This is a genomic window from Leucobacter sp. gxy201 (genome assembly GCF_051043335.1).
Lineage (GTDB): Bacteria > Actinomycetota > Actinomycetes > Actinomycetales > Microbacteriaceae > Leucobacter.
The window spans coordinates 1-55,039 of the sequence record NZ_JAMXWS010000006.1; the positions used below are offsets into that span (position 1 = coordinate 1).

56 protein-coding genes, 4 tRNA genes and 1 pseudogene (1 of these 61 cut by a window edge) are annotated in these 55,039 nt (G+C 67.7%); 35 read left to right on the forward strand and 26 right to left on the reverse strand.

Annotation, left to right across the window (positions count from 1 at the left end; genetic code table 11):
* Together NHL51_RS10610 and NHL51_RS10615 are read left to right on the forward strand one after the other, a co-directional pair.
* On the forward strand, positions 1 to 298 hold a 298-nt coding region (locus NHL51_RS10610), incomplete at its 5' end, for an integrase core domain-containing protein (protein WP_434143626.1).
* 32 nt (positions 299 to 330) lie between these two features.
* Positions 331 to 474 (forward strand): annotated as a pseudogene (locus tag NHL51_RS10615) (transposase); the annotation flags it as partial.
* Positions 475 to 554: 80 nt separating this feature from the next.
* Here the strand turns inward: NHL51_RS10615 and NHL51_RS10620 are convergent.
* A tRNA-His gene (locus NHL51_RS10620) sits at positions 555 to 627 on the reverse strand.
* Between the two features lie 170 nt (positions 628 to 797).
* Between NHL51_RS10620 and NHL51_RS10625 the strand changes: the two genes are divergently transcribed.
* Positions 798 to 1,253: a DUF3817 domain-containing protein gene (locus NHL51_RS10625; protein ID WP_434143628.1), complete on the forward strand. Its 456-nt coding sequence runs from the start codon at positions 798 to 800 to the stop codon at positions 1,251 to 1,253.
* Here the strand turns inward: NHL51_RS10625 and NHL51_RS10630 are convergent.
* Positions 1,250 to 2,341 (reverse strand): IS630 family transposase, encoded by a 1,092-nt coding sequence (locus NHL51_RS10630; RefSeq protein ID WP_434143630.1) that lies wholly within the window; start codon positions 2,339 to 2,341, stop codon positions 1,250 to 1,252. The two genes, NHL51_RS10625 and NHL51_RS10630, sit on opposite strands and share 4 nt — an antisense overlap.
* A gap of 83 nt (positions 2,342 to 2,424) precedes the next feature.
* Between NHL51_RS10630 and NHL51_RS10635 the strand changes: the two genes are divergently transcribed.
* Positions 2,425 to 2,913 carry a fluoride efflux transporter FluC gene (locus tag NHL51_RS10635; protein WP_434143632.1) on the forward strand — a complete coding sequence of 163 codons (489 nt, stop codon included), beginning with the start codon at positions 2,425 to 2,427 and terminating at the stop codon, positions 2,911 to 2,913.
* Complete coding sequence (crcB, locus tag NHL51_RS10640) at positions 2,906 to 3,274, forward strand: fluoride efflux transporter CrcB (RefSeq protein ID WP_434143634.1); 369 nt, start codon at positions 2,906 to 2,908, stop codon at positions 3,272 to 3,274. Before NHL51_RS10635 ends, crcB begins: the two co-directional genes overlap by 8 nt.
* Here the strand turns inward: crcB and pdxY are convergent.
* Complete coding sequence (gene pdxY / locus NHL51_RS10645) at positions 3,271 to 4,122, reverse strand: pyridoxal kinase PdxY (protein ID WP_434143636.1); 852 nt, start codon at positions 4,120 to 4,122, stop codon at positions 3,271 to 3,273. The two genes, crcB and pdxY, sit on opposite strands and share 4 nt — an antisense overlap.
* Before the next feature lie 116 nt (positions 4,123 to 4,238).
* On the opposite strand from pdxY, the gene gluQRS reads away from it, so the two are divergent.
* Entirely contained in the window at positions 4,239 to 5,186 is a 948-nt protein-coding gene (gene gluQRS / locus NHL51_RS10650; protein ID WP_434143638.1) for a tRNA glutamyl-Q(34) synthetase GluQRS, read from the forward strand.
* A gap of 3 nt (positions 5,187 to 5,189) precedes the next feature.
* On the opposite strand, the gene NHL51_RS10655 is transcribed toward gluQRS, so the two are convergent.
* Together NHL51_RS10655 and NHL51_RS10660 are read right to left on the reverse strand one after the other, a co-directional pair.
* Positions 5,190 to 5,537 carry a spore germination protein GerW family protein gene (locus NHL51_RS10655; protein WP_434143640.1) on the reverse strand — a complete coding sequence of 116 codons (348 nt, stop codon included), beginning with the start codon at positions 5,535 to 5,537 and terminating at the stop codon, positions 5,190 to 5,192.
* 4 nt (positions 5,538 to 5,541) lie between these two features.
* The gene (locus NHL51_RS10660) at positions 5,542 to 6,396 is read right to left on the reverse strand and encodes an SGNH/GDSL hydrolase family protein (RefSeq protein ID WP_434143641.1); all 855 of its coding nucleotides are present in this window, start codon (positions 6,394 to 6,396) and stop codon (positions 5,542 to 5,544) included.
* A gap of 122 nt (positions 6,397 to 6,518) precedes the next feature.
* Here NHL51_RS10660 and NHL51_RS10665 point away from each other — a divergent pair, with 122 nt between their 5' ends.
* The 9 genes from NHL51_RS10665 to NHL51_RS10705 all read left to right on the forward strand — a co-directional run bounded on the left by NHL51_RS10665 (position 6,519) and on the right by NHL51_RS10705 (position 16,891).
* A complete protein-coding gene (locus tag NHL51_RS10665) occupies positions 6,519 to 8,018 on the forward strand; it encodes a PucR family transcriptional regulator (protein ID WP_434143643.1) in 1,500 nt (499 codons plus the stop codon).
* 109 nt (positions 8,019 to 8,127) lie between these two features.
* Positions 8,128 to 9,615 (forward strand): APC family permease, encoded by a 1,488-nt coding sequence (locus NHL51_RS10670; RefSeq protein ID WP_434143645.1) that lies wholly within the window; start codon positions 8,128 to 8,130, stop codon positions 9,613 to 9,615.
* Positions 9,612 to 10,298 carry an SDR family NAD(P)-dependent oxidoreductase gene (locus tag NHL51_RS10675; RefSeq protein WP_434143646.1) on the forward strand — a complete coding sequence of 229 codons (687 nt, stop codon included), beginning with the start codon at positions 9,612 to 9,614 and terminating at the stop codon, positions 10,296 to 10,298. Before NHL51_RS10670 ends, NHL51_RS10675 begins: the two co-directional genes overlap by 4 nt.
* Positions 10,298 to 11,074 carry an SDR family NAD(P)-dependent oxidoreductase gene (locus NHL51_RS10680; protein WP_434143648.1) on the forward strand — a complete coding sequence of 259 codons (777 nt, stop codon included), beginning with the start codon at positions 10,298 to 10,300 and terminating at the stop codon, positions 11,072 to 11,074. Before NHL51_RS10675 ends, NHL51_RS10680 begins: the two co-directional genes overlap by 1 nt.
* A gap of 31 nt (positions 11,075 to 11,105) precedes the next feature.
* Positions 11,106 to 12,005 (forward strand): polysaccharide deacetylase family protein, encoded by a 900-nt coding sequence (locus NHL51_RS10685; protein ID WP_434143650.1) that lies wholly within the window; start codon positions 11,106 to 11,108, stop codon positions 12,003 to 12,005.
* A gap of 137 nt (positions 12,006 to 12,142) precedes the next feature.
* Positions 12,143 to 13,957, forward strand: coding sequence for a DEAD/DEAH box helicase (locus NHL51_RS10690; RefSeq protein WP_434143651.1), 1,815 nt, complete (start codon positions 12,143 to 12,145; stop codon positions 13,955 to 13,957).
* 22 nt (positions 13,958 to 13,979) lie between these two features.
* The gene (gene ybaK, locus NHL51_RS10695) at positions 13,980 to 14,474 is read left to right on the forward strand and encodes a Cys-tRNA(Pro) deacylase (RefSeq protein ID WP_434143652.1); all 495 of its coding nucleotides are present in this window, start codon (positions 13,980 to 13,982) and stop codon (positions 14,472 to 14,474) included.
* 117 nt (positions 14,475 to 14,591) lie between these two features.
* A tRNA-Leu gene (locus NHL51_RS10700) sits at positions 14,592 to 14,676 on the forward strand.
* Between the two features lie 259 nt (positions 14,677 to 14,935).
* Positions 14,936 to 16,891 carry an amidase gene (locus NHL51_RS10705; protein WP_434143654.1) on the forward strand — a complete coding sequence of 652 codons (1,956 nt, stop codon included), beginning with the start codon at positions 14,936 to 14,938 and terminating at the stop codon, positions 16,889 to 16,891.
* A gap of 51 nt (positions 16,892 to 16,942) precedes the next feature.
* Here the strand turns inward: NHL51_RS10705 and NHL51_RS10710 are convergent, their stop codons facing one another.
* The 3 genes from NHL51_RS10710 to orn form a co-directional block, all read right to left on the reverse strand.
* Positions 16,943 to 19,135 (reverse strand): acyltransferase family protein, encoded by a 2,193-nt coding sequence (locus tag NHL51_RS10710; RefSeq protein ID WP_434143656.1) that lies wholly within the window; start codon positions 19,133 to 19,135, stop codon positions 16,943 to 16,945.
* A gap of 81 nt (positions 19,136 to 19,216) precedes the next feature.
* Positions 19,217 to 19,960, reverse strand: a complete 744-nt coding sequence (locus NHL51_RS10715) for a PIG-L deacetylase family protein (RefSeq protein ID WP_434143657.1) — start codon at positions 19,958 to 19,960, stop codon at positions 19,217 to 19,219.
* Between the two features lie 20 nt (positions 19,961 to 19,980).
* Positions 19,981 to 20,628: an oligoribonuclease gene (gene orn / locus NHL51_RS10720; RefSeq protein ID WP_434143658.1), complete on the reverse strand. Its 648-nt coding sequence runs from the start codon at positions 20,626 to 20,628 to the stop codon at positions 19,981 to 19,983.
* Positions 20,629 to 20,655: 27 nt separating this feature from the next.
* On the opposite strand from orn, the gene def reads away from it, so the two are divergent.
* A complete protein-coding gene (def, locus tag NHL51_RS10725) occupies positions 20,656 to 21,219 on the forward strand; it encodes a peptide deformylase (RefSeq protein ID WP_434143660.1) in 564 nt (187 codons plus the stop codon).
* A 123-nt stretch (positions 21,220 to 21,342) separates the two neighbouring features.
* Here the strand turns inward: def and NHL51_RS10730 are convergent, their stop codons facing one another.
* The 4 genes from NHL51_RS10730 to NHL51_RS10745 form a co-directional block, all read right to left on the reverse strand.
* Positions 21,343 to 22,548, reverse strand: coding sequence for an MFS transporter (locus NHL51_RS10730; protein WP_434143662.1), 1,206 nt, complete (start codon positions 22,546 to 22,548; stop codon positions 21,343 to 21,345).
* A gap of 276 nt (positions 22,549 to 22,824) precedes the next feature.
* Positions 22,825 to 22,900 (reverse strand) — tRNA-Arg (locus NHL51_RS10735).
* 68 nt (positions 22,901 to 22,968) lie between these two features.
* Positions 22,969 to 23,817: a DNA-3-methyladenine glycosylase family protein gene (locus NHL51_RS10740; RefSeq protein WP_434143664.1), complete on the reverse strand. Its 849-nt coding sequence runs from the start codon at positions 23,815 to 23,817 to the stop codon at positions 22,969 to 22,971.
* A 23-nt stretch (positions 23,818 to 23,840) separates the two neighbouring features.
* Positions 23,841 to 24,410 carry an HhH-GPD-type base excision DNA repair protein gene (locus NHL51_RS10745; RefSeq protein WP_434143666.1) on the reverse strand — a complete coding sequence of 190 codons (570 nt, stop codon included), beginning with the start codon at positions 24,408 to 24,410 and terminating at the stop codon, positions 23,841 to 23,843.
* Between the two features lie 99 nt (positions 24,411 to 24,509).
* Here NHL51_RS10745 and NHL51_RS10750 point away from each other — a divergent pair, with 99 nt between their 5' ends.
* Positions 24,510 to 24,761: a type II toxin-antitoxin system Phd/YefM family antitoxin gene (locus NHL51_RS10750; RefSeq protein WP_434143667.1), complete on the forward strand. Its 252-nt coding sequence runs from the start codon at positions 24,510 to 24,512 to the stop codon at positions 24,759 to 24,761.
* Entirely contained in the window at positions 24,761 to 25,015 is a 255-nt protein-coding gene (locus NHL51_RS10755; RefSeq protein ID WP_434143669.1) for a Txe/YoeB family addiction module toxin, read from the forward strand. The genes NHL51_RS10750 and NHL51_RS10755 overlap by 1 nt, the downstream gene beginning before the upstream one ends.
* A gap of 16 nt (positions 25,016 to 25,031) precedes the next feature.
* On the opposite strand, the gene NHL51_RS10760 is transcribed toward NHL51_RS10755, so the two are convergent.
* From NHL51_RS10760 to pepN, 5 genes are all read right to left on the reverse strand, one after another.
* On the reverse strand, positions 25,032 to 25,841 hold the full coding sequence (locus tag NHL51_RS10760; RefSeq protein ID WP_434143670.1) for a phosphotransferase: 810 nt from the start codon (positions 25,839 to 25,841) through the stop codon (positions 25,032 to 25,034).
* Between the two features lie 99 nt (positions 25,842 to 25,940).
* The gene (locus NHL51_RS10765) at positions 25,941 to 27,536 is read right to left on the reverse strand and encodes an isocitrate lyase (protein WP_434143672.1); all 1,596 of its coding nucleotides are present in this window, start codon (positions 27,534 to 27,536) and stop codon (positions 25,941 to 25,943) included.
* 209 nt (positions 27,537 to 27,745) lie between these two features.
* Positions 27,746 to 28,219: a globin gene (locus tag NHL51_RS10770; RefSeq protein WP_434143674.1), complete on the reverse strand. Its 474-nt coding sequence runs from the start codon at positions 28,217 to 28,219 to the stop codon at positions 27,746 to 27,748.
* Entirely contained in the window at positions 28,216 to 29,130 is a 915-nt protein-coding gene (locus tag NHL51_RS10775; protein WP_434143676.1) for a mechanosensitive ion channel family protein, read from the reverse strand. Before NHL51_RS10775 ends, NHL51_RS10770 begins: the two co-directional genes overlap by 4 nt.
* Entirely contained in the window at positions 29,131 to 31,707 is a 2,577-nt protein-coding gene (gene pepN, locus NHL51_RS10780; protein ID WP_434143678.1) for an aminopeptidase N, read from the reverse strand.
* A 79-nt stretch (positions 31,708 to 31,786) separates the two neighbouring features.
* On the opposite strand from pepN, the gene NHL51_RS10785 reads away from it, so the two are divergent.
* From NHL51_RS10785 to NHL51_RS10840, 12 genes are all read left to right on the forward strand, one after another.
* Positions 31,787 to 32,425, forward strand: a complete 639-nt coding sequence (locus NHL51_RS10785; protein WP_434143680.1) for a mycothiol-dependent nitroreductase Rv2466c family protein — start codon at positions 31,787 to 31,789, stop codon at positions 32,423 to 32,425.
* Between the two features lie 10 nt (positions 32,426 to 32,435).
* Positions 32,436 to 32,927 (forward strand): ribose-5-phosphate isomerase, encoded by a 492-nt coding sequence (locus tag NHL51_RS10790; RefSeq protein ID WP_434143682.1) that lies wholly within the window; start codon positions 32,436 to 32,438, stop codon positions 32,925 to 32,927.
* Complete coding sequence (locus tag NHL51_RS10795; RefSeq protein ID WP_434143684.1) at positions 32,927 to 33,940, forward strand: Fpg/Nei family DNA glycosylase; 1,014 nt, start codon at positions 32,927 to 32,929, stop codon at positions 33,938 to 33,940. The genes NHL51_RS10790 and NHL51_RS10795 overlap by 1 nt, the downstream gene beginning before the upstream one ends.
* A gap of 365 nt (positions 33,941 to 34,305) precedes the next feature.
* A complete protein-coding gene (gene rplS, locus NHL51_RS10800; protein WP_434143686.1) occupies positions 34,306 to 34,653 on the forward strand; it encodes a 50S ribosomal protein L19 in 348 nt (115 codons plus the stop codon).
* A gap of 208 nt (positions 34,654 to 34,861) precedes the next feature.
* Positions 34,862 to 35,602 (forward strand): signal peptidase I, encoded by a 741-nt coding sequence (gene lepB / locus NHL51_RS10805; protein WP_434143688.1) that lies wholly within the window; start codon positions 34,862 to 34,864, stop codon positions 35,600 to 35,602.
* A 5-nt stretch (positions 35,603 to 35,607) separates the two neighbouring features.
* Positions 35,608 to 36,243 carry a ribonuclease HII gene (locus NHL51_RS10810; protein ID WP_434143689.1) on the forward strand — a complete coding sequence of 212 codons (636 nt, stop codon included), beginning with the start codon at positions 35,608 to 35,610 and terminating at the stop codon, positions 36,241 to 36,243.
* 32 nt (positions 36,244 to 36,275) lie between these two features.
* Positions 36,276 to 37,103, forward strand: coding sequence for a glutamate racemase (gene murI, locus NHL51_RS10815; RefSeq protein WP_434143940.1), 828 nt, complete (start codon positions 36,276 to 36,278; stop codon positions 37,101 to 37,103).
* Positions 37,104 to 37,156: 53 nt separating this feature from the next.
* Positions 37,157 to 37,912, forward strand: a complete 756-nt coding sequence (gene rph / locus NHL51_RS10820) for a ribonuclease PH (RefSeq protein ID WP_434143691.1) — start codon at positions 37,157 to 37,159, stop codon at positions 37,910 to 37,912.
* Complete coding sequence (gene rdgB, locus NHL51_RS10825; protein ID WP_434143693.1) at positions 37,909 to 38,511, forward strand: RdgB/HAM1 family non-canonical purine NTP pyrophosphatase; 603 nt, start codon at positions 37,909 to 37,911, stop codon at positions 38,509 to 38,511. The genes rph and rdgB overlap by 4 nt, the downstream gene beginning before the upstream one ends.
* A 145-nt stretch (positions 38,512 to 38,656) precedes the next feature.
* Positions 38,657 to 41,698 carry an aminotransferase gene (locus tag NHL51_RS10830; protein WP_434143694.1) on the forward strand — a complete coding sequence of 1,014 codons (3,042 nt, stop codon included), beginning with the start codon at positions 38,657 to 38,659 and terminating at the stop codon, positions 41,696 to 41,698.
* A gap of 97 nt (positions 41,699 to 41,795) precedes the next feature.
* Positions 41,796 to 42,188: an ankyrin repeat domain-containing protein gene (locus NHL51_RS10835; protein ID WP_434143696.1), complete on the forward strand. Its 393-nt coding sequence runs from the start codon at positions 41,796 to 41,798 to the stop codon at positions 42,186 to 42,188.
* A gap of 3 nt (positions 42,189 to 42,191) precedes the next feature.
* Complete coding sequence (locus NHL51_RS10840; RefSeq protein WP_434143697.1) at positions 42,192 to 42,857, forward strand: pentapeptide repeat-containing protein; 666 nt, start codon at positions 42,192 to 42,194, stop codon at positions 42,855 to 42,857.
* Between the two features lie 4 nt (positions 42,858 to 42,861).
* Here the strand turns inward: NHL51_RS10840 and NHL51_RS10845 are convergent, their stop codons facing one another.
* From NHL51_RS10845 to NHL51_RS10880, 8 genes are all read right to left on the reverse strand, one after another.
* A complete protein-coding gene (locus tag NHL51_RS10845) occupies positions 42,862 to 43,230 on the reverse strand; it encodes a hypothetical protein (RefSeq protein ID WP_434143698.1) in 369 nt (122 codons plus the stop codon).
* A gap of 239 nt (positions 43,231 to 43,469) precedes the next feature.
* Positions 43,470 to 43,805: an HNH endonuclease gene (locus NHL51_RS10850; protein ID WP_434143699.1), complete on the reverse strand. Its 336-nt coding sequence runs from the start codon at positions 43,803 to 43,805 to the stop codon at positions 43,470 to 43,472.
* A gap of 87 nt (positions 43,806 to 43,892) precedes the next feature.
* Positions 43,893 to 44,462, reverse strand: coding sequence for a DUF4352 domain-containing protein (locus NHL51_RS10855; RefSeq protein ID WP_434143701.1), 570 nt, complete (start codon positions 44,460 to 44,462; stop codon positions 43,893 to 43,895).
* Between the two features lie 754 nt (positions 44,463 to 45,216).
* Entirely contained in the window at positions 45,217 to 46,044 is an 828-nt protein-coding gene (locus NHL51_RS10860) for a TIR domain-containing protein (RefSeq protein WP_434143703.1), read from the reverse strand.
* A 388-nt stretch (positions 46,045 to 46,432) separates the two neighbouring features.
* Positions 46,433 to 47,404, reverse strand: coding sequence for a P63C domain-containing protein (locus tag NHL51_RS10865; protein ID WP_434143705.1), 972 nt, complete (start codon positions 47,402 to 47,404; stop codon positions 46,433 to 46,435).
* 163 nt (positions 47,405 to 47,567) lie between these two features.
* Positions 47,568 to 48,032, reverse strand: a complete 465-nt coding sequence (locus NHL51_RS10870; protein WP_434143707.1) for a hypothetical protein — start codon at positions 48,030 to 48,032, stop codon at positions 47,568 to 47,570.
* A gap of 347 nt (positions 48,033 to 48,379) precedes the next feature.
* A tRNA-Leu gene (locus NHL51_RS10875) sits at positions 48,380 to 48,461 on the reverse strand.
* Positions 48,462 to 48,521: 60 nt separating this feature from the next.
* Entirely contained in the window at positions 48,522 to 49,307 is a 786-nt protein-coding gene (locus NHL51_RS10880; RefSeq protein WP_434143709.1) for a TIGR00645 family protein, read from the reverse strand.
* A 198-nt stretch (positions 49,308 to 49,505) separates the two neighbouring features.
* Here NHL51_RS10880 and NHL51_RS10885 point away from each other — a divergent pair, with 198 nt between their 5' ends.
* On the forward strand, positions 49,506 to 50,195 hold the full coding sequence (locus NHL51_RS10885) for a haloacid dehalogenase type II (RefSeq protein ID WP_434143711.1): 690 nt from the start codon (positions 49,506 to 49,508) through the stop codon (positions 50,193 to 50,195).
* A gap of 47 nt (positions 50,196 to 50,242) precedes the next feature.
* On the opposite strand, the gene NHL51_RS10890 is transcribed toward NHL51_RS10885, so the two are convergent.
* Entirely contained in the window at positions 50,243 to 51,067 is an 825-nt protein-coding gene (locus NHL51_RS10890) for an alpha/beta fold hydrolase (RefSeq protein WP_434143713.1), read from the reverse strand.
* 241 nt (positions 51,068 to 51,308) lie between these two features.
* Between NHL51_RS10890 and NHL51_RS10895 the strand changes: the two genes are divergently transcribed.
* The 4 genes from NHL51_RS10895 to murA form a co-directional block, all read left to right on the forward strand.
* Positions 51,309 to 52,352, forward strand: a complete 1,044-nt coding sequence (locus NHL51_RS10895) for a TerC family protein (protein ID WP_434143715.1) — start codon at positions 51,309 to 51,311, stop codon at positions 52,350 to 52,352.
* 237 nt (positions 52,353 to 52,589) lie between these two features.
* Positions 52,590 to 54,080: a 3-isopropylmalate dehydratase large subunit gene (gene leuC, locus NHL51_RS10900; protein ID WP_434143717.1), complete on the forward strand. Its 1,491-nt coding sequence runs from the start codon at positions 52,590 to 52,592 to the stop codon at positions 54,078 to 54,080.
* Positions 54,081 to 54,082: 2 nt separating this feature from the next.
* Positions 54,083 to 54,685, forward strand: a complete 603-nt coding sequence (gene leuD / locus NHL51_RS10905) for a 3-isopropylmalate dehydratase small subunit (RefSeq protein ID WP_434143718.1) — start codon at positions 54,083 to 54,085, stop codon at positions 54,683 to 54,685.
* Positions 54,686 to 54,780: 95 nt separating this feature from the next.
* On the forward strand, positions 54,781 to 55,039 hold the beginning of the coding sequence (gene murA, locus NHL51_RS10910) for a UDP-N-acetylglucosamine 1-carboxyvinyltransferase (RefSeq protein ID WP_434143942.1). Its footprint extends 1,070 nt past the window's final position; only the first 259 of its 1,329 coding nucleotides appear in the window; it begins with the start codon at positions 54,781 to 54,783; its stop codon lies off the right edge, out of view.

Below are 55,039 nucleotides of genomic sequence, written 5' to 3' on the forward strand. Positions count from 1 at the left end.
GTTGGCGTTCACCGAGGAACTCCAGGAGGCCGGGATCACCGGGTCGATCGGATCCGTCGGTGACGCGCTGGATAACGCGCTGATGGAGTCTACGATCGGGCTGTTCAAAACCGAGGTCATCGAGCACGAACGCCCTATCTGGGAGGGATGGCGGCAAGTTGAACAGGCGACGGCGTCGTGGGTGCACTGGTACAACACTGAGCGCCTCCACTCCAGCATCGGAGACATCCCGCCGGCCGAGTACGAAGAGATCTACTACGATTCAACACAGAGTGTCAGCGAGCCCGCTGTCGCCTAACACAGCCCTCCGATACGCCCAGGCCGATTCATTCGAACGGGCGGATCGAGTCAATGAATCAGAAGATCCGCCTCATCACCAGGGTCGCGTTCGGATTCCGCTCCCCGGACGCGTTGATCGCGCTCGCGATGCTCACCCTCGGCGGACACCGGCCCATCCTGCCCGGACGCCGGTAACCCACAGATCAGTCAGAAGAGCCAAAAATAGCTCCCGACTCAGATAAATAAATACCTGGTCAGGAGCTATTTTCTCTCCGGGTGGACAACGGGACTTGAACCCGCGACCACCGGCACCACAAGCCGGTGCTCTACCAACTGAGCTATGCCCACCATGCTGACCTGCCGCTCGGGCGAGGCAACCCTACGATCATAACCCAAGATCCGTCCGAGTTGCACATCGGGGCGATCCCGCGCGAGTGCGACGCTCGAGAAGGCTCCGGCCCCACCGAGAACAGGCAACGCGCAGGGTTTGGCTCGGAGCATTCGGTAGCGTGATCGGCATGTCGCCGCGCACGCTTTTCCGCACCTTTGCCTTCGCCGAAGTCGTCACCTGGGCGGGCCTGATCACCGCCATGATCCTTCGCGGTACCGGTGTGACCGACGCAGCGATGCCGATCGCCGGCGGCGTGCACGGCTTCGTCTTCCTCTGCTACGGCGTGACGACCGTATTCGTGTGGGTGAACCAGCGCTGGAAGGCGGGTACCGGCATTCTCGGGCTGATCACGGCGGTCGTGCCCTTCGCCACGGTTCCCTTCGAGTTCGCGATCGACCGCAAGGGTCTGCTGGCCGGCGGGTGGCGGCTGCTGCCCGGCGGCGACGCCCCGCGCGGCTTCATCGAGCACGTGCAGGCATGGGTGCTGCGGCATCCGCTGCTCGCGATCGTGCTGCTCGTCGTGCTCGTGGCCGTCGTATTCGCGGTGCTCCTGATCCTCGGCCCGCCCGTGCCGCGCGGCTAGTGTTCTGGTCCGTTAATTCGTTTCAGGTATCTGGCGATGGATTCAAGGGTGTCCTTGGCAGTCTTGGTCCAGATGAATGGCTTCGGGTTCTCGTTCCATGCTTTCACCCAGTCGCGGAGGTCCTCCTCAATCGCTTGCACGCTGCGGTGATCGGAGCGTTGCAAGAGATCGCGGGTGACTTCGGCGAAGAGCCGCTCGACCTGGTTGATCCATGACGAGTAGGTCGGCGTGAAGTGCATGTGGAAGCGGGGATGTTTCTCCAGCCAGACCTTCACCAAGGGATGCTTGTGCGTGGAGTAGTTGTTGCAGACGATGTGCACATCGAGGTGTTCGGGGACGTTCTTGTCGATCTTCTGAAGGAACTTCTTGAACTTGATCGAACGATGCTTGCGATGAATTGAAGAGATCACCGTCCCGTCGGCGACGTTCAGCGCGGCGAACAGGCTCGTCGTGCCATGCCGGACATAGTCGTGTGTGCGTCGCTCGGGGACTCCTGGCATCATCGGGAACGCCGGTTGTGAGCGGGCCAAAGCCTGCACCTGACTCTTCTCATCGACGCTGAACACTACCGCCGACTCGGGTGGGTTCAGATAAAGGCCAACAATGTCGTAGACCCTCTCGGTGAACAGCGGGTCGTTGGAGAGCTTGAATTCTTCCTCCAGGTGCGGCTTCAATCCGAACGCCTTCCAGATTCGACCCACCGTCGATTTCGACAGCCCCGATCTCTCAGCCATCTTCGCCCGCGACCAGTGCGTGGCGTTCTTCGGCGTCGACTCCAACGTGTCGACGACAACCTGCTCCACACGGTCCACGCTGATCAGCGCTGGGCGACCCGGCCGCGGTTCGTCAACGAGCCCGACCATCCGTCGTTCCAGAAACCTCGTGTGCCACTTACGCACCGTCGGTAACGACACACTCACGCGCTTGGCCACCTCAGAGTTCGAAGCCCCTGTCGCGCATTCCAGCTCGATCCGAGAACGCAACGCGAGATCCTGTGCTGATTTCCTGCGACGCACCCATCGTTCCAGTTGATCACGCTCAGCTTCAGAGAGCTTCAATTCGGGAAGAGCAGGTCCTCGGGTTGCCATGCTCCATTCTGCAAAACTGGCAACGAATTAACGGCGCGACACACTAGCGAGCCGAGATCGGAGCCGCGCAGTACGATGTCCGTGTGAGTGATCGGGAGCGCATCCGGGAGAAGCTGCCCGATGTCGCGCTGGTCGCTCTGGGCGGCGCTGTCGGAACGCTCATGCGGTATCTGCTCGACGGCGCGATCGAGCGCGGTGTCGGGGGAGTCGCAGCCGGAGTGCCGGTCGGCATCTTCACCATCAACGTGGTCGGGGCATTCGCACTCGCCCTGCTCGTCGAGGGCCTCGCGCCGCGCGGCGAGGATCGCTGGCGAGCGACCCGTCTGCTCGTCGGCACCGGCATGCTCGGCGGTTTCACGACCTACAGCAGTCTCGCCGCGGGCGCGGCGCTGCTCGTGCGCAGCAGCGGCGAGATCACGGCCGGCATCGTCGGTCTTGCGGCAGCCTACGGGCTCGCGACGGTGGTCATCGGGGCGCTCGCAAGCTGGGCCGGGATCATCGCGGGCGCCAGGCTCCGGAAGCGACGATCGAATGCGCCCGCGTTCGGCGATACGGAGGCGGGCGATGAATGAGCTGGTGATCGCGCTCGGCGTCGCGGTGGGCGGCGGCCTCGGGGCAGCGACGCGCTACCTGATCGACCTCAGCATTCCCGATCGCGTTCGCGCTCGTTTCCCGTGGGGCGTGATGCTGATCAACCTCAGCGGATCGTTCGCGCTCGGGCTGCTCACCGGAGCGGCGCTCGACGCTCCGATCGTCGCCACGATCTCCATCGGATTCCTCGGCGGGTATACGACGTTCAGCACTGCGAGCCTCGACACCGTGCAGCTGCTGCGACGCAAGCGCACTGCTGCAGCGCTGTTGAACGGTATCGGCATGCTCGTCGCCGCGGTCGCCCTCGCAGCGCTCGGCATCGCCTGGGGCAGCTCGCTCTAGCTGACCCGCGTCACTTCGAAGCGCATGCTCGGAGCCGCATACGCTTCTTGCGACTCGATCAGCTGCAGCTCTCGCTGCCCGGACGCGAGGGTGTTCTCGAGCAGTTCGAAGACGCTGGCCGAAGTGCGCGCCAGAGCTTCTGCGGCGTCGCCGGTGCGCACGAAGTGCGCCGTGAACAGCGCGGCGGTGACGTCTCCGGAACCGTTCCACTTCCCGGCGAGATGCGGCGTCTGCACGATCCAGGCGCCGTCGCCGTCGACCGCGAGCATCTCGATGGTGCCCTCGGGGCGCTCCGGCCGCTCCAGGCTCGTGACGAGCACCGTCTTCGGGCCGCGTTCGCGCGCGAGGTCGACCGATGCGAGCGTCGACTCGAGCGTGTCGGGGGAGGTGCCGGTGATGAAGCCGAGCTCGAACTGGTTCGGCGTGATGAGGTCGGCCGCGGGCACGACCCGGTCGCGAATCAGGTTCTGCACCTCGGGTGCGACATGGCAGCCCGATTTCGCGTTGCCGAGCACGGGGTCGCAGGCGTAGACCGCATTCGGGCTGCGGCGCTTGACCCGGGCGACGGCGTCGAGGATGGCGTCGCCGATGCTGTCGCCGCCCTGATACCCCGAGAGCACGGCGTCGACGCGCTCGAGCCCGCCCCGCTCCTCGATTCCCATGACGATCTCCCGCACGTCGTCGCCGGTCAGGAGCGGCCCGCGCCAGGCGCCGTATCCGGTGTGGTTCGAGAAGCAGACGGTATACACGGGCATGACCTCGACGCCGATGCGCTGCAACGGGAACACCGCAGCCGAGTTGCCGACATGACCGTACGATACGGAGGACTGGATCGAGAGAACACGCATGGAACGATCCTCCCACTGGACCACTCGCTGAACCACTTTCAGCAGGTCGCAATGGGCCATTCGGTGGTGCGTCGGAAGGATGCCGCGAGCCCGCGGTGCCGTGGGAGGATGGTCGGATGGAAGAGGAGCGCGAGATCGAGATCGCGGAGACCGGCGCCGGACGCTACGCGCCGAGCCCGTCGGGAGACCTGCACCTCGGAAACCTGCGGACCGCGCTCATCGCCTGGCTCTTCGCCCGCACCAGCGGCCGCCGTTTCCTCATGCGCATCGAAGACCTCGACCGAGCGCGCGACTCGGGCGGCGCGCAGCGGCAGCTCGACGACCTCGAGAGCCTCGGCATCGACTGGGACGGCGAGGCAGTGCTGCAGACCGAGCGGGGTTCCGACCACGATGCGGCACTCGCCGCGCTCGTGGATGCGGGCCTCGTCTACGAGTGCACGTGCACGCGGCGCGACATCCTCGCCGCCCCCAGTGCTCCCCACGCCCCGCCCGGAGCCTACCCCGGTACCTGTCGGAACTTGAGCGAGGCCGAACGACGAGCCGCGCGCCAACGCATCGCGCCCCGCGAACCCGCACTGCGGCTCCGGGCTCCCGAGGGGCTGACCGAGCTCGGGTTCGACGACCGCCTGATGGGTCGGGTCACCGGCGACATCGACGATTTCGTACTGCGCCGCGGCGACGGCACCATTGCCTACAATCTTGCGGTCGTCGTCGACGATGCCGCGATGGGCGTCGACCAGATCGTGCGCGGCGACGACCTCGCACCGTCCACGCCGCGTCAGATTCTGCTGCAGCGGCTCCTCGGCGCGGCTTCGCCGCCCGACGTCGAATACGCGCATGTGCCGCTGGTGCTGGGGCCGAGCGGAGCGCGGCTCGCAAAGCGCGATGGCGCCGTCACGCTCGCCCAGCTGCGGGAGCGAGGCGTCGATCCGGTCGACGTGCTGGGTTGGCTCGCGACCTCGCTCGGACTGGCCGCGGCGGGCGAGCGCATCGGCGTCGATACGCTGCGGGCGCGCTTCGACCCTGCCGCACTGCCGCGCGATCCCTGGAGATGGAGCGGCTGAAGGCTACTTCTTCAGTGCACGGATGATGCGGGCGAGCGCGCGGCCCGCGACCCACACGAAGGGCACGCCGACCGCGAGCAGCGCGATCAGGTTCGGCTCGAAGCGGGTGAAGCCGTCGCGGGTGACATAGGCGCCGACAGGGATCGACATGCCGCCCCCGCCACCGCCGGAGCCCTCGCCGTGCTGCGCCTTGCCGTCGAGTTCACCGGCGCCTTCGCCGGCTCCGAATCCGAACGAGGTGCAGGCCACGGGGATGATGGTCGTGCCGTCGACCTCGAGCGGATCGCCGAAGGCCGAGTTCACCCCGACCTGGGTGACGGTGTCTGCGAGCTGCTGCGTGAGATGTGCCATGAGGTCAGCCTAACTGCTCCGGTTCTTCGTCGACAGCCCCGTAGCGCCCGCGACGCGCGCGCGTCGGCTGGGGACGCTTCGGTTCGATGTCGTCGCCCGACGAGACGTGCTTGATGCGGCGGATCACCCACGGAACCAGATACTCGCGCGCCCAGACGACATCTTCCGTGCGCGCCTCGCGCCAGCTGCGCTCGGGCAGCGACGGCGGATCGAGCGGCGTGAGCTCGTTCGGCACGTTCAACGCCGCGAGCGCCGCGCGTGCGATCGTGTGGTGGCCGAGCGCGTTCAGGTGCAGCCGGTCGCCGGCCCAGTAGCGCCCGTCCTTCAATTCGTCGATCGCCCACTGGTCGACGACGATGCAGTCGTGGCGCTGGGCGACCTTGCGCACGTTCTCGTTGTAGATGGCGACCTTGCCGCGGATGGAGCGGAAAACGGGCTGGAACGCGGTGTCGACACCGGTGAACAGCACTACGGTCGCACCGCCGGCCTTCAGGCGGGTGACGATCTGCTCGAGCTGCTCGGCCACCTCGTCGGGGTCCGAGCCGGGGCGGATCACGTCATTGCCGCCCGCGCACAGGCTGATGAGATCGGGGCGCAGTTCGAGCGCCTGCTCCACCTGCTCCTCCGAGATCTGGCGGATCAGCTTGCCGCGCACCGCGAGGTTCGCGTACGAGAAGTTCTCGTCGATCGCAGCGAGCGCTTCGGCGAAGCGGTCGGCCCAACCGCGCAGGCCGCCTGGGCTATCGGCATCGGGGTCGCCGACGCCCTCGGTGAACGAATCGCCGATCGCGACGAATCGCGACCAGGGGAGTTCGACGCCGTTCGCGTCACTCGAATCAGACGATGGATGCTCAGCCAATGTCTACCCCTGCCTTTTGCCGTGCGAGGAGCGCGGCGCATTACGGATACGAAGATCCATCATATCGAGCGCCGCGCGGTGGACGCGCTCGTGCATCTCCGGCGATGCATAGAATGCATTCCATGTCGGTGACGGTGCGCGAACTCGCGGAAATGTCTCATCTGCAGCTGTCGATCGCGGCCGGCTCGACTGGCCTCGATCGCGTCGTCGCGTGGGCGCACACCAGTGATATCGAGGAGCCGTGGCGGTTTCTCGTCGGCGGCGAGCTGCTCATGACCAACGGGCTCTCAGTGCCCAAGGCGGCGGCGGCGCAGGGGCGGTTCGTGCGTCAGCTCCATGAAAACGGGGCCGTCGCGCTCGTGATCGGCGAGGAGATGTATGCCCCGCCGATCTCGCGTACGATGCTGCGCACCTGCGACGAGCTCGGGTTTCCGCTCCTCTGGATCGCGTACCCGAAGCCGTTCGTGGCGGTCGCCCGCGAGATCGCCGAGGCGACCCAGGTCGAGCAGTCGAGCCGGCTGCGTCGCACGGAGCGCATGTATCGGGCGATGCATCGCGCGGCAGACGAGGAGACGGGGTTCCCGGGGCTCATCGATGCGATCTCGGCGGAGCTCGAGTGCGAGGTGCGTGTCTGCATCGGGGAGACCGGCGAGAATTGGGCGCCCGGGCAGCCGCCGATGCCGGCCGTCGTGCGCGAAGCGATCGGGCAGCACGAGGGGAGCGTGCGGGCGGGGGCCACGAGCATCGATCTTCCCGATGGTCGTCGCGCGCTGCTGCTCGACCTGCCGGCGCAGCCGGACGCCGTGCTGGTGGCCCTGCCCGTTGCGGGCAGAATGCCCGACCTGCTGCTCCTGCAGCACGCGGCGACCATCGGGGCGCTCGCGGTCTCTCAGCTGCGCCTCGGCATCGAGTATCGACGCCGCTTCGGCGCCGAGCTGCTGAACCAGATGCTCGATGGCAAGGCCGACAGCGCCGAGGCCGCCCGCGCGCTCGAAGACGCCGGTATCGACCTCGCACAGGCGGTACTCGTCGCTGCCCGCAACGAGCAGCGGCCGGAGCGCCTGGCCGAGCTGCATGTGCGGCTGTGGCAGGCGGAAAGCCCTCACCTTACGATACGTCGAGGCGAGACCTCGTTCGTGGTGCTGCCGGCGGAGCCGCGTATGCTCGACGCGCTCGGGCACGCGGTCGGCGATGCGGGGTGCGCCGGAGCGAGCAATCCGATCGGCAGCATCGGTCGACTGGTCCGGGCGCGCGAAGAAGCGGGCTGGGCCCTGCGTGCGGCAGAAGGCCGCAACGCGCGATGGGTCGCATACGCCGACACTTCGCTCGAACTCGGGCCGCGCGGCCCGGAGGAGGCCCGGCTGCTGATCGACCGCGTCCTCGGACCGGTGCTCGGCAACGCGGGCGGCCCGGCCGAGCTGATGGCGACGCTCGAAGCCTTCCTCGAGCACGGCCGCTCGTGGCGGGCGACCGCAGAGACCCTGCATCTGCATCGTCACACGGTGATGTACCGCATCCGCAAGATCGAAGAGCTCACCGGCCACGATCTATCGGAGACCGGCGATCTCGCACGACTGTGGCTGGCGGTGCAGGCCTACCGGCAGCTCCGCGACGAGCGGTAGCGGTTGGACGAAAGTCGAGACTAGAACAGCCGAGCTGTGCAATCGTCGATTGTTGGCTGCGGTACCGGTGCTCGACAATGAATGCGGCACCGAGTCCAAAGGGGGACCTATGAGTCGCAACGACACCACCGCCGGCACCACGCAACTTCCCGGGTCGACAGACCGACTGAAACGCGGCTTCGGATTCGGATCCGCGCTCTCCCTCGCCTTCGCTGACATCTCGCCGATCGTGGCGCTCTACGCGATCTTCGCGCTCGGGCTCTTCGCGGCGGGGCCGCGCTTCTTCTGGGCCTTCCCGATCGTGATGTTCGGTCAGCTGCTGGTGTCGCTCGTCTTCGGAGAACTCGCCTCGCGCTGGCCCTACGCCGGCAGCGTCTACCAGTGGGCGCGGCACGCGAAGGGCATCGGCTGGGGCTGGACCGCCGCCTGGGCGTACATGTGGGGCCTCACCATTACACTGGCGACGCTCGCGCACGGCGGCGCAGGCTTCCTGCTCGCCGTCTTCGGGCAGGGGGATGCCGCGCCGTGGGTGCACACCCTTGTCGCGTTCGGCATCATCGCCCTCGGCACCGCCGCGAACATGATCGGGCGCCAGATCCTGAAGATCATGATTATCGCGAGCATCATCTGCGAGCTCGTGGGGTCGATCGGACTCAGCATCGTGCTCCTCATCTTCCACCGGGTGAACCCGGTGTCGACGCTGTTCGAGGGGCTCCCCGGGCCGGATGCCGGCGGCTTCAGTACCATGCTGCTGGCCATCGCGTTCGTCGGCTGGGCCTTCCTCGGCTTCGAGTCCGCCGGCTCGATCGCCGAAGAGGTCGAACAGCCCGAGCGCAATGTGCCCAAGGCGATCGTCTTCGGCCTGCTGCTCGTCGGCACCACCGTCATGATCTCTGCAGTCGCCGTGATCCTCGCTATCCCGGACATCGGAGCGGTGCTGGCGAACCCCATGGGCGATCCCGTCTCCGCGACGCTCGAGGCGCAGCTCGGCCCGGCGATCGCCAAGCCCCTGCTCATCATGTTCGTCATCGGGTTCGTCTCCTGCTTCCTCGCCGTGCAATCCGCGGTGTCGCGAGGCGTCTACGGCATGGCCCGCGACGGCGGACTGCCGGGTGCGGCATGGCTGTCGCGCCTCAGCGGCGCGGAGAAGCTGCCCAGCCGGTCGATCCTGCTCACCGCGATCATCGCGGCCGCGTTCGTGCTCCTCGTCGGTTCCCAGCTCTACAACGTGCTCGTTAGCTTCTCGGTCATGGGCCCCTACATCGCCTTCGCGGTGCCGGTGTTCGCCGCTGCCGCGGTGCGGCTGAGCGGCAAGTGGAAGCCGGGCAAGTTCACGCTCGGCCGCCTTGGCGCACCCGTGACCTACGGCGCTGCGATCTGGTTGACGTTCCAGGTCGTGAACGTGATGTGGCCGCGCGACATCCCGGACCAGCCCTGGTTCATCGACTGGAGCATGGTGATCAGCCTCGTCGCGCTCGGCATCATCGGCGCCGTCGTCTACCGCACGAGGCGACACCACATCAGGCAGCCCATCAGCGAAGTGCATGACGACCTGCGGGTCGCGGCAGAGATCGAAATGAAGGAGGAACGATCGTGACACGTGTGGCAGTCGTCACCGGAGCGGCATCGGGCATCGGCATGGCCGTCTGCCGAGCCCTGCAGGAGAGCGGGTGGACAGTGTGCGGGTTCGACCTCGCGCCGATTGCGGACCTCGAGCACTCGTTCGTGTGCGATGTCGCGGATCGCGACGCCGTCGACGCGGCCGTCGCCGAGGTGCAGCGTACCGTCGGCCCGATCGACGCGCTCGTTACCGCCGCCGGCTACTACGAGTTCTCGCCTTTCAGCGAGATCACGGAGGAGAGCTGGAACCGCATGATGCGCGTGCACATCGGCGGCCTCGTCGGCCCCGTGCGGGCCGTGCTGCCGGGCATGGTCGAGCGGGGCGCCGGCGCGATCGTCGCCATCTCGTCGGAGCTCGGTATCGCCGGCACCGAGAGCGAGGCGCACTACTCCGCTGCGAAGGGCGCCATTCTCGGCTTCGTGCGCAGTCTCGGCAGTGAGGTTGCGGGCCAGGGGGTGCGCGTGAACGCCGTCGCGCCCGGGCCGACCGACACCCCGCTGCTGCCCGCCGAGCAGCGCACACCCGAATACTTGGCATCGCTGCCGGCCCGGGCGCTCGCGCAGCCGGGGGACATTGCGCAGGCGGTGCAGTTCTTGATCGATGAGGGAGGCTTCTGCTTCGGCGAAGTGATCTCCCCGAACATGGGAGCGGTGATCTGATGAGCGAGCAGTTGAAGCAGCGCCAGCAGGGGCGCATCGCGGTGGTCACCGGTGCGACGCAGGGCATCGGCCGGGCCATCGCGATACGGCTCGCGGCAGAGGGCGCACGGGTCGGTATCAACGGTCGGTCCGACACGCCCCAGCTGCGCGAGGTCGTCGGGGCGACCGGGGGGTTCCCGGTCATCGCCGACATCTCGAAGCCCGACGAGGTGCGCGAAGCCTTCGACGCCGTCGCCGTCGAACAGGGCCCCGTCGACGTGCTCGTCTGCAACGCGGCCTACATGTCGATGAGCCCGCTGCTCGAGCACGATGCCGACGACTGGTGGCGCAATATCGACACGAACCTCTCGGGCACCTTCCGGTGCGTGCAGGCGGTCGTGCCCGGCATGCGCCGCACCGGCCGCGGCAACATCGTCATCGTCGCATCGGAATGGGGGGTCGTCGGCTGGCCGAATGCGACCGCGTACGCATCGTCGAAGTCGGGGCTCATCGCGCTGACGAAGTCGCTGGGGCGCGAACTCGCTCCCGAGAACATCACCGTGAACGGCATCGCACCCGGCATCATCGACACCCCGCAGCTGCAGGTCGATGCCGACGATGCCGGCATCCCGCTGCACGAGATGCACGAACGATACGGAGCCGAGATCCCTGCCGGCAGAATCGGGCGGCCCGAGGAGATCGCCGAAGTCGCGGCCCTCCTCTCGCGCCCCGATACGCGGGCGTTCGTCGGCCAGACGCTGCAGGCCAATGGCGGCAGCACGCGGGCGCGCGTGTGAACGAGCCGCAGCACCGAGAGAGGACGCAGTCATGACCCAGCAGTTCACCGCAGACGCCACGAGGCCTGCCGCACCGATCGCCTGGCCGAAGGGATTCCGCTCGGCCGCCAACCTCGGGTTCGACCTCGATTCCGAGGATGTCGCGCTCACGATTGATCGGGGCACCCGCGACCGCCTGTCGGTCATGAGCCACCAGGCCTACGGTGCGCTCACCGGCGTGCCGCGCGTGCTCGATCTGCTCCAGCGCTTCGACGTGCGCGCCACCTTCTTCGCCCCCGGCTACACCGTCGAGCGATATCCCGACCTCCTGAAGCGCATCCGCGATGCCGGGCACGAGATCGCCCACCACGGGTACATGCACGAGGCGATGGCCGGGCTCTCGTACGATGAGGAGGCCGCCATCATCGACCGCGGTCTCGAATCGCTCGAACGGGTGCTCGGTATCCGCCCGGTCGGATACCGGGCGCCGCTCTGGGAGACGTCGTACTCGACCGCCGAGATCCTGCTCGACCGCGGCTTCCTGTACGACTCGAGCATGATGGACTCCGACCTGCCGTACGAGCTCGCGGAGCGCCCCGGAGCCGGCGCACGCTCCCTCGTCGAGATCCCGGTGTCGTGGGCCCTCGACGACTGGGAGCAGTTCGCATTCGTACCCGATGTGTTCGGGCCCGGCGTCATCGAGGACCCGGCGAAGGCGCTCTCGATGTGGCAGGGCGAGCTCGCAGAGTCGCACCGCTACGAATCCTGCTTCACGCTGACCATCCACCCCTTCCTCAGCGGGAGGCTCGGTCGAATGCGCGCGCTCGAAACCCTGCTCGAGACGATGGCGGGGATGTCCGATCTCTGGCTCACGAGCTGTGGCGAGATCGCCGAGCACGTGCGCTCGCTCGACCTCGAACCACGGGTGTTCCCGAGGCCCGAGATCGACTGAACGTGCGACAGGGGTCGCGCTCCGCACAGCGATCCGTCGCAGACGACCGGTGCTGCCCGATGCCGGGGGCTGCACCGGCCGTCAGTACTCCGCCCGCTGAGGCAGTGTGTCGGCCGCCTCGGATACACTAGAACGCTGTGACAGAAACCGGCCCGCTCCATCTCCCCGGGACGAGTGCCGCCGAACACCTGCCCCCGGCATACCCCGAACGCGCCGCCCACGGCACCGCCGGCACACTGCGGAAATGGCAGGAGGAGGCGATTCGCCTCTACCTCGACGAGAACCCGCGCGACTTCCTCGCCTCCGCAACACCCGGCGCCGGCAAAACGACCTTCGCGCTCCGCCTCGCCGCGATCCTCCGCTCCACCCACGTGGTGAGCCAGATCATCGTCGTCGCTCCGACCGAGCACCTGAAGACCCAGTGGGCCGACGCCGCGGCACGCGCGGGCATCCGCTTGAACCCGAACTACTCGAACAGCGACGGCCTCGGCTACGGTCGCCACTACCACGGCGTCGCCGTGACCTACGCGCAGATCGCCATGAAGCCGGTGCAGCACCGGCGGCTCACCGAGAGCGCCGACACGCTCGTCATCCTCGACGAGGTGCACCACGGCGGCGACGCCCTCAGCTGGGGCGACGCGATCCGCGAGGCCTACGGCACTGCGAAGCGCCGCCTCTCGCTGACCGGCACGCCCTTCCGCTCCGACGAGGCGCCCATCCCGTTCGTGCAGTACCAGCCGCAGGGCGATGGCTCGCGCGTCTCGCTCACCGACTACGACTACGGCTACGGCCGCGCGCTCGCCGACGGGATCGTGCGGCCCGTCATCTTCATGGTCTACGCCGGCAAGATGCGCTGGCAGACGTCGGCCGGCGAAGAGATGGAGGCCGCCCTCGGCGAGGGCAACACGAAAGACATCACCTCGCAGGCCTGGCGCACGGCGCTCGACCCCGCCGGTGAATGGATCTCGAAGGTGCTGCGCGCCGCCGACCGCAGACTCACCGAGGTGCGTCTGCAGATTCCGGACGCCGGTGGTCTCGTCATCGCGACCGATCATGCCGCCGCCAAATCCTATGCGGCCCAGCTGCACGAGATCACCGGGGAGCCGGTCGCGCTCATCCTCTCGGACGACGCGACGGCATCGGAGCAGATCGACGAGTTCTCGATGGGCAAGAACAAGATGCGGCGCTGGATGGTCGCCGTGCGCATGGTGTCGGAGGGCGTGGACGTACCGCGCCTCGCCGTCGGCGTGTACGCGACGAGCTCGTCGACGCCGCTCTTCTTCGCACAGGCGATCGGCCGCTTCGTGCGTTCGCGCCGTCGCGGCGAGGTCGCCTCCGTGTTCATTCCGAACGTTCCGGCCCTCATGCAGCTCGCGGCAGAGCTCGAGAAGGAGCGCGGCCATGTGCTCGAGGGCCCGAAGAGCGCCGAGGAGATGTGGGACGCCGAGGCGGCGCTCATGGCGGAGGCGGAGCGCGAGGATCGCGCCTCGGGGGAGCTCGAAGGCGAAGGGTTCGTCTACCAGGCCCTCGCCTCGGATGCGCACTTCGACCGCGCCGTCTTCGACGGGGCGGAGTTCGGCGGCTATGCAGAGGTCGAGAGCGAGGAGGAGCTCGACTTCCTCGGATTCCCCGGGCTGCTCGAACCGCAGGAGGTGAAGGCCCTGCTGCAGCAGCGGCAGGCGCGACAGGCGAGGCGCAGCGCCGGCCGGCAGGGGCTGCTCGAGCATCCGCCCGAGAAGGCCGAGGCCCCCGAGGCGCTGCACCGCACGCTCGGCGAGCAGCGCAAGCTGCTGAGCTCGCTCGTCGGCATGTACGCCAAGGTGTCGGGAGAGTTCCATAAGGACATCCACACGGAGCTGCGCCGCGTCTGCGGCGGACCCGCCGTGCCGCAGGCGTCGGTGACCCAGCTGCAGAAGCGTATCGACCTGCTGCGTCGTCGACTGCGGCCGTAGCGGCGCGCCGTATCCTGGAACGATGGCGAAGAAGCGAGCAGGGTCGGCGACACCGGCGACGAAAGCCCTCGATACTCTGGGGGTTCCGTACACCGTGCGCGCGTACGCGCACGACCCCGCCGTCACCGATTTCGGGGGAGAAGCCTCGGCAATGCTCGGCATCTCACCGGAACGGGTGTTCAAAACGCTGCTCGCGGACGTCGACGGGGCGCTCGTCGTCGGCATCGTGCCGGTGTCGGGCAAACTCGATCTGAAGGCCCTCGCCGCCGCGGTCGGGGGCAAACGCGCATCGATGGCCGACCCGGCGGTCGCGGAGCGCCGCACCGGGTACGTCGTCGGCGGCATCAGCCCGATCGGGCAGCGTGCGCGGCTGCCGACCGTGCTGGATCGGAGCGCCGAGGAGCATGAAACGGTGCTCGTCTCGGGCGGTCGCCGCGGCCTCGACCTCGAACTCGCGCCCGCGCACCTCGTCGCCGCGACCGGAGCGCAGATCGCCGCCATCGGGCGCCCGGACTGACCCCCGAGTCGGGGTGCGAAGGTGCGGCGCGCGCGAGTTCCGGAAGCGATTCGCATTGCTCGCCGGAACCGTGCTAAGTTATTCTCTGTTCGGCCGATGAAAGTCCGAACAAGATTCGCGCGGGTGGCGGAATGGCAGACGCGCTAGCTTGAGGTGCTAGTGCCCGTATTAGGGCGTGGGGGTTCAAGTCCCCCTCCGCGCACGCGAATCGAGAATGGCGGGATCGAAAGATCTCGCCATTCTTGTTTTCCCGCCGTCTCGCCGCGGTCCCGAGCCGCGGGTATGCGGCGCCGCGCCGCACCGAGCCCATCCTGGTGGCCGGGCGAGCCCGAGGTCTACACTGAGCAATGACTGCACTGCCGCGGTTTCATGCGGGTGCGCAGTCATCGTTCGCGAGACGTGCGGCGCAGGTGCACCGCACGTGACGAAGAAGTCAGAGTGTTGCTGAAGGAGCGAGTGCGGTGCAGAAGATCGACGTCCTGGAAATGAGCATCTCCGAGATGCTGGATGAACTCGATTCGGGGAAGGTGACCAGCGTCGACCTGGTCTGCGCCTACCTGAACCGCATCGCATATTACGACCGGTCGGGCCAATGCCTCAAGGCCGTGCCGCTGATCAACCCCGATTGCATGGCGGAGGCCATCGCCTCGGACGAGCGCCGGCGGCGCGGCGAGGCCGGCAAGCTCGAGGGCGTTCCCTTCACGGTGAAGGACAGCTACAAGGTCAGGGGGATGACGGTCGCCTCGGGCAGCGAGGCGCTCGTCGACCTCGTCTCGAACGAGGATGCGGCATCGGTCGCCCAACTGCGCGCGGCGGGTGCGGTGCTTATCGGCAAGACCAACATGCCGCCGATGGCGGCGGGCGGCATCCAGCCCGGCGTCTACGACTACGCGCGCAGCCCGTACAATCCGCTCTACCTCACCGGAGCGTATGGTTCGGGCTCGTCGAACGGCTCGGCGACCGCGACGGCATCGAGCATGTGCGCCTTCGGTATGGCCGAGGAGACGGTGTCGTCGGGCCGCTCGCCCGCCTCGAACAACGGACTCGTCGCGTACACGCCGTCGCGCGGCATGCTGTCGCTGCGGGGCAACTGGCCGCTGCGCCCGAGCTGCGACGTCGTGGTGCCGCACACGCGCACGGTCGATGACCTGCTGCTGCTGCTCGACGTGCTCACCGAGGCTGACGAGAATCAGGAGGGCGAGTTCTGGCGCCAGCAGAATGTGGTCTCGCTGCCGCAGCCCGACCAGGTGTTCCGCCGCCCTATCGCCCGCCCGCGCCCGGAGCGCCTCGACGGTATGCGCATCGGTGTGCCGAAGATGTACATCGGCGAAGACCCCGATGCGATCGACCCGCCGGTGATCCGCCCCAGCGTCCGTCGGCTCTGGGATGCGGCCGCCGCAGAGCTCCGCGATCTCGGGGCCGAAGTGGTCGAGGTCGACTTCCCGGTCGTCTCGAACTACGAGGTCGACCGGCCGGGGGCCCAGGGACTGCCCGAACGCGGCCTGGTGCCGAAGGACTGGCGGGCGATCGAGGGCGGCGTCGTCACCGCGATGGCGCTCGACATGTTCCTGCGCGAGAACGCCGACCCCAATCTCAACACCTGGGCCGACGTCGACGGCGACACCGTGTTCCCGGAGAAGGACGAGCCCATTCCCGTATGGGTGACGCGGGCGCGCGCCGGGTTCGACTGGCAGCGCCTCGCCGAGATCGTGAAGGGCGGCATCCCCGACTCCTACGACGACGTGCCGGGCCTCGACCACCTGCTGCGCGGCCTCGAGGAGGCGCGCAAGCTCGACTTCGAGGATTGGCTGGTGGCAGAGGGACTCGACTTCGTCGTATTCCCGGCGGCGGGCGATGTCGGCCGCGACGATCTGTTCACGCGGGTGGAGAGCCTCGAGTACGCCTCGCTGAACGGCGTCGTCTACTCGAACGGCAACCGCGTGCTGCGCCATCTCGGCATTCCGACCGTGACGGTGCCGATGGGCCACATGCACGACACGCAGATGCCGGTCGGGCTCACATTCGCGGGCGCCGCCTACACCGATGACGCCCTGCTCGACTACGCCTACGCCTACGAGCAGGCCACGCACCACCGTCAGCCGGCTTTCCTGACGCCGTCGCTGCCGAGCAACCAGATCACGGCGGGCGAGGCTGCGCCGATTCCGGACGAGATCGACTATACGGTGAAGATCGACCAGCACGGGCGGTCGTGGGATGTCGAGGTGCGCATCGACGGAGAGACGGGCACGCGCGCCGAGGTGTGGGCCGACGGGCACATCTTGCTGCCGGTCGATGATCAGCCCGGAGTGTATCGCGGCAGGATCTCGCTCTCGCGCGAGCGCGTCGAGGACGAGGTCATGGTCGTGATCAACGCCGGCCACTCCGTCGGCCTGGTCGGCACCGTACCTCTTCCCTGAGGTTCGGCGCGCGGGACACGGTGCTCTCTGCGAGCAGAACGTCCCGCGCGCCTACCCGGGTGCATCGGCGGCAGTCGGCGCGTTTGACAGCTCCGGCATTGCGGGGTCGAGCCGTTCGGCGAGCGCATCGGTGAGCGTCTCGGCGTAGGCCCAGCTGATGTGATGCGAATCGCGATAGACCAGTACGCCGCCGAGCACCGGAGGGTGCTCCTCGCCCGAGCGGAAGTACTGGCCCATGTCGACGGTTTCGACATTGCGGCTGACCGCCGCGGCGCGCAGCAGCGGGTCGTCCTCCGGCTGCTCCGTCGCGGGTGCCGCGCACGCGCTCGCGGCCTTCTCGCCGTTCTCGCCCACGCATTGCAGCACGTCCTCGGGCATCTGCGGGGTGTCGGCGATCGCCACGACGCCGCGCACGCTTCCGGGCAGCTGCTGCCAGCGCTCCTCGTAGCCGAGTACGGCGGCATCCTGCCAATCCTCCGCATTCGAGACGACGCGGTTCGCGGCTTTCGCGGAGGTCACGATCGTGTCGATCTCGGGGCGCTCCTCGAGAGCCTCGATGACCTGATCGTTCCAACTGCTGCAGTCGGCCCGCAGCTTCTCGTTCTGGGCCTCCGGTTTCGTGACGTAGTCGCGCTCGGCGGTTGTGAACGGGCACGATCCCTTCGCCATCACCACGAGATGCCAGTTCTCGCGCTCGGCGATGCGCTTGAGCGGGGTGAGCCACTGCTCGGCGTGGGAATCGCCGAGGAGCGCGACCGTGCGCTCGGCCTCGCCCACCGGTGCGCCGTACTCGCAGACGAGCAGCTGATCGCCCGCGACGTTCGATAGACAGCTCTCGGGGCGGTCGGCGACCAGGTCGATGCCCGGCGTCGGCTCGAGATCGGGCACTGCCTCGCATCCCGATCCGGTGTCGAGCGCGCCTGCACCCGTGCACCGATCGGCGACGCGGAGGTCCGCGGCGATGCTCTGCTGCGCCGCCGCGACCTCCTGCTTCGCGACCCCGAAGCCGCCGAGCGTGAGCCCGATCAGCACGGCCATGCCGCCTCCCGCGAAGGCGAGCGAGCGCCGGTTGCTCCATCGTCGGGCAGGGCCGAAGCGGAACGGGTCTTCGACGTATCGCTTCGACAGGGCCGCAGCGCCGAGCGTCGCCACGACGACGATGCAGCCGCTCCAGAAATCGAGCGGGCGGCCGAGCAGGTACGGGGCGAGCACGATGAATGGGAAGTGCCAGAGATAGATGCCGTACGAGGCGTCGCCGAGCCACTGCATCGGCCGTGAGGCGAGGAGCGGCTGGAGCGATCCGGGGCCGCCCGGTTCTGCTGCAGCGACGATGAGCAGGGTCGACACGACGGGGAGCAGGGCCGTCGCGCCGGGGAACGGTGTCGCATCCGAATAAACGAGCGCGGTGACGACGATGCCCGCCGCGCCCGCCCACACCGCGCCCATGCGCAGCCGCGGGTCGATCCGCTGCAGCGCACGGGTCCACGCGGGACGTGCGGCCGCGAGCCAGGCGAGCACGCCGCCGAACGCGAACTCCCATGCCCGCGTCGCGGTCGAGAAGTACACCCACGAGGGGTTCGCGGCGGTCTCGGCGATCGAATGCCCGAATGAGAGCAGCGCGATGACGACGATCAGCGCGGCGAAGACGCCTGCGGGCCCCGGTACGCGCAGGCCCGGCGCCCGGTCGCGAGAGCGGGCCCGCAGCTTCGCGGCGATCGCGATCGCGAGCACCGCAACCAGGGGCCAGACGATGTAGAACTGCTCCTCGACCGACAACGACCAGTAGTGCTGCACCGGTGAGGCCGCGGCACCGGCAGCGGAATAGTCGACGGCTTGGGCGGCGAGCATCCAGTTCTCGGCGTAGCCGGTCGCGGCGGCGACCTGCGCGAGGAAGGCCGGCGTGAGCCCGGTCGGTACGAAGGCGTAGACCCCGGCGACGGTCACGATGAGCACGACCATCGCGGCGGGCAGCAGGCGTCTCGCTCTGCGGGCCCAGAACCGCGGCAGGTCGATGCGTCCGGAGCGGTCGAGCTCGCCGAGGATCTGCCCGGTGATGAGGAAGCCCGAGATGACGAAGAAGATATCGACGCCGATGTAGCCGCCGCTCAGATGCTGCGGCGCGAGGTGGTAGATGAGCACGAGCCCGACGGCGATGGTGCGGAGCCCCTGCACGTCACGCCGCACGGCGCTACCCGCCGGCCGAGCCTGCACCCGGCCGGTCCTCGCGTCGGTTCCCGTCAGCATCTGAAAGTTCCTCATCGTGTGCATCCAGGTTATGCAACGATTCGGTAACGGTCCACCCCTGGTGGGATGACGCTCGAACTGCTACGCGCGCAGGCGATGGGCCTGGAACGCGACCGCGAACGGCGACCCTGCCTGCGACCCCGCCTGGGCGAGCACGCCAGGGATCAGGTCTTCCGGAGCATCGTGCCACGGCAGGTCGGCGAGGTAGGCGCGGTGGGCCGAGAGCGAGGCCACGGCGCGACGGACCGATTGCTCGGAGACCTCGACGGCGCAGTTCGGTTCGGCGCCGGTGAGCAGCAGCCACGTCGCGCCCCAGGGTGCGAGCCCCTCGTCCTGCAGCTGCTCCGTGAAGAGCCAGCGGTTGTCCGCGTCGCGCACCGCATCGATCGTCGCGAGCCCGGTCGCCCGGTGGTCGGCATGATCGAGGCCCCAGGGCACGACGAGCGCTCCGGAGCCGGTGATCACGGCATCGGGGCGGAAGCGTCGGATCTCGCGTGCGATCGCTCGGCGCAGCTCGATACCGTACTCGAGCATGCCGTCGGGGAAATCGAGGATGGTGAGGTGTTCGACTCCCACTTCCGTGCATGCCTTCCGCTGTTCTTGCGCGCGCAGCGGCGCCGCCTCCTCGGGCGGGCGCTGCATGCCGGCTTCGCCGGTGGTGAGCAGCAGATACCCGACTTCGATGCCGCGTGCGGTCCATTCGGCCGCGGCGGCGGAGGTGCCGTACTCGGGGTCGTCGGGGTGGGCGACGACGACGAGCACGCGGCCGATGCCGGTCTCGTCGAGCGCTTCGAGCTGCGGTGCGGTTTCGGCAGGTGCGTTCATGCGGCCCACCCTACGCGGGACTACTCCGAGATCGCGGAGTCGCCGTCGATGAGCGCGGCGTAGCGTGCGCCGGCCTCTTCGGCGGCCTGGGCCGAGACGACCTTATCGGGGCCCGATCCCTCGACCATCACCGTCTTGCGGAAGTACGCGAGCTCCTGGATCGACTCGGCGATATCGGCCAGCGCACGGTGGCCGCCGCGCTTCTCGGGCGCTCCGAAGTAGGCGGGCACGTACCAGCGGCGCGCCAGCTCCTTGATCGTGGAGACATCGATGCTGCGGTAGTGCAGCCGCTCTTCGAGCGTCGGCATGTACTTCGCGATGAAGCGACGATCCATGCCGATGGTGTTGCCCGCGACCAGCGGCCGTCGGCCCGGGCCGACGAAGCGGTTCACGTAGTCGAGGACCTGCTGCTCGGCGTCGGCCACCGAAGCGCCCGATTCGATGCGGGGGAGCAGCCCCGACTTCTCGTGCATCGACCGCACGAAGTCGTTCATCTGCTCGAGCGCCTCGGCGCCGGGATCGATGACGATCTCGAACCCCGCATCGAGCGGCTCGAGATCGAAATCGGTGACGATCACGGCGATCTCGCAGAGACCGTCTCGATCGGTGTCGAGCCCCGTCATCTCGCAATCGATCCAGACAATCTGCTCAGCGGGCGTATTCGACATAGCTGCAACTTTACTAGGCTTGAGCACATGGCAGTTCTTCCCATCACGATCTGCGGCGAGCCCGTGCTGCACCGCCCCGCCGAGACCGTTACCGAGTTCGACGACGGTCTGCGCGAACTCGTGAGCGACATGTTCGAAACCTGCGAGCGCGCGCCCGGTGTGGGGCTCGCAGCGCCCCAGGTCGGCATCGGCAAGCGCATCTTCGTCTGGATGTACGACGATCAGGAGGAAGCACCGGCGCGCGGCGTCGCGATCAACCCGACGCTCTGGATCTCGCCGCCCGAGCCCGGCCTGCCCGACGAGGAGGACGTCGAGGGCTGCCTCTCGTTCCCCGGCGAGCGCTTCGCATTGCGCCGCTCCGAGCGCGCGCTGCTGCGCGCGCAGGACATCGACGGCGAGTGGTTCGAGCTCGAGACGAGCGGCTGGTTCGCGCGCATCATGCAGCACGAGTACGACCACCTGCTCGGGCTGCTCTACGTCGACCGCCTCGTGCACCCCGAGAGCAAGGGGGCGCAGAAGGCGCGGCGCAAGAACGGGTGGGGCGTGCCCGGGCTCACCTGGATGCCCGGGGTGGACGACCTCGAAGGCTGAGGCCCGGCGATCCCTGGCCCCTCATTCTTTTGAGCGCAGCTGGTCAGTAGATGCTCCCCGCCCGCGAAAGCAGTGCTACCGACTAGCTGAGCCCGGCCACGGGGCACCGCTCCGACGCGCCGCCTAATCTTCCGGGGAACGGTTCGCCGGTGCGAGGTCGCGCACCAGCACCCACCCGATCAGGGCAGCGACGATCAGCGCTGCGGTGACGCCGAACGCCCACCCGAACCCCGCGAGATCGAGGATCGCGCCCGCGATGAGCGGTCCGAGCACCCCTCCGAGGTCGGTCATCATCGAGTACGCGGCGACCACGTTGCCGCCCGGGCGCTGATCGAGCACATCGGCGAGCACGGCCTGCTGACCCGGGTTCACGAGCGCCGAACCGGCGCCCGCGACGGCCATGAGCGCGATCGCCGCCCACAGCGATGGCGAAGCCGGGAAGACGAAATAGCTCGCCGCGAGCACGGCCATGCCGGTGACGAGCAGCGGCTTGCGGCCGACGGTATCGGTCCAGCGGCCCGATGGGAAGATGAGCAGCGCATTGCCGGCAGCGTAACCCGCGAGCACCCAGGCGGCATCCGCCGCGTCGCCGCCGTAGACGACCGCGACGAAGATCGGGATGACCGAGATGCGCACGCCGAACGATGCCCAACCGAAGGCGAACACCGACAGGAGCAGCGATCGGTACTGCGGAACACGCAGCGCCTCCGCGAGGCCGAGCGGTGCCGCGTCGGTGGCGCCGGTGGCCGGGCCGCCGGCGAACGTCGACCGCCTGAGCGCGATCGCGACGACAGCGGCGGCCACGAGCAGGGTGAGGAAGTAGAACACGAACGGCGCGCGCAGTCCGAAGCCCGCGACGATGCCGCCGAATACCGGCCCGAGCAGGCCGCCGAGCAGAAACCCGGCGGCATTGAGGCTCGCGACGCGCCCGCGCGAGTCGGGCGGGCTGACCTTGACGAGCAGCGCGGTGGCGGCGACGGTGAACATGGCCGATCCGACTCCGCCCGCACCGCGCAGCACGATGAACTGCGTGTAGTCGGCGGCGAGCGCCGTCGCTCCGGTCGAGAGCGCGACGATCAGGATGCCGATCGTGTAGGTGAGCCGCTCGCCGATGCGCGCCACGATCCACCCCGCGAACGGTGCCGAGACCAGTCGCATGAGCGCGAAGGCGCTCACGATCGCCGAGGCGGCGAACTTCGAAACACCGAACTCGAGGGCGAACTGGGGGATAGCCGGGGCGACCACGCCGTAGCCGAGGGCAACCGCGAAGGCGCCCGCTACCAGGGCCCAAACCTCGAACGGAAGCGGGGCTCTGGAGGTTCGGGGCATCCTGCGATCCTATCCGGCCCAGCACTCCGTCGGTTCGGGCGGCGAGTCCGTCCGTCCTCATGCGAGCGGCCGAAAACACGCGCGTGGGCAGCCGCTGTGGCGGCTGGGGTCGCCTCGCATGCGAAGCGATGCTTCGCAGAACGCTCGGTGCCCCCTACTGGATTCGAACCAGCGCGAGAATCTCGAAGCGAACGCGTCGCGTTCGCGATTCTCGCGGGGAGCGAGGTGCGACCGCTTCCCAGGAACGGAGTTCCTGATCATGGCAATTCCAAATAATGGTGCCCCCTACTGGATTCGAACCAGTGACCGACAGATTAGAAGGCTGTTGCTCTATCCACTGAGCTAAGGAGGCGGACGCCGCGTGGGCGAACATATCGAGGTTACTATGATCGGTCGTCTCTTCGCAGGCGCAGGGGAGCCTCAGAGGTACGAGGCGTGCGTCCACAGCTGCAGCAGTGCGTACGAGCGGTAGGGGGCCCAGGTTTCCGATCGCGCGGCGGCCTGCTTCTGGTCCATGCCGAGAGCTCGACGGGCGACGAGGTCGCCGGGCACGAACGTATCCGGATGCTGCATCGCGCGCACGAGCAGGCAGTCGGCGGTCCAGGGGCCGACGCCAGGGATCGCGAGCAGTGCTTCCCGCGCCTCGGCCGCAGAAGTGCCGGCAAGCAACGGTCCGCCCGCCCAACGCTTCGCGACCTCGTGCAGGGCGCGTGCGCGCGCCCCGGTCAGGCCGACCTGCGAACGGATCCGCTCGGGGCCCGCATCCGCGAGCGCCGCAGCGGTCGGTAGCGAGCGCCATGCGCCGGCGACGGCGCCGAAAGCGGCAGCGAGGCGACTCGAGAAGGTGCGGGCCGCCGCGAGTGACACCTGCTGCCCGATGATGGCGGCCGCGACCGCTTCGAACTCGTCGGGATGGCCGGTGATGCGCACGCCCGGGTGCCGTGCGATCATCGGGCCGAGAAGCGGGTCGGGCGAGAGCGCGGCGTCGATCGCTGCGATGTCGGCGTCGAGGTCGAACCATCGGCGCAGCATCGCGGCAGTGCCGTGCGGGTCGCGGAGCTCCGCATCGAAGCGCGCCGTGAGGCCGTGCGGGTCGAAGACGAGCTCGATGAGCACCGGCCGCGCCTCGCTTCCGCCGCCATCCGAGATCAGGCGCCGGTAGACCGCACCGTCGACCGCTTCGACGCCCGGCACGGCATGGGCGGTGAGCATGGCGAGCACCGCCCGGTGGTTGAACGGACCGATCGCTTCGAGGCGCAGTTCGACCATGGCGAGGCGAATGCCCGTGCTGCTCAGCCGCGCTTCGCGGCGGCTTTCGCGGCGCGCTTCGCCTCGCGCACCAGCAGCAGCGTCTCGGGCGACGTGATGTCCGCCACGCTCATGTGCGTGCCCTCGGCGCCGTACGGGGCGGAGGCCTCGCGCCACCCGGCCCCGTCGAAGCCGACCTGCTTGCCGAGCAGGGCGAGAAAGATCTTGGCCTTCTGATCGCCGAAGCCGGGCAGTGACTTGAGTCGCTTCAGCACTGTCCTGCCGTCGGGGGAGCCCTGCGTCCAGATCGCCGCGGCGTCGCCGCCCCACTCATCGATCAGCCCTTGGCAGAGTTTCTGCACGCGCGCCGCCATCGACCCGGGGAAGCGGTGCACGGCCGGGGTCTGCTTGAACGCCGCCTCGAAGTCGTCGGGATCGATCGAAGCGAGGTGCTCGGCCGTGATATCGCCGAGGCGCTGCTGCATTTTGAGCGGCCCGGCGAAGGCGACCTCCATCGCGACCTGCTGGTCGAGCAGCATGCCGATGAGCAGGGCGAGCGGGTTCTCGGTGAGCAGTCGGTCGGCTGCGACGTCGTCGGTGAGGTGGATATCCATGCCGTCAGTATCGCATCGATCGTTTGCGGTGTCGTCGTAACATCATTCGCGCAAGTGGTACCATAAAGACGTACAATTTGTTGAGAGGCGGGGTCGGTCATGTCAATCACCGTGAGCGAGGCTCGACGCACACTCTTTCCGCTGATCGAGCGCGTCAACGCCGACCGCGACGCCGTCGAGATCGTCTCTCGAAAAGGCAACGCCGTCTTGATGCCCGCCGACGAGTACGCAGCATGGCAGGAGACCGCGTACCTGTTCCGCTCGCCGGCGAATGCGCGCAGGCTGCTCGATTCCTACGAGCGCGCACGTACCGGAGGTGCTGAGGAACACGAGCTCGATAGAGACGAATGATGCGCCTGTCGTGGGACCGATCGGCATGGGAAGACTACAAGCACTGGCAGACCGCGGATCGACGAGTGCTGAAGCGCATCAATACGCTCCTCGATGCCTGCCTGCGCGACCCGTTCGAGGGGATCGGGAAACCCGAGCAGCTCAAGTACGGTGCGCAGGGAGCGTGGTCGCGGCGCATCACCGAGGAGCACCGTCTCGTGTACCTCGTGGACGGCGACGATCTCATCATTCTGCAGGCGCGATACCACTACTGAGCGTGAGGCGGTCGGGCTACTCCGCGTTCCAGAGCCCGCGGTAGAAGTCGATGCGCGCCGGGTCGGGCTCAGCGCCGTAGGCTTCCCAGAAGACCGCCTCGTCGTAATCTGCGTAGTTCCATTCCAGCGACATCGTGATCACGGCGAGGTCGGCCCAGCGGTCGGCGACGCCGAGCCGCCCGAGGTCGACGTGGGCGAGAAACGACCCGTCAGCGGCGATGAGGGTGTTCGGTGCGCACGGGTCGCCCTGGCAGACGACGAGCCGGTCGATGGGCGGCACCGGCCCGAGGGCTTCGGCGTCGACTCCCGCGGCGGCGATGCGATACTCGACGCTCCAGTCGAACGGGCAGCCGGTGACGGGCGTCGCGTGCAGCCGGCGCAGTCCGTCGCCAAGGGCGCGCAGCGCCGTCCCGGGGTCGCGCTTCCAGCGCTCCGCCACCGCCGAGGCGCCGGGCAGCGCGCGCGTCAGCATCACCTCCTCGCCGCCGTCCGCGATGAGCTCGACAACGGTCGGCGCCGAGTGGCGGCCGCGCAACCAGCGCAGGCGCTCCGCTTCGGCGGAGAGCGACTCGCCCGACCCGGCCGGGTTCCACTTCGCAAAGAACTTCGCGGCGGGGCGATCCCTGTCGAGAGGCCCGCCCGAACCGCCGCCCACCGCGAACGTCAGGCCGCCGACGCCATTGCGCCACACCGGGCGCAGCCGCGCATCGCCGAGAGCGCGGGCTGCGAGCGCGCGCCGCACGGCGGCCGGCACCGGCATCATCTCGGGCGGCGGGCCGGCGAGACCGGACGGCACGGGCCGCGAACCGGCAGGGGAGGAGCTCATACCGTTCAGGCTAAGCCACGACCGCGAAGCGGGGGCCGCAGCCGAAGCCGCGACCCCCGCCCGGGTGCTTCCGATCGGCTCTGCGATCGGAGAGGATGATCAGCCGAACTGGTTCATCGTGTTGTCCTTGCCGCCCGCCTTGAGTGCGGCCTCGCCGGCGAAGTACTCCTTGTGGTTGTCGCCGATATCGCTGCCCGCCATGTTCTGGTGCTTCACCGTCGCGATGCCCTGACGGATCTCTTCGCGCTGCACGTCGCGCACGTAGGTCAGCATGCCTTCGTCGCCGAAGTAGCCCTTCGCGAGGTTGTCGGTCGACAGCGCCGCCGTGTGGTAGGTCGGCAGGGTGATGAGGTGGTGGAAGATGCCGGCGCGAGCCGACGCGTCCTTCTGGAAGGTGCGGATCTTCTCATCGGCGAGGCGCGCGAGCTCGGTCGCGTCGTACTCGACGCTCATGAGCTTGTCGCGATCGTACGCCGACACGTCCTGTCCCTCTTCGGTCATCTGATCGAAGGCCTGCTGGCGGAAGTTGAGCGTCCAATTGAACGACGGGCTGTTGTTGTAGACGAGCTTCGCGTTCGGCACGACCTCGCGGATGCGGTCGACCATCCCGGCGATCTGCTCCACGTGCGGCTTCTCCGTCTCGATCCACAGCAGATCCGCACCGTTCTGCAGCGACGTGATGCAGTCGAGCACCACGCGATCCTCACCGGTGCCCGTGCGGAACTGGTACAGGTTCGAGGCGAGGCGCTTCGGGCGCAGCAGCTTGCCGTCGCGCTTGATGACGACGTCGCCGTTACCGAGATCGGCCTCCGAGATCTCCTCGACGTCGAGGAACGAGTTGTACTGGTCGCCCAGGTCGCCCGGGGTCGTGCTGACGGCGAGCTTCTGCGTGAGGCCGGCGCCGAGCGAATCGGTGCGGGCCACGATCACGCCGTTGTCGATGCCGAGTTCGAGGAAGGCGTAGCGGATGGCGTTCAGCTTCGCGATGAAGTCCTCGTGCGGCACGGTGACCTTGCCGTCCTGGTGGCCGCACTGCTTCTCGTCGGAGACCTGGTTCTCGATCTGCAGCGCGCACGCACCGGCCTCGATCATCTTCTTCGCGAGCAGGTACGTCGCCTCGGGGTTGCCGAAGCCGGCGTCGATGTCGGCGATGATCGGCACCACGTGGGTCTCGTAGTTGTCGATCTGCGACTGGATGAACTCGGCCGCCGTGTCGTCGCCGGCGCGGCGGGCGTCGTCGAGCTGCGAGAACAGCAGGTCGAGCTCGCGGGCGTCGGCCTGGCGCAGGAAGGTGTAGAGCTCCTCGATGAGGTCGGGCACCGAGGTCTTCTCGTGCATGGACTGGTCGGGGAGCGGGCCGAACTCAGAGCGCAGCGCCGCGACCATCCAGCCCGAAAGGTAGAGGTAGCGCTTGTTCGTGCTCTTCAGGTGCTTCTTGATCGAGATCAGCTTCTGCTGGCCGATGAAGCCGTGCCAGACGCCGAGCGACTGCGTGTAGACCGACGAGTCGCCGTCGTACTCGGCCATGTCCCGGCGCATGATGTCGGCCGTGTACTGGGCGATCTCGAGCCCGGTCCTGAAACGGTTCTGCGCACGCATGCGTGCGACGTACTCGGGATTGATCGCATCCCAGCCTGCGCCGCCCTGCTGCTTGAGCTCCTGAACTGCTGCGATGTTGTCTTGGAAGGCGGTCATCGTTGATTCCTTTGCGTGGTGGCTGCTCGCCCGCCGGTGCTGCGGGGAGTTGGGCTACTTCCACTTTGGGGCACGAATCATGACCGAATCGCACATTTCAGGGGTGAATTAATCGAGTATTTCTGCTTTCTGAAATTGACTGCGAGATGTGCGGCGCCAGGGATCGCCTCGCGTGCTCCCCGTCGCCGCTCGATCGCATGAGCGGCGCGCTACTCGAGGCGATTCACCATGGCGGTCGCCGCGCGGTCGACGTAGTCCCGGAACGGGGCATCGTAGATCGGCGGCAGGGCGACCTCGTCGAGTGCGGCGTTCATGTGGTGCAGCCAGCGGTCGCGCGCCCGCGGCGTGACGGGGAACGCGACGTGCCGCATGCGCAGTCTCGGGTGCCCGCGCTGCTCCGAATAGGCGGTGGGGCCGCCCCAGTACTGCTCGAAGAAGGTGCGCAGCCGCCAGATCGCGCCCTCCCAGTCGTCCTGCGGGTACATGAAGTTGAGCTCGGGGTCTTCGCGCACGCCGGCGTAGAAGGCGCGCACGAGCCTCTCGAAGGTCTCGGTGCCGCCGACCCGGTGCCAGAAGGTCTCGGTCAGCGCATCGCCGTCGATTCCCGATCGGAGCGTCAGGTTCGGTGCGGGCGCGACGCCTTCGGTCGCCGCGCGCTCACCGGGAACGGGCTGTTCGGTCATGCCGTGCCTCCTGGGAATCGGGGGAGCTCTTCGGCCAGCTTGATGCCGGCCTCGTTGAAATGCCGTACGAGCGAGGCGCGGAGCGCGCGCTGCACCGCCCATTGCGCCTCCGGGCGCGTGCGCACCGCGAGGCGCAGTGTCGCGCGGTCGCCGAAGGCGCTCTCGACGCCCCAGACCTCGGGCTCGCTCGTCACCTTGCGCGCGATTTCGGGGCTGGAGCGGATCGCGCGCGCCGCATCGATGGCGGTCTGCTCGACCTTCTCGAGGTCGCTATCGGCCCGCACGGTGATGTCGATGAGGGCGCGCCCCCAGCCCTGCGACGAGTTGCCGAGGGTGAGGATCTCGCCGTTGCGGATGAACCAGAGCGTGCCGTCCATCGCACGCACGCGGGTGACGCGGATGCCCACGTCCTCGACGGTGCCGCTGACCTCGCCGATCTGCACGATGTCGCCGACGCCGAGCTGATCCTCGAACACCATGAAGATGCCGTTCAAGATGTCTTTCACGATGTTCTGCGCGCCGAAGGCGAGACCCGCGGCAACGATGCCCGCTGAGGTGAGCACGGCACCGAGATTCACGCCCATGGTGCCGAGGATGAGGATCAGCGCGATGACGACGATCGTCCACGTGATGACCGCGCGGCCGACGGTGCCGAGCGTGCGGGTGCGCTGCACGGCGCGCGCGTTCACGTACGGGGAGGCCTGGATCTCGGACGTCGTATCGACATCCTGCGCCTTCTTGACCCCTCGCACGATCTGCGTCACGGTGCGCATGAGCAGGCGCCGCAGCACCCAGTTCAGCAGCACCGCGACGATGATGATGCCGAGCACCGTGAGCGGCGCCTGGTAGGTGTGCAGGAACGACACGAACGCGTTCGTCACGACTTCCTCCACCTGGTCGACACCGTCCACCTAGCCCTCCGCGCCGTTCGCGGCGCGGTCGGCGGCCTGTGCGACGAGCGCGCGCTCGACGCCGGCGAGATGCTCGATGATGAGACGCCGCAGCGCCGCCGGGGCCTCGGGGTTCGCGTCGAGCCACCCGCGGGTCGTCTCCGCGAGCTCCGCGCTCGCCAGTGGCGACGGGTAGAAGCCGTCGATCAGCTCCTCCGCGATCGCGTAGCTGCGCGACTCCCACACGCGGTTCAGCGCCGAGAAGTACTGCTCCACGAACGGCGTCAGCAGCGCGAGGTCGGCGGTGTGCAGGAACCCGAGCCCGGTCGAGCGGATGACGAGGTTCGATGCGCCCGGCGCGCCGAACGTCGACTCCCAGGCCGCCTGCTTGTCCGCGAGCGTCGGCAGAGCGGCGCGCGCGTGGGCCGCGGAGCGCTCGCCGCTCGCGGTGCGATCGTCGGCGAGGGCCGCATCGATCTCCTCGGCCGTCGCACGGCCGCCGGCGGCGAGCGCGATGAGCAGCTCCCAGCCGAGATCGGTGTCGATGTCGAGGCCGTCGAGCGAGACCGACTCGTCGAGCAGCTGCATCACGCGATCGAGCTGCGCATCCGTGCGTGCCAGCTGAGCGAACACGCGCACGAACTGGAACTGGTTGTCCGAGCCGGCCGCCGCAGCGCCCGAGAGCTCCCACAGCCGATCGGCGACGCGTGCCACGGCCGAGTCGCTTCGCGACGGGTCGACGTAGTTCTCGGCCGCGAGCGAGACCTGCTGCAGCAGCGTGCGCAGCGTGGTCGACGCGGTCTCGCGGTCGATGTGGCGCAGCACGATGTCGATGAACCGCGAGGCCGGGAACTCGCCGTCGCGCGTCGCATCCCAGAGCGTGCCCCAGACCAGTGACCGCGGCAGCGACTCCTCGAAGTCCCCGAGATGCGCAGCTGCCGTCTCGAGCGACGCCTCGTCGAGACGGATCTTCGCATAGCTGAGGTCGTCGTCGTTGAGCAGCAGCAGGTCCGGCCGATCGGCGCCGACGAGCTCGGGCACCTCGGTCAGCGCGCCGTCGATGTCGAGCTCGACGCGCTTGGTGCGGCGCAGCACCCCGCCCTCGAGCGAATAGAAGCCGACGGCGATGCGGTGCGGGCGAAGCGTCGGGTACTCGTCGTTCGCGCTCTGCGAGATCGCGAATGCCGTGTAGCGGCCATCGCCGTCGATCTCGAAGACCGGGCGCAGCGTGTTGACGCCGGCGGTCTCGAGCCACAGCTGCGACCACTCGGCGAGATCGCGCCCACTGCGGGCCTCGAGCTCGACGAGCAGGTCTCGCAGCTCGGTGTTCGCGTGATGGTGCTTCACGAGGTAGTCGTGCACACCCGCCATGAAGGGCTCGCGGCCCACCCAGGCGACGAGCTGCTTCAGTACGGACGCGCCCTTCGCATAGGTGATGCCGTCGAAGTTGACGAGCACATCCTCGAGGTCGCGGATCGGCGCGACGATCGGGTGCGTCGACGGCAGCTGATCCTGCCGGTACGCCCACGACTTCTCGCTCGCCACGAACGTCGTCCAGCACTCCGACCACTCCGTCGCCTCGGCGGTCGCGAGGGTCGACATGTACTCGGCGAACGACTCGTTCAGCCACAGATCGTTCCACCAGCGCATGGTCGCGAGATCGCCGAACCACATGTGGGCGAGCTCGTGCAGGATGGTGACGACCCGGCGCTCGCGCATCGCGTCGGTGACCTGGCTGCGGAACACGTACGCTTCGGTGAAGGTCACCGCGCCCGCGTTCTCCATCGCGCCGGCGTTGAACTCGGGCACGAACATCTGGTCGTACTTGTCGAAGGGGTACGGGTAGTCGAACTGACCCTCGAAGAACGCGAAGCCCTCGCGGGTCTTGTCGAAGATGTAATCGGCGTCGAGGTGCTCCGCGAGCGACTCGCGGCAGAAGACGCCGAGCGGGATGGTGCGGCCGTCGATGCTCTCGAGCTCCGAGCGCTCGACGTGGTACGGGCCGGCGACGATCGCCGTGATGTAGCTCGAGATGACCGGAGTCGGCTCGAACTTCCAGGTGGCGATGGCCTCGCCGTTCGCCTCGCCCGCCGCATCCGGTTCGGGCGTCGGCTGATTGCTGATGACCTCCCAGCGCGCGGGCGCCGTCACCGAGAAGGTGAAGGTCGCCTTCAGGTCGGGCTGCTCGAACACCGCGAACACGCGCCGTGAATCGGGCACCTCGAACTGCGAGTAGAGATAGACCTCGCCGTCGACCGGGTCGACGAAGCGGTGCAGGCCTTCGCCGGTGTTCGTGTACGCCTGGGTCGACGCGATGGTCAGCGTGTTCTCGGCGGCGAGACCTGGCAGCCGCACCCGCGAATCGGCGAAGACCTCGGCCGGGTCGAGCAGCTCGCCGTTCAGCTCGACGCTCTCGACCGCATCGGCGATGAGATCGATGAAGGTCTCGGCGCCCGGCTCGGCTGCGAACCGCACCGTCGTCACTGCGGCGAACGTCTCCGCCGAGGTCGTGAGGTCGAGCGCCACCTCGTAGCTCTCCGTACGGACGATGGCCGCCCGCTCCTGGGCTTCGGCGCGGGTGAGATTCGTTCCTGGCACTGTGCACTCCTGAAGATGTCGAATAGGCGGCAACCGATCCCTCCACCCTATTCCCGTGAGCTATGGCTACGCTGAAGCCATGAGCGAAACAATTGCACGGTCAGAGCAGCCCGAAGTCGAGTTCTGGTTCGATCCGAGCTGCCCCTGGTGCTGGATGACGAGCCGCTGGGCGAGCGAAGTCGCCGAGGCCCGCGGCTTCACCATCGCCTGGCACCCGATCAGCCTGACGGTCATCAACGAGGGCCGCGACGACCGCCATGCCGAACTGCACCTTCAAGGGCACCGCTGCGGCCGCGTCATCGAGGCCGCGCGCACCTCGGTCGGCCCCGAGGCCGTCGCCGCGCTCTACACCGAGATCGGCACGCGCCGCCACCCCGGCGGGCGCGACGACTTCGATGCGATCATCGCCGAGGCGCTCGCCGCGACCGGCCTCGACGCCTCACTCGCGGCCGCCGCGGACGACGAGCAGTACGACGCGCAGCTGCGCGCGAATACCGCCCACGCCCTCGAGATCGCCGGCCCCGACGTCGGTGTGCCGATCATCTCGATCGACGGCGTCGCGTTCTTCGGCCCGGTCGTGACCCCGGCACCCACCGGCGATCTGGCGCTGCAGCTGTGGGACGGCATCCGCGCCGCGGCGAGCGTGCCCGGCTTCTACGAACTCAAGCGCGGTCGCACCGTCGGCCCGCAGTTCTCGGCGCCCTTCGCTTCTCGCTAGGATCGAGCCCATGCGCATTCACGTTGCCACCGACCACGCCGGCCTCGAGTTCAGCCAGCAGCTGCAGCAGCATCTGCGCGACCAGGGGCACGAGGTGATCGACCACGGCCCGGCCGAATACGATGCGCTCGACGACTACCCGTCGTTCTGCATCAATGCGGCGCTCGGCGTGGCCCGCGATGAGGCGGCCGGCGTCGAAGCGCTGGGCGTCGTGTTCGGCGGGTCAGGCAACGGCGAGCAGATGGCGGCCAACAAGGTCGCGGGCGTGCGCGCCGCGCTCGTGTGGAACGACTCCACCGCAGAGCTCGCACGCGAGCACAACGACGCGAACGTCGTCTCGATCGGCGCGCGCCAGCACACGGTCGAGGAAGCGATGCGCTTCATCGACCTCTTCATCGCGACGCCATTCCCGGGCGACGAGCGCCACGTGCGCCGCATCGGCCAGCTCGGCGAGTACGAGCGCACCGGCGCGATCGTCGGCAAGCAGGTGGACTCCCTGTAATGCCTGAAGGGCACAGCGTCCACCGCATCGCGCGGCAGTTCGGTGCGAACTTCGTCGGCACCTCGCCCGCCGTGTCGAGCCCGCAGGGGCGCTTCGCCCAGGGGGCCGCGCTGCTCGACGGGCGGCGCATGCTCGACGCGCGCGCCGTCGGCAAGCAGATGTTCCTCGAGTTCGAGGGCGACCGCTGGCTGCGCGTGCATCTCGGCATCTACGGGGCCTGGGATTTCGCGGGCGACGTCAGGGTCGACCCGTCGATCATGATCCACGGCATGGGTGATACGCACCTGAAGTACGGGCGGTACGGGCAGACGGGGGAGTACACCCGCGTCGGCGGAGCCCGCCTGATCGATCGCGACGCCGAGGACTCGGTGACATCGATCGGCGCCCCGCGCCGCACGAGGGTGCGGATGGCGGAGAACGAGAAGGAGAGCGAGATCTCGGGCGCTTTCCCACCCGAACCCGTCGGCCAGGTGCGGGTGAGGCTGCTGAACGAGAGCGTGTGCGCCGACCTGCGCGGCCCGACCGCCTGCGAGGTGCTCTCGCCGGCGGAGGTCGACGCCGTGATGATGCGGCTCGGGCCCGACCCGGCGAACGCGAACACCGCCGCCGAGAAGCAGCGTTTCATCGAGCGCGCCGCGAAGAAGCGCACGCCGATCGGCCTCGTGCTCATGGACCAGTCGATCGTCGCGGGCATCGGCAACATCTATCGGGCCGAGATGCTCTTCCGTGCGGGGCTCGACCCGCATGCCCCCGCCAACACGCTCGACCGCACGGTGCTCGAAGCGCTCTGGGACGACTGGGCGCACCTCCTCGAGATCGGCATCACGGTCGGCCAGATGATGACGATCGACGGTCTCGAGGGCGATGCGTACCGTCGCGCGCTCGAGGAGCGCGACGAACGGCACTGGGTGTACAAGCTCGAGGGCACCCCTTGCAAGCGCTGCGGCACGAACATCGTGCTCGAGGAGATGGGCAATCGGAAGCTCTACTGGTGCCCCGGCTGCCAGTCCTGACGCCGTGCGTCAGGTGAACGGCCATTTCTGGCCGTTCATGCAGCCGCCGAGGCCGTCTCGGTCTCGGTGTAGCGCCCTGCGCAGTGCGGGCGCGTGCTGCCAGTCCTGACGCTGTGCGTCAGGTGAACGGCCATTTCTGGCCGTTCATGCAGCCGCCGAGGCCGTCTCGGTCTCGGTGTAGCGCCCTGCGCAGTGCGGGCGCGTGCTGCCGGACGTGATCACCGCGCGCGGAGTGTGGCATAATAGATCCTTGTGCCACGGCGCGACGCTGCCGCGAGGGTTTCGCACGGTCCGTGAACGCACACCCATACTTTGAATACGATATTCCGCGTTCCGACTTGCGGCGGGCGCAGAGAGAGACTGAAATGCAGAAGCTCGACCACGTCGATGCCGCGTCGCTCAAGAGCGACATCCCCGAGTTCCGCGCCGGCGACACCGTCAAGGTGCACGTGAACATCGTCGAGGGCAACCGCTCGCGTGTCCAGGTGTTCCAGGGCATCGTCATCTCCCGTCACGGCGAGGGCGTTCGCGAGACCTTCACCGTTCGCAAGATCAGCTTCCAGGTGGGCGTCGAGCGCAAGTTCCCGGTCCACTCGCCCGCGATCGACAAGATCGAGGTCGTGACCCGCGGCGATGTGCGCCGTGCGAAGCTCTACTACCTGCGCGGCCTCACCGGCAAGAAGGCCAAGGTCAAGGAGAAGCGCGAGTTCTAATCGCGTTCCCCGCAGTACCGCATGCGACGTTCTCAGGCTCCCCTCGAATAATGATGGGAGCCTGAAGCGTCTGTACGGGCTGCAACCGGCGCCGATCGAGTGCGACGCCGGCAGATGCCGTCCGGTCGCCCTCGCAGGCGGCCGGACGGCAGACGGATGCCGATCAGTGGATGCGCCCGAGCGGGCCCTCCGGGACAGGAGCAAGAGTATGGGCGAGTCCGGTTCGCGGAGTCGGAACGGGGTGCTGTCGTTCCTGCGCGATCTCATCGTCATCCTCGTCGTGGCGTTCCTCGTCTCGTTCATGCTGAAGACGTTCCTCGTACGCAGCTTCTACATCCCATCGGTGTCGATGGAGCAGACGCTGCAGGTGAACGATCGCATCCTCGTCAACCAGCTCGTGCCCGAGGTGAGCGACGTGCAGCGCGGCGACATCATCGTGTTCAAGGATCCGGGCGGCTGGCTGCATCCGAGCAGCGCACTGCCGCCGCAGGGCCTCGAGAAGCTGCTGCAGGCCGTCGGGCTCGCGGCCGATACGAGCGCGGAGTACGTCGTCAAGCGCGTCATCGGCGTCGGCGGCGACCGCGTCGAATGCTGCGATGCCGACGGCCGTGTCATGGTCAACGGCGTGCCGCTCGATGAGCCCTACATCGTCATCCCCGAGGGCGAGACGCGCGCCTCGGCGATCGACTTCAGCGTCGAGGTGCCCGAGGGCTCCGTCTGGGTGATGGGCGACAACCGCTACCAGAGCAAGGATTCCCGTTACAACCAGGATCAGCCGGGCAAGGGCTTCGTGCCCGAGGACGAGATCGTCGGCCGCGCCTTCGTGCTGAACTGGCCGTTCTCGCGCTTCACCTGGTTCACCCGGCCCGACGCGACGTTCACGGGCGTCGACGAGGCGCGGGCCGCCGCGGAGTCGATGAACCCGCAGCCGGCTCCCGCCGGCGAATGATCCCGATGGGCGAGTCGAAGGATCCGACGCTCGAGTTCGAGGCGCAGCTGTTCGACGCCGGCTATCCGTTCGTCATCGGTCTCGACGAGGTCGGCCGCGGTGCGGTGGCGGGCCCGGTCGCGGTCGGCGCGCATGCGATTGCCGCAGGCGTTCGCGAGTTCCCGACGGGGCTGCGCGATTCGAAGCTCCTGAGCGAGAAGAAGCGCGAGACGCTCGCCCCGGTCGTCGCCGATTGGGGCCTCGGAGTCGTCGGCTTCTCGAGCGCCGCCGAGATCGACGCGTCGGGCATCACCGCGATGCTCGGCGAAGCCGCGCGCCGGGCGCTGCTCGAACTGCACGGCCTCGGCATCCCGGTCGATCGGGCGGCCATCATCCTCGACGGCTCGCACGACTGGCTGACGCCCGTGCTCAGGTCGCCGCTCGACGTGCGCACCCGCGTCGGGGCCGACCGATCCTGCGCCAGCGTCGCGGCGGCATCGGTGCGGGCGAAGGTCGCCAGGGATCGCGTCATGCGCGAAGCCGACGCCGAGCATCCGGGCTACGCCTGGGCCTCGAACAAGGGCTACGGCGCGAAGGCCCATTACGCCGGCATCGCCGATCTCGGCCTCACCGATCTGCATCGCCGCACGTGGATCAAGTAGCCGGCAGGGCGGCGCGATAGGCTGTTCGGGTGATGAATCTCGACCCGGAAGCGCCGATCGGCGTCTTCGACTCGGGCGTCGGCGGCCTGACCGTCGCGCGCGCGATCAGGGATCAGCTGCCCGGCGAGTCGATGATCTACGTCGGCGACACGGCGCGCACCCCGTACGGCCCGAGGCCGATCGCCGAGGTGCGGCGCTTCGCGCTCGAGGTGCTCGACGGCCTCGTCGACCAGGGCGTGAAGATGCTCGTGATCGCCTGCAACACCGCATCCGCGGCGGTGCTGCGCGACGCCCGCGAGCGCTACGACGTCCCCGTGGTCGAGGTGATCGGCCCGACCGTGCGCAGTGCGGCGGCGATCACGCGCAACAAGCGCGTCGGCCTCATCGGTACGAAGGGTACGATCCAGTCGCGCGCGTACGACGACCTGTTCGCGATGCGCCCCGACATCGCCCTGAGCTCGGCCGCATGCCCCCGCTTCGTCGAGCTGGTCGAAGCCGGGCGCACGAGCGGCCCGGAGGTGATCGCGGCGGCCGAGGAGTACCTGGCCCCGCTGGTGCGGCACGGCATCGACACGCTCGTGCTCGGCTGCACCCACTACCCGTTCCTGCGCGGCGCGCTCAGCCAGGTCGTCGGTCCCGACGTCGCGCTCGTCTCGAGCGATATCGAGACCGCCAACGAGGTCTACCGCGTGCTCACCGTCCAGGGCCTGCTGCGCCCCGAGAGCGCGGGGGCGCCGGTCGTTCGCTACGAGGCCACGGGCGACGACACCGAATCGTTCGTCGAACTCGCCCGCACCATGCTGGGCATGCCGATCCCTGTCGTCGATCATCTCGCGACCGGCACCATCCGACTGCCGTAACCGACCCGCCGGTGCGCTGCACCGCCCACACCGCAACGAACCTGGAGACACCGATGAGCAACACGACCCGCGTCGACGGCCGGACCGCCGAACAGCTGCGCCCCGTGACGATCGAACGCGGCTGGAGCACGCAGGCCGAGGGCAGCGCCCTGATCTCGTTCGGCAACACGCGCGTGCTCTGCACCGCCTCGTTCACCCCCGGCGTGCCGCGCTGGCTCGCCGGCAAGGGCACCGGCTGGGTGACCGCCGAGTACTCGATGCTGCCCCGCTCGACCAACGAGCGCATGCAGCGCGAATCGGTCAAGGGCAAGATCGGCGGCCGCACCCACGAGATCTCGCGCCTGATCGGCCGCAGCCTCCGCGCAGTCATCGACATGAAGGCGCTCGGCGAGAACACGCTCGTCATCGACTGCGATGTGCTGCAGGCCGATGGCGGCACTCGCACGACCTCGATCACGGGGGCGTATGTCGCGATGGCCGATGCGATCGAGTGGGCGCGGGCCGCGGGCCATATCGCGCGCAAGGCGCAGCCGTTGAAGGACAGCGTCGCGGCCGTCTCGGTCGGGATCGTCGGCGGCGTTCCGATGACCGACCTCGCCTACACCGAGGATTCGCGCGCCGAGACCGACATGAACGTCGTCGTGACCGGTTCGGGCGACTTCGTCGAGGTGCAGGGCACCGCTGAGGGCGCACCGTTCCGCCGCGACGAGCTCGACGCACTGCTCGACCTGGCGCTCGCATCCGCGGGCGAACTGCGCGACATCCAGCAGCAGGCGCTCGCCTCGCAGGGCGCCGGGGCCGGCGCATGACCCGCCTCGTACTCGCTTCGCACAACGCCCACAAGCTCACCGAGCTGCAGCGCATCCTCGGTCCGCTCGTGCCCGGCATCGAGCTCGTCGGCTACGACGGCCCCGAGCCGGTCGAAGACGGCGTGAGCTTCGAGGAGAACGCGCTCATCAAGGCCCGCGCGGCAGCAGCCCATACGGGGCTGCCCGCCATCGCCGACGACTCGGGCATCGCCGTCGACATCCTCGGCGGCAGCCCGGGCATCTTCTCGGCGCGGTGGGGCGGACCGGCGCGCAACGACCAGGCCAATCTCGACCTGCTGCTGTGGCAGCTCACCGACGTCGCCGATGAGCACCGCGCCGCGAGCTTCGTGTGCGCCGCAGCGCTCGTCGTGCCCGGTAGCGCGGGAGCCGACCCCGACGAGGTCGTGCTGCGGGGCGTCTGGAATGGACGCGTGCTGCGCGAGGCATCGGGCGCCGGCGGCTTCGGCTACGACCCGATCTTCCAGCCCGAGGGCGAGACCCGCTCGTCGGCAGAGCTGAGCGCCGCCGAGAAGGATGCGCTCTCGCACCGCACGCGGGCCTTCACCGCCCTCGCCCCGGAGATAGCGTCACGACTGTAGACTCCACGGGTATGAGCGTTCCCGATTCGCTCCACGATCACCGGCTTGTGCGGCACCATTGCCCGGGCCAGAGTGCCCCCGCACGCGCGGTTCGCGGCACCCAACACACTGCATTCCCTTCGACACCGGTGACGGAGTATTCACGATGACAGAACAGCAGGGCGGTCTGGTGCGCCCGGAAGCGACGACGGGAGACGCGGCGGAGATCGCGCGGACCCTGTACGGCATCACGGCCGAGGCGGTCGAGCTCGGCAGCAATCAGGATCGCAATTTCGCGCTGACCGAGGGCGACGGGACGCGCAGCGTGCTGCGCATCGACAACCCGGTATTCGGCGACGCGGCGCGCGTCGCCCAGCACGCGGCGCTCGACGCCTACCGCGCGGCGGGGGTCGCGGTCGCCGCTGTGCTGCCCGGGCTCGACGGGGCGCTCACCCAGCGCTGGCGCGGCCTCGCCGTGCGGCGCAGCGAGTTCGCGACCGGCGAGCCCATGGTCGATGCCGGCTACTTCGCCCCGACGGTGCTGCGCGAGTTCGGAGCGCTGGCGGCCGAGTCGGTGCTGGCGCTCGCCCCGCTCGCGCACGAGGGTCTCGACCGGGGCTGCGACGGCCCCGGCAGTGTCTGGGATATGCGACGCGCCCACGAGATGACGCTGCGACTCGCACCCGCGATTCTCGACGACGAGCTGCGCGAGCGGGTCATCGACGCGGCGAACTTGGCGTTCACGGCCCTCGCGCCCGTCACCGCAGCGCTGCCCGTGCAGGCGATCCACGGCGATCTCACCGACGACAACGTGATGGGGGAGCGCGGGGCCGATTCGCGGCTGCACCCGCGCACCGTGCTCGACCTCGGCGACCTCGCCTACGGCTGGCGGGTCGCCGAGCTCGCCGTGACCGCGTCGTCGCTGCTGCATCACGAGCCCGAGCGCCCGCTGCGCGTGCTCGACGCGATCGGAGCCTTCCATGCGCGCGCTCCGCTCAGCGCGGCAGAGGCGCGCGCGGTCTGGCCCCTCGTCGTGCTGCGCGCGTCGCTGCTCGTCGCGAGCGGCTGGCGGCAGATCGAGATCGACGGCGGCAACGCCTACGCGCGCGATCGCATCGCGGGCGAGCAGGCGATCTTCGACGCGGCGACGCGGCACCCGCTCGCAGAGGCCACCGAGTCGGTGCTCGCCCGACTCGGCTTCACCGGGGTCCCGAGCGGCGACGGGCTGCGCCTCGTCGCGGTGCCGGCCGGCCCGACCGGCGATGCTCGGCCCGGGCAGCCGCTCGCGTCACTGCTGCCCGGCCTGAGCGGCGAGGTCGCGATCATCGATGCCGGCGTCGAGTCGGCAGCGCTCGATTCGGGCAAGTGGCTCGAGGGCGATGCCGAACAGGTGCTCGTCGACGCGGCGTTCGCCGACGGCGCGGCGGCGGCCGTGCTGCCGTACGGCGTCTACCGGCTCACCCGCACCGCGACCGACGCCGCCGACGCGGCCGCCACCTGGCCGGCGAACACGGTGCTGCACCTCGCCCCCGGCGACGAGCAGCGGGTCGCCGCCCCCGTCGATGCGACGGTGGCGGAGGCGGGGCCGAACGCCCTGCTGCTCGAACTCGCGGGCGGTTGGCTGCTCGGCATCAGCGGCATCTCGCCGAGCGTCGAACGGGGCGCCGCGGTGCCGGCCGCGGCGCCGCTCGGCACGGTCGCGGCGACCACCGGCGTGCGTATCATCACCATCGGCGTGCGGCGCCCTGATGCGATGCCGCTCACCGAAGCGCATTTCGCGTCGCCGCAGCTCGTCGTGCCCGAGCTCGCGCCGACCTGGCGGCGCTTCGCGCCCGACCCGGCTCCGCTTCTCGGTCTGCCCGCGCTCGCGCAGCGCGACGAATCCGACGACGAGCTCGCCCGGCGCACCCGGATCTTCGCGAGCGCGCAGGAGCGGTACTACGCAGAGCCGATGCAGATCGAGCGCGGCTGGCGCCACCACCTGGTCGATACGACCGGCCGCTCGTACGTCGACATCGTCAACAACGTGTCGGGCATCGGCCATGCGCACCCGGCCGTCGCCGACGCGGTCGATCGGCAGATCCGCATCCTGAACACCAACTCGCGCTTCCTCTACCGCGAACTCGCCGAGTACAGCGAGCGTCTGCTCGCGACGCTGCCGCCGGCGGTGCGGGAGGGCCGCGACGGCCGCGACGGTCTCGACACCGTGCTGCTCGTGAACTCCGGTTCCGAGGCCGTCGATCTCGCGATCAGGCTCGCCCAGGCCGCGACGGGGCGCAAGACCGTCATCGCGCTGCGCGAGGCCTATCACGGCTGGACGATGGCGAGCGATGCGGTCACGACGAGCGCGTACGACAACCCGTACGCGCTCGAGAGCCGGCCCGACTGGATCCATATCGCCGACGTGCCGAACCGCTTCCGCGGCACCTACCGGGGCGCCGCCGACGACCTCGCGGTCGGTGCACGCTACTCGGCCGATCTCGGGGCCGATCTCGCAGCGCTCGCAGCTGCCGGGCGAGACGCCGCCGGCTTCATCTGCGAATCAGTGCTCGGCAACGCCGGCGGCGTGCTGCTGCCCGAGGGATACCTCCCCGATGCCTACGACCGGGTGCACGGAGCGGGCGGGCTCTGCATCGCCGACGAGGTGCAGGTCGGCTTCGGCCGCATGGGTACGAGCTTCTGGGGCTTCGAGCAGTCGGGCGCCGTGCCCGACATCATCACGATCGCGAAGCCGATGGGCAACGGGTTCCCGATCGGCGGCGTCATCACCTCGAAGCGCGTCGCCGACGCGCTCTCGCAGCAGGGCCAGTTCTTCTCGACGGCCGGCGGCAACGCGGTGAGCTGCCGTGTCGGCATCGCCGTGCTCGACGCCATGCGCGACGAGCAGCTGCAGCAGAATGCGGCGCTGGTCGGCGGCCATCTCGCCGATGGCTTCCGTGCGCTCGCCGAGAAGCACGACGTCATCGGGCACGTGCACGGCGAGGGACTCTACCTCGGCGTGGAGCTCGTCAGGGATCGCACGACGTTCGAACCCGCGACGGCCGAGGCGAGTGCGATCTGCGAGCGCCTCCGAGAGCTCGGCGTGATCGTGCTCACGACCTCCGAGCGCTCGAACGTGCTCAAGGTGAAGCCGCCGCTCTGCCTCACGGTCGAGAGCGCCGACTTCGTGCTCGCGCAGCTCGACCGAGTGCTGTCGACCGGGTGGTGACGGGCGCAGGGGTCCCGTCGCACGAGCGTGCGGGACTCCTGTCGCAGCATCGCGGCGATAGGATCGCAACGAGTACGAGACACCGAGGGAGCCGAACATGACGGAGAACACGGGACCCGACCAGGCGGCCGACGACGCGATCGAGTTCGCCCATCGGCTATTCGATGCGGCGAGAGCGGGGGAGACCGCGTTCGTGACGGCAGCGGTCGACCAGGGCGCCCCCGTCGATCTCACCGATGCCGCGGGCAACACCATGCTCATGCTCGCCGCCTATCACGGCCATGCGGAGCTCGTGTCGGCGCTCGTCGAACGCGGCGCCGATGTCGACCGCGCGAACGACCGCGGGCAGACCCCGGTGGCCGGCGCCGTGTTCAAGCGCGCCGATGACGTGACGCGCGTGCTGATCGCTGCGGGCGCCGACCTCGACGCGGGCACGCCCTCCGCACGGGCCGCGGCGCGCATGTTCGAGGTCGAACTGCCGGAGGCGTAGGCCGTGCGCCGTGCCGCAGTCCGAGTGCAGGAGCCGCATCTCGATGAGCATCGACTCGATCGGCTCGCCGAAGCCGGCGCGGGCGAGCCGAAGGCGGGCGGCAGCTACGAGGCGCTCCGCTTCACGGGCTCGGGCATCGGCCGCGCGAGCCTCGTCGGCACGACGTTCACCGAATGCGAGATCGTCGATTGGGGTGCGGAACGCGTCGAACTGCAAGGCGCGCGTCTCATCGAGACCCGCATCTCGCGGATCGACGTGCCGCATCTGACGGCGCGGCGATCCACCTGGCGCGATGTCGAGATGCTGTCGTCGCGCACGGGGGCCGTCGACGGTGCCGATTCCGCTCTGCACCGGGTGCTCTTCGAGGGGGCGAAGCTCGGCTGGGCGGGCTTCCGCGCGGCCGAACTGCACGACGTGACCTTCCGCGACTGCCGGATCGACGAGCTCGACCTCAGCATGTGTACCATCGCGCGGGTCGCCTTCGAGAACACCACAGTGCACAAGCTCGTCCTGTCGGGCGCGCAGGCGCGGCATCTCGACCTGCGCGGCATCGAGCTCGGATCCATCGACGGCATCGAAGGGCTGCGCGGTGCGGTGCTCACGCGCATCCAGGCGGCCGAGATGACAGAGATCTTCGCCGCGCACCTCGGCATCGCGATCGAGGAGTAGAGGGTCAGTCCTCTTCGAGTTCGAAGCGCCCCGACTGATCCGAGAAGACGGCGGTCTGGCCCGGGCGGGCCGAGTTCAAGAAGTCCTTCACGAACGGGAAGTCGCCGACGAAGTGGCCGACCGACCAGACCTCGTGATTGTCGGCGTCGTCCATGTACTCGTCCGATTCGAGGCCGACGACCGATTCGAGCCGGTCGCCGTGAACCGTCACCCAGCGGGGCGGGTGCTCTGCGTGCATTTTGGAGAGGAACACCGGGATTCGAGCGTGCTCCATCATCTCGATCTGCGTCGGCGGAGCGTACCGCGGATCGACCTCGGCATCTACGGCGTCATTTTCAGACGCGGGCTTCGGGGTCTTCTTGAACAGTCCCATGCAGTGCTCCTTCGGCTCTGCGATATTTCTAGCACGCTCGACCCGAATCGCCTACGCCCGAGAAACGCTGTCGCCAGCCGGGGCCCGCTCTCGCGAGTGCGCAAGGGGGGACTTGAACCCCCACGTCCGAAGACACTGGAACCTAAATCCACAGCACCTCCCCGGCCTGAATTAGAGGGGGAGGGGAGGGGGATGAGTGCCGGTATGAAAATTTTTGGGCGATTCGGTAAAGGGATCTCTTATCTCGGGTCCGTGCGCGTTTTGGACGTTCGTCTGGCTGCTTGTGCTTCGGTCTGGGTCTTGATCTTGTGGCAGTGTGTGCATGCTGCTTGGCCGTTGGCGGGGTCGTACCTGGCTCCGCCTGCGCGGACGTTGATGATGTGGTCTGCTCCGCCTGTGCATCCGGGGTATTGGAGTTGGCAGGACCGGTCTCGTGTTTTGACTTGCTTGGCCCAGCGTGCGTGCTCTGTCCCGTGTGCGTGTGACCTTCCGGTCCAGCTGTGCTGGGTGTGGGGTTGCAGTAGAGTTGTCGGCCTCCCCCGGGGATTCGATTCTCGCAGCCGGGGTGGGGGCATTTTCTTGGCGCTCGGAGCATTGGTTGGGCACCCCTGGGTATGCGAAAGGCCCCGAACTCAGATGAGCCGGGGCCTTTCTTGGGTCACTTATTGGACCTTGACGAATACCTTGTCGCCCATCATGTCGGCCTTGACTGCGAGTACGCCTTCGGATGCGGTGGCGGAGGGTACTTCGAATGCGAGGTTGCCGGTAGTGGATGCGCCCGTGTAGAGCGTGGAGACGTTGTCGAACTGCTCAGGGGGGAGGACCATCTTGTCGAAGCTGTTGATAGTGTTGCCGTCTACGGTGACGTACTCCGCGATCATCATCGGCATTGAACCGTCGGGGTTGTCTCCGTTGTAGGTGAGGGTGACGTTGACCAGAATGTACTGGGTTCCCTCTGCCGGGGTCTCGTTGAAGGGGTTGGTGTCCATTACGGCCTGGGTGCCGTCAAGGTTGACGCTGTTGATGGTGGCGGTCCAGTCGCCGTCTGTAATCGCCGAACCAATGGGGTATGGGTTCTCGCGAGTGCCTTCCTTGGGCGCTGCCGGCTCTTTGGTTTCTACGGGCGAGGCTTCCTTCGCGGGTTCGGCTGCAGGTTTCTCGACTGTTGCTGTGGAGCAGCCAGTGAGGGCGATTAGCGCGGCGAATGCGATGGCGATCAACTTCTTGTTCATGGTCCAATGTTGGCATTAGCGTCGGACATTTAATGTTGGGCACTGGGGAACGTTATGAGTTGGTGATGCTAGTCGTTGCCGCGTTCGTAACTGTTGTCGTCGCAGCAGAGTAGGGTGCCTTTCACGAATGGGTAGAGTGTGCCGCAGTAGTCGCATTCATGCATGGCGCTACTCCCTTTGGAATCCGAGGCGTATGTCGGGGATACGGCGTTCGCCGTGGTCGCGGGCATCGTCTCGCCATACCGTCTCCGTAGTTGAGAACGCGCCTTGTGGTTCGGGTTCAGGCTGTACAGGTTCGTGTTCCTCGGGTGGCGCTCACCGCCAGAAAGTGATGCCGGCGTGTTCGAATACTCGCTGCTCGAGCGTGTATGCGCGTCCGCACTTGCATTCGTAGACGGCTTCGGGGCGGGCACGTCGGAGACGTATCGCGAGGTTGCCGGGGAGCCTGCATTGGTGCTTCCAGCCCACAAGGTGCTCCTTATGCGTGTACGACTTCGAGGGTGTCGTGGGTTTTGCGGAGATGCTTCACCGCGAGTCTTGCGGTAGCTCGGCTGGAATAGACGAACCTGGTGCCGTCGTTCATGCGCGCCCAGTCGCCGGCGCTGTTCCGTAGAGCAAACATGGTGCGCCTCCTAATGGTGTTCCCCGTGCTCGCCTCGCTGCATGAGATGTTGGCGGTGAGTGGCCGGGGAAGTCTAGAAATGACGAAACCCTCAGCCGGCGAGAGGCTAAGGGTTTCGAACAGATCGGGCAGCTAAAGGTTGAACGCAGCTTTCACGGCAGCCGCAGCATCACCGTATGCTTCGCGAATATTGCCTTTCGAGAACGGGATGTATTGGAGGCCGTCCACGTTGCTGAAGTTCTCGGTGCCCTCTTCCATGAGAATAATCGCTCGGTCAAAGCCGAGTCGACCTTGGAACAGCCCAGCCTCGTGGACCACATTTTGTCGTGCACGCGTCCCGCCGTCGCCTTGCGTGTCCTCGCCGGTCATGACGATAAACGCAAAGTTCGATTTGTCGAGTTCGCTGTCGAGAATGTCGCGGATTGTGTGGCCGGCCCGGCTTCCAGTCTCGAACGCACGGACATGGAACCCGTGCGAATCCTGCAGGTGGTCTTTGAGCTCCCGCCAGAGAGGACTGCGGCCGTGTCCAACGAATATCTTGGGCTCCACGCGCTTCACCTCTTTTGTTTCTTCAGGGATCTTGAATGCGCGCTCGATTGACTCGATGCAGATACGGAGTGTTTCGCTTGCGATAAAGCGGTCGGTGGCTGTGATCGACAAGAGCGTGTAGCCGCTTGCCGTCCCATGAACGTTCACATCGAGAATGGCAGCAGACATAGAGTCTTCAGTTTTCTTCACCTGGAGGACGAAGCTCGCAATACCGAATGTGTCATTCTGCTCGAGGTCATGGATCAGTTCGTCCGTGTTGTCCCAGGACCATGTGGTGTCTCCACGCCGTACTTCGCACCTAAGTAGAACCACCACGAAATCGGGGTACTGGGCAGTTAGATAATCACGTATTTCGCGTACGGTTCCAGCGTTAGGCAGGTAGTTGTTTACTTTCGTGTCCACGATCGGCATAGGTCCATCATGCCTGAAGAATAGTGCCAGCAAAGGCGATCTGGACCGTGATCGTGCTTGGTATCGGCTGGCGTGGTGCTCCCCGGGGAATCGAACCCCGCGCCCCGGCATTCAATTACCGACGAGATTCACCTTTCGAGAGCTACGTGATGCGAACGTGCACAGTCGCTTGTCCTACGCACCGAAAGGCAGAAGGGCTCCCGTCACGCTACGGGAAGTGTTTGGGTGCGGTGAGGGCTTCACCGCTATTGAAGTGTTATGCAGTTGTCCCAGGGAATGCGAAAGCCCCGACCGAAACCGACCAGGGCTTTACACATTTCACCTGCGTGCCTATAGCATATCACGCATTTCTCGCGCGTAATTATACCACGGCGTGTCAAATGCGAATCTACAGCCCAGTGCCACTATCTGGCTCTGTGTCGAACAGTGCGGGCGGCATGTTCGGGTCGATGATGGGGTGGATTCGGTCGAGCTTCTCGATGTAGTCGTTCCAGTCATCGCTGAGCTTCATGATCGTGGTGATTGACGCAATGTGTTCCCGCAGTCTCGGGTGCCCGATTTCAGCAGTGAGCTGCTGGTGCATCTTCGCGCGCTTCTTCTTTGCGTCGCGTTCGCGTTCGATCTTGATCTGCTCGAACACGCCAGGGGCAAGCCTCTTGTATACGGTGTTGTTGGTGAGGTGTCCAAAGTAAGGGGGGCGCTTCACGGATTCGGGGTCGAAGGGGATTCCTCGAAGGCGGAACATCTGCTTGTACCATTCGAGGTCGAAGGTCTTGACCCATGGCTGCAGTTCTTCCGTGACGTATGCTTCCAGGATCTTGGCGAGCGCATCCTTCGCCCGGGTGTCCTGGTAGCCGGTCGCTTCATCGACGAGCGCGATGATGCCGACACGAGCGAGACCGCGAACGATGAGTTCGGCCGCGTGGGCGATCGGGAGTTGTGATTTCACCAGGTCGCCGGCTGAGCGTGCGGCAAGCCATGCTTCACATAGCTGCGGCAGGACCTCTGCGCGATACCCGTTCGCCCTTTTGCCGCCAGCGGTGAGGAACGTGATCGGCTCTGACTCTTCAATCAGCCGGTCGCTGAGGTGTTCCCGCAGTGCCGAGATCCTGAGGATAGGCGGTAGTGAGGTGTCGTCGCCCGGTTTTGTGTTGAGTCGGCGGCTGCGGCCCAGTGCCGTCATCATGCCGCCCTGGGAGATGACTCGCTGGCCACCTTCAAGCACGTAGCATTCGACCTCGACGCCTCCGATTACTAGTGGCGTGTCTGGCGATCCCGAAATGATGTTGAGGGGTGCCGGTGCTTCCCATCGAGCTGCGGCGGCTTTGCGTGCTGATTCGCTGCGTTCGGCTGGTGTCATCTTGGATGCTCGTGCGATTCCGCCGCTTGCTCGGTTTGTGGAAGTTGTCAAAGGTCGGCGCTCCTTAATCTTCGGCGATAATGCCTACATTAAATATATCATGCACGCATAAATACGCATTGTGCGTGCGCTAACTGGTGAGTGGTGCGTCAGTCGGTGCTTGCTAGCTGGCACCTGCCGCGAGCTTGCGCAGAGCGACGAAGTCAACCTGCACGTCCATGCCGATCGCGAGGGCGACTAGTTCGGCTTCGGATGCCCACATGGCCCCGCAGCATCGGCACTCGGCGATGACCGCACGGCCGCGCTTCACAGGGATGACGACGGCGGCGGCGCGCTGCGTGTCATCCTCGACATGCCAGCGTTCCCCGCAGGACGGGCATGGGGCGGTGAGTTCCTTCTGGTGGGGCGGGTCGAACAGGTCCTCGATCTGCTGCACCCAGAGCGCATACATCGCGTCGAGACGTTCGCGCAGGTCGTCGTCGATGGTGCCGTTGGCGTGCTCGGCCTGCACAACACCGGGGAGGCGCTGCAGCAGGTTCAGGAGCGTGCCGCGCGTGGACAGGTAGAACTCGTTGTACCAGCCGCGCACGATACCGTCGATGTGCTCCCACAGGCTGAACGCGCCCATGTTGATGAGACCGCCGTCACCATTACCGCCACCAGAGCCGGCCCCCAGCGACGACGTGAGCGCGTTACGTAGCTGCTCGAGAAGAGGTTCACACTCGTACTCGGCACCCTCGTAACACGGTATGGGTGAGCGTGAGGCGTTCGACCGCACGGGCAACACCGGGACTAATTACAGAAGTGTGTTCAGGGGTCATGACCTAATCCGTTTCAGGCCTCAACCCCGACCGTGCGCCGTGGCGAGCTATTCAGCTATAGCAGGGATGGTGGCACGGATAAGGTGCAAAATAAGGTGCAGCCCGAAATCGTGTCGAGCGACACAAGGCTCGCGATCCCTTTGTCTGTGTAGAGTGCGCAAGGGGGGACTTGAACCCCCACGTCCGAAGACACTGGAACCTAAATCCAGCGCGTCTGCCAATTCCGCCACTTGCGCGTGGTCGGCGCTGCACCGAATCGACCGGAGGCGGTCGGGCGGTCTGCGCCGGGAACCAGCTTAGCGGTGCTCGGGTACGATGCGCGCACCGTCGGGCAGCTGCGTGCCGGCCGGGAGGCGCACCGTGATGAACCCGTCGGCGTCGGCAGCGGGCGCCTCGTGCTCGCGGGTCATCAGTTCAGCCTCGACCTGGCCCGCCGTGATCTGATCGGACTGGGCGATGACGGCCTCGTGCTTGCTGTGGCCGTGATCGCTCTTGCTCATCTTGTCGATCCAGGCGAGGGCGAGCGCCGACACGATGAAGGCGAGGTGGATCAGCACCTCCCACATCACGCCCTGCGACGAGTAGATGACCCTGCCCGAGGCGTCGAGCACGATGCCGTCGTTCATGCGGCCGACCTCGATGAAGGTCTTGAGCAGGTGGATCGACGAGATCGAAATGATCGAGATCGCGAGCTTCACCTTCAGCAGGTTCGCGTTGACGTGCGAGAGCCAGTCGGGCTCGTCGTGGTGGCCGTCGACGCGAATCTTCGAGACGAAGGTCTCGTACCCGCCGATGATCACCATGATGAGCAGATTCGCGATCATGACGATGTCGATGAGGGCGAGCACGCTCAGCATCACTTCGGTCTCGCTGATGTGGCCTTCGAGGATCGCATTGTGCACGAGATGCCAGAGCTCGACGCAGAACAGCACCACGTAGACCGCCTGGGCCACGATGAGGCCGAGGTAGAGCGGAGCCTGGAGCCAGCGGCTCGCGAAGATGAAGCCCGCGAGGGTGCGCGAGGCCGCACCCGGGCCGCGGTTCGTGCTGCGTTCGATCGGTGCTGCGAATCGCTCGGCCAAGGGGTGCTCCTCAGGTTCGGGGATGGGCTCGTCGGGGCTCGCGACCCGCGGGCGCCGGCCCGGCACCGTCACGAAGACGCGTGAAAAGCGTAGCGCAGCCGAGGCCGTCGCGCGCTGTGCGATCGGCGCAGGGTAGCCAAGACCGATGTTCGCGCCTAGGGTGGCTCGGACATGGTTCGGAGAGGATCGGGGGTCCGCATGCCAGCATTCGACGATATCCGCGCCGTGGCGATCGATGTGCTGGGCACGCTCGTCGACGAGCCTGCCGCGATCGCCTCGACCCTGCGTGCGCAGCTGCCGGGAAGCTCCGGCGACGATATCGATCGGGCGCTGCACGAGTGGGACGCGTATCTCGCACGGGCGCAGCGCGATATCGCGGCGGGCCGGCGCGGATTCGTCGACGCGGATGCGCTCGAAGCCGAGACGCTTGCGCACGTGCTCGGCGATGCCCGGCCCATCGACGACGCTCCCGCGGCGCTGCTGTCGTGCGTCGGGGCCGCGCTCGATCCCTGGCCCGATGCGGTCGAGGGGGTTCGCCGGCTCGCCGAGCTGCTCCCGGTGCACGGGCTCTCCAACGCGACGACCGGCACGCTCGAGGCCCTCGCGTCCAGGGCCGGATTCGCGTGGTCGGGGGCCCTGTCGGCCTCGGCCGCTGCGGCATACAAGCCCGCCCCCGAGGTCTATCGTCTCGCGCTCGATGCGACCGGGCTCGACGCCGAACAGGTGCTGATGGTGGCGGCGCACGCCTGGGATCTGCGAGGGGCGGCCGCGATCGGCATGCGCACGGCCTACGTGGCCCGACCGGTCGGCGACCCGCCGAGCAGCGACGACGCATTCGACGGAGAGTTCGGGAGCCTCGCTGAACTGGCCGACGCGCTGCGCGGCTGACTGCCGGTGCAGCCGGTGCCGGCGACGGCGGTTCGCGTGCGCCTACGCTACGCCGCCTCCTCGTCGCCCAGTACTCGGAGCAGCGTCTCCGTCGTCTCCTCCGGCGCATCCCAGGTGACGATGTGACCGGCGTTCGAGACGACGTGCTCGTCGACGCCCTCGAACTCCGCCCAGGCGCGCATCGCCGACGCGATGTTCCCCGTCGCGTCCTGTTCGCCGCGGATCAGCGCGAGCGGCACGGGCGAGCGGTAGCCGGGGTCGGGAGCGACGAACGAAACCGCCGCGCCCCACACCTCGAGGAATCGCGGCTTCGGCATCCGCGCGAAGACGGCCTCCGTCCGCTCGACCGCCTCCGGGGTGATGGCCGAGGCTCGGGCCATCAGACCGGGCAGAGTGCGCGCGGGGATCAGCCGCAGGGACGGGGCGGCGAGCCGCAGCGCGAACCGTTCGAACGCGGTGAGGGGTCCGGCGTTCCAGGTGGAGTCGACCGCGACCACGCCGGCCACCCGCCCCGGGTGCATCCGGGCGTACTCCTGGGCGAGGTTGCCGCCGATCGAATGCCCGACGAGCGTCGCGCGGGGCACCCCGCAGGCGTCGAGCAGCGCGTCGAGATCCGCCAGGGCGTCCTGCCCCGTGAACGGCGTCGCCTCGGCGAGCGAAGACGCACCGTGCCCGCGCATATCCCACACGATCACGCGGTACCCGGCATCGCGCAGAGCTTCGGCCTGCACCGACCACATCGAGTGATCCATGCCGGCGCCGTGCAGCAGTACGACAGCGGCGCACACGGCGGTTTCGGGAGCAGCCGTGCGCAAGTCGACGTATGCGATCTCGGCGTGCGGGCGATTGAGACGTCGGTCGAGCTGCACCATGCTTCGAACCTACCCGGACGCGTCGCGGGTGTCGATGGTCGCGGGGTCCGACGTCTTCTCGGGCTCGACGAGAACCGGTATAGTAGTGCGGGCGAAGGGGAGTATTCCGTCAACTTCAGCATCGTCAGTACGCGGCACTCGGAAGTGCCGCCGGTGCGAGCGGCGTCGCGAGAGCGGCGATCGGGGAGAGACCTTCGGCGATTCGCGCACCCCGCGCCGGCCGAAGGAGAAACCACCCCGTATGTCCACCGCACTGCCGCTCTGGTTCGAAGCCGGGTCCATGATCGCGCTCGTGGCGATCCTGATCCTCGACCTGCTGCTCATCATCAAACGCCCGCACGTGCCCTCGATGCGCGAAGCCAGCCTGTGGGTCGGGTTCTACGTGCTGCTCGCCCTGATCTTCGCCGGCCTCATCTTCGTCCTCGGCGATGTGCAGCACGGCACCGAGTTCCTCGCCGGCTGGCTCACCGAGTACAGCCTGTCGATCGACAACCTCTTCGTCTTCGTGATGATCCTCGCCGCATTCAAGGTGCCGTACGCCTATCAGCAGCGGGTGCTCATGGTCGGCATCATCCTCGCCCTCATCTTCCGCGGAGTCTTCATCCTCGCCGGCGCCGCGCTCATCGAGCGGTTCGTGTGGATCTTCTTCATCTTCGGCGCCTGGCTCATCTGGACCGCCTGGCAGCAGGTCTTCTCGAACGAGGACGAGAACGCGGGCGACAGCTGGCTCATCCGCCAGCTCAAGAAGGTGCTGCCCATCACTGACGAGTACGACGGCGGCAAGCTCAGCACCCGCATCGACGGCAAGAAGATGTGGACCCCCTTCCTGCTCGTCTTCATCTCGCTCGGCACGACCGACCTGCTCTTCGCGCTCGATTCGATCCCTGCGATCTTCGGTATCACCCGCAGCCCGTTCATCGTGTTCACCGCGAACGTGTTCGCGCTCATGGGGCTGCGCCAGCTCTACTTCCTGCTCGGCGGCCTGCTCGATCGTCTCGTCTACCTGAAGTACGGCATCGCGGCGATCCTCGCCTTCATCGGAGTGAAGCTCGTCATGCACGCGCTGCACGAGAACTCGCTGCCGTTCATCAACGGCGGCGAGCCGATCTCGTGGATTCCCGAGATCAGCATCTGGGTGTCGCTCGGGTTCATCGTGCTCTCGATGGCGGTCGCATCGATCGCGAGCGTCGTCCGGATGCGCAGGCAGGCGGCGCTGTCGGGGGAGAAGCTGCACTTCGGCGCGCACGAGACCGAGCAGAACGACGGCGACAGCGGTCGCGACTGACCGCGGGCGGCTCCGAGGGGCGGGGCGCGCTGCGCCTCCGTCCCCTCAGCACCCGCGCACGGCGCCGGTGCTAGACTCTGATGCTGTGCATCGCAGGCAGCTTCTTCTTCCTTGCCGCGGTGGGAAGTAGCGGATTCGGCCCTCCCATCGCGGAGGTTCGCCGTGGTCGAAGAGCGGTGGCGCACGCATGCGTGCGGCACCGCGCTGCAAGTTAACGGAAGATAGAGAAGCTCACGAATGACTGATTCACCGAAGCCCCGCACTCTGGCCGAAAAGCTCTGGGATGCGCACACCGTCGTGAAGGGCGAGGGCGAGAACCCCGATCTGATCTACATCGATCTCCACCTCATCCACGAGGTGACGAGCCCCCAGGCCTTCGACGGTCTCCGCGTCGCGAACCGCCCGCTGCGCCGCGTCGACCTCATGATCGCCACGGAGGATCACAACACTCCGACGCTGAATATCACGCGTCAGATCGAGGACCCGACGAGCCGCCTGCAGATCGACACCCTGCGCAAGAACGTCGAGGAGTTCGGCGTGCGCGCCCACCCGCTCGGGGACAAGGAGCAGGGCATCGTGCACGTCGTCGGGCCGCAGCTCGGCCTCACCATGCCGGGCATCACGGTCGTCTGCGGCGACAGCCACACCTCGACCCACGGCGCGTTCGGCGCGCTGGCCTTCGGCATCGGTACGAGCGAGGTCGAGCACGTCATGGCGACGCAGACGCTGCCGCTCAAGCCCTTCAAGACCATGGCGATCAACGTCGAGGGAGAACTGCGCCCCGGCGTCACGGCCAAGGACATCATCCTCGCCGTCATCGCGAAGATCGGCACCGGCGGCGGCCAGGGCTATGTGCTCGAGTACCGCGGTTCGGCCATTCGGAGCCTGTCGATGGACGGCCGAATGACGATCTGCAACATGTCGATCGAGGCGGGCGCCCGCGCGGGGATGGTCGCTCCCGACCAGACGACCTTCGACTACGTGCAGGGCCGCGAGGCCGCACCGAAGGGCGCCGACTGGGACGCGGCGGTCGAATACTGGAAGACCCTGCCGACCGACGAGGGCGCCGTCTTCGACGAGGAAGTGTTCATCGACGCCTCCGAGCTCGAGCCCTTCGTCACCTGGGGCACGAACCCGGGCCAGGGCGTGCTGCTCAGCGACCGCATCCCGAACCCCGCGGAGATCGACGACGCCAATGAGCGCGCCGCCGCCGAGCGGGCGCTCGAATACATGGACCTCGAAGCGGGCACGCCGATGAAGGAGATCGCGGTCGACGCGGTCTTCATGGGCTCCTGCACGAACAGCCGCCTCGACGACCTGCGTACCTTCGCGAGCATCATCAAGGGCAAGAAGAAGGCCGACAGCGTACGGCTCATGGTCGTGCCGGGCTCGGCCCGCGTGCGACTCGAGGCCGAGGCCGAGGGCATCGACAAGATCGTCGAGGAGTTCGGCGGCGAATGGCGCTTCGCCGGCTGCTCGATGTGCCTGGGCATGAACCCCGACCAATTGGCGCCGGGCGAGCGCTGCGCATCGACTTCGAACCGCAACTTCGAAGGCCGTCAGGGCAAGGGCGGCCGTACTCACCTCGTCTCGCCGCTGGTGGCAGCGGCGACCGCGATCCGCGGCACGCTCTCGAGCCCATGGGATCTGCAGGACGACGCGGAGCGGGGCATCTCGCACGACGCAGACGGAGGCGCGGCCGGCGCCGAGAAGGCAGAGGCAGCGTAATCATGGACAAGTTCACCACCGTCACCGCCGTCGCCGCGCCGCTCAAGCGCTCGAACGTCGATACCGACCAGATCATCCCCGCCGTCTTCCTGAAGCGCGTCACCAAGACCGGCTTCGACGACGCCCTGTTCCACCACTGGCGCCAGGACCCGGAGTTCGTGCTGAACCAGGACACGTACGCGAACGCGCAGATCCTCGTCGCCGGCCCCGACTTCGGCACCGGCTCATCGCGCGAGCACGCCGTCTGGGCGCTGCGCGACTACGGCTTCAGAGTCGTCATCTCCGCACGCTTCGCCGACATCTTCCGCGGCAACTCGGGCAAGCAGGGCCTGCTCGCGGCGCAGGTCGCAGAGGCCGACGTCGAGAAGCTCTGGGCCGAGATGGATGCGGTGCCCGGCGCCGAGGCGACGGTCAGCCTCGAAGACCGCACCGTCACGGTCGGGAATACAACCGTGCCGTTCGTGATTGATGATTACACGCGGTGGCGCCTGCTCGAAGGGCTCGACGATATCTCGTTGACGCTTCGCAACGAGCAGGCGATCTCCGATTTCGAGGCGCGGCGTCCGAACTGGATGCCGAGCACCCTTCCCCAAGGAGCCGAGTGACTGAGAAGACGAAGACCGAGGCGCAGCCCGAGGCAGACGCAGCAGCGCTGCCCGAGGCCGGACTGAAGCAGGACGCGCAGAAGGCCGGAGCCCGCGTGGGCCTGACCTCCGACGAGATCCTCATCAACGGCGGCCGCCCGCTGCAGGGGCGCATCGAGGTCCGAGGTGCGAAGAACCTCGCACCGAAGGCGATGGTCGCGGCGCTGCTCGGACAGACCCCGAGCGTGCTGCGCAATGTGCCGAACGTCTCCGACATCCGCGTCGTCGCCGGTCTGCTCGCGCTGCACGGCGTGCTCATCACGCGCGGCGAAGATCCCGGCGAGTGGCGCTTCGACCCGTCGAACGTCGAGACGG

What these genes read in the sequence shown, in the direction of transcription:
- NHL51_RS10740 (WP_434143664.1), bottom strand. Translation starts at nt 23,817, where the DNA reads ATGGTCGAACTGCGCCTCGAAGCGATCGGTCCGTTCAACCACCGGGCG.
- NHL51_RS10865 (WP_434143705.1), bottom strand. Translation starts at nt 47,404, where the DNA reads ATGACACCAGCCGAACGCAGCGAATCAGCACGCAAAGCCGCCGCAGCT.
- leuC (WP_434143717.1), top strand. Translation starts at nt 52,590, where the DNA reads ATGACTGATTCACCGAAGCCCCGCACTCTGGCCGAAAAGCTCTGGGAT.
- crcB (WP_434143634.1), top strand. Translation starts at nt 2,906, where the DNA reads ATGAATGAGCTGGTGATCGCGCTCGGCGTCGCGGTGGGCGGCGGCCTC.
- murI (WP_434143940.1), top strand. Translation starts at nt 36,276, where the DNA reads ATGAATCTCGACCCGGAAGCGCCGATCGGCGTCTTCGACTCGGGCGTC.
- NHL51_RS10835 (WP_434143696.1), top strand. Translation starts at nt 41,796, where the DNA reads ATGACGGAGAACACGGGACCCGACCAGGCGGCCGACGACGCGATCGAG.
- pdxY (WP_434143636.1), bottom strand. Translation starts at nt 4,122, where the DNA reads ATGCGTGTTCTCTCGATCCAGTCCTCCGTATCGTACGGTCATGTCGGC.
- NHL51_RS10855 (WP_434143701.1), bottom strand. Translation starts at nt 44,462, where the DNA reads ATGAACAAGAAGTTGATCGCCATCGCATTCGCCGCGCTAATCGCCCTC.
- NHL51_RS10785 (WP_434143680.1), top strand. Translation starts at nt 31,787, where the DNA reads ATGAGCGAAACAATTGCACGGTCAGAGCAGCCCGAAGTCGAGTTCTGG.
- ybaK (WP_434143652.1), top strand. Translation starts at nt 13,980, where the DNA reads ATGGCGAAGAAGCGAGCAGGGTCGGCGACACCGGCGACGAAAGCCCTC.
- lepB (WP_434143688.1), top strand. Translation starts at nt 34,862, where the DNA reads ATGGGCGAGTCCGGTTCGCGGAGTCGGAACGGGGTGCTGTCGTTCCTG.
- NHL51_RS10750 (WP_434143667.1), top strand. Translation starts at nt 24,510, where the DNA reads ATGTCAATCACCGTGAGCGAGGCTCGACGCACACTCTTTCCGCTGATC.
- rph (WP_434143691.1), top strand. Translation starts at nt 37,157, where the DNA reads ATGAGCAACACGACCCGCGTCGACGGCCGGACCGCCGAACAGCTGCGC.
- NHL51_RS10665 (WP_434143643.1), top strand. Translation starts at nt 6,519, where the DNA reads ATGTCGGTGACGGTGCGCGAACTCGCGGAAATGTCTCATCTGCAGCTG.
- NHL51_RS10860 (WP_434143703.1), bottom strand. Translation starts at nt 46,044, where the DNA reads ATGCCGATCGTGGACACGAAAGTAAACAACTACCTGCCTAACGCTGGA.
- def (WP_434143660.1), top strand. Translation starts at nt 20,656, where the DNA reads ATGGCAGTTCTTCCCATCACGATCTGCGGCGAGCCCGTGCTGCACCGC.
- NHL51_RS10730 (WP_434143662.1), bottom strand. Translation starts at nt 22,548, where the DNA reads ATGCCCCGAACCTCCAGAGCCCCGCTTCCGTTCGAGGTTTGGGCCCTG.
- NHL51_RS10755 (WP_434143669.1), top strand. Translation starts at nt 24,761, where the DNA reads ATGCGCCTGTCGTGGGACCGATCGGCATGGGAAGACTACAAGCACTGG.
- NHL51_RS10625 (WP_434143628.1), top strand. Translation starts at nt 798, where the DNA reads ATGTCGCCGCGCACGCTTTTCCGCACCTTTGCCTTCGCCGAAGTCGTC.
- NHL51_RS10715 (WP_434143657.1), bottom strand. Translation starts at nt 19,960, where the DNA reads ATGAACGCACCTGCCGAAACCGCACCGCAGCTCGAAGCGCTCGACGAG.
- NHL51_RS10630 (WP_434143630.1), bottom strand. Translation starts at nt 2,341, where the DNA reads ATGGCAACCCGAGGACCTGCTCTTCCCGAATTGAAGCTCTCTGAAGCT.
- NHL51_RS10655 (WP_434143640.1), bottom strand. Translation starts at nt 5,537, where the DNA reads ATGGCACATCTCACGCAGCAGCTCGCAGACACCGTCACCCAGGTCGGG.
- gluQRS (WP_434143638.1), top strand. Translation starts at nt 4,239, where the DNA reads ATGGAAGAGGAGCGCGAGATCGAGATCGCGGAGACCGGCGCCGGACGC.
- NHL51_RS10870 (WP_434143707.1), bottom strand. Translation starts at nt 48,032, where the DNA reads ATGGGCGCGTTCAGCCTGTGGGAGCACATCGACGGTATCGTGCGCGGC.
- NHL51_RS10795 (WP_434143684.1), top strand. Translation starts at nt 32,927, where the DNA reads ATGCCTGAAGGGCACAGCGTCCACCGCATCGCGCGGCAGTTCGGTGCG.
- NHL51_RS10850 (WP_434143699.1), bottom strand. Translation starts at nt 43,805, where the DNA reads ATGCCCCCACCCCGGCTGCGAGAATCGAATCCCCGGGGGAGGCCGACA.
- NHL51_RS10710 (WP_434143656.1), bottom strand. Translation starts at nt 19,135, where the DNA reads ATGCTGACGGGAACCGACGCGAGGACCGGCCGGGTGCAGGCTCGGCCG.
- NHL51_RS10770 (WP_434143674.1), bottom strand. Translation starts at nt 28,219, where the DNA reads ATGACCGAACAGCCCGTTCCCGGTGAGCGCGCGGCGACCGAAGGCGTC.
- NHL51_RS10830 (WP_434143694.1), top strand. Translation starts at nt 38,657, where the DNA reads ATGACAGAACAGCAGGGCGGTCTGGTGCGCCCGGAAGCGACGACGGGA.
- leuD (WP_434143718.1), top strand. Translation starts at nt 54,083, where the DNA reads ATGGACAAGTTCACCACCGTCACCGCCGTCGCCGCGCCGCTCAAGCGC.
- orn (WP_434143658.1), bottom strand. Translation starts at nt 20,628, where the DNA reads ATGTCGAATACGCCCGCTGAGCAGATTGTCTGGATCGATTGCGAGATG.
- rplS (WP_434143686.1), top strand. Translation starts at nt 34,306, where the DNA reads ATGCAGAAGCTCGACCACGTCGATGCCGCGTCGCTCAAGAGCGACATC.
- rdgB (WP_434143693.1), top strand. Translation starts at nt 37,909, where the DNA reads ATGACCCGCCTCGTACTCGCTTCGCACAACGCCCACAAGCTCACCGAG.
- NHL51_RS10685 (WP_434143650.1), top strand. Translation starts at nt 11,106, where the DNA reads ATGACCCAGCAGTTCACCGCAGACGCCACGAGGCCTGCCGCACCGATC.
- NHL51_RS10885 (WP_434143711.1), top strand. Translation starts at nt 49,506, where the DNA reads ATGCCAGCATTCGACGATATCCGCGCCGTGGCGATCGATGTGCTGGGC.
- NHL51_RS10765 (WP_434143672.1), bottom strand. Translation starts at nt 27,536, where the DNA reads ATGACCGCCTTCCAAGACAACATCGCAGCAGTTCAGGAGCTCAAGCAG.
- NHL51_RS10670 (WP_434143645.1), top strand. Translation starts at nt 8,128, where the DNA reads ATGAGTCGCAACGACACCACCGCCGGCACCACGCAACTTCCCGGGTCG.
- NHL51_RS10790 (WP_434143682.1), top strand. Translation starts at nt 32,436, where the DNA reads ATGCGCATTCACGTTGCCACCGACCACGCCGGCCTCGAGTTCAGCCAG.
- NHL51_RS10845 (WP_434143698.1), bottom strand. Translation starts at nt 43,230, where the DNA reads ATGGGACTGTTCAAGAAGACCCCGAAGCCCGCGTCTGAAAATGACGCC.
- NHL51_RS10810 (WP_434143689.1), top strand. Translation starts at nt 35,608, where the DNA reads ATGGGCGAGTCGAAGGATCCGACGCTCGAGTTCGAGGCGCAGCTGTTC.
- NHL51_RS10760 (WP_434143670.1), bottom strand. Translation starts at nt 25,841, where the DNA reads ATGAGCTCCTCCCCTGCCGGTTCGCGGCCCGTGCCGTCCGGTCTCGCC.
- NHL51_RS10895 (WP_434143715.1), top strand. Translation starts at nt 51,309, where the DNA reads ATGTCCACCGCACTGCCGCTCTGGTTCGAAGCCGGGTCCATGATCGCG.
- NHL51_RS10680 (WP_434143648.1), top strand. Translation starts at nt 10,298, where the DNA reads ATGAGCGAGCAGTTGAAGCAGCGCCAGCAGGGGCGCATCGCGGTGGTC.
- NHL51_RS10745 (WP_434143666.1), bottom strand. Translation starts at nt 24,410, where the DNA reads ATGGATATCCACCTCACCGACGACGTCGCAGCCGACCGACTGCTCACC.
- NHL51_RS10890 (WP_434143713.1), bottom strand. Translation starts at nt 51,067, where the DNA reads ATGGTGCAGCTCGACCGACGTCTCAATCGCCCGCACGCCGAGATCGCA.